Source organism: Methanobacterium alcaliphilum (genome assembly GCF_023227715.1).
In the GTDB taxonomy this organism is placed as follows: domain Archaea; phylum Methanobacteriota; class Methanobacteria; order Methanobacteriales; family Methanobacteriaceae; genus Methanobacterium_E; species Methanobacterium_E alcaliphilum.
The window spans coordinates 57,672-115,342 of the sequence record NZ_JALKIF010000009.1 but is presented as its reverse complement, the minus strand read 5'-3'; the positions used below and the strand labels follow the sequence as shown (position 1 = coordinate 115,342).

General features: G+C 31.7%; 49 protein-coding genes (2 of these 49 cut by a window edge). 24 read left to right on the top strand and 25 right to left on the bottom strand.

Annotated elements, in window-relative coordinates:
• The 15 genes from MXE27_RS08010 to MXE27_RS07940 all read left to right on the top strand — a co-directional run.
• Positions 1 to 698: the end of a right-handed parallel beta-helix repeat-containing protein gene (locus MXE27_RS08010; RefSeq protein ID WP_248611900.1), read on the top strand. It extends 1,282 nt beyond the left edge of the window; the window shows 698 of its 1,980 coding nt (coding positions 1,283–1,980); its start codon lies beyond the left edge, outside the window; the stop codon is at positions 696 to 698.
• A gap of 419 nt (positions 699 to 1,117) precedes the next feature.
• The gene (locus MXE27_RS08005; RefSeq protein ID WP_248611899.1) at positions 1,118 to 2,743 is read left to right on the top strand and encodes a right-handed parallel beta-helix repeat-containing protein; all 1,626 of its coding nucleotides are present in this window, start codon (positions 1,118 to 1,120) and stop codon (positions 2,741 to 2,743) included.
• 226 nt (positions 2,744 to 2,969) lie between these two features.
• The gene (locus MXE27_RS08000; protein WP_248611898.1) at positions 2,970 to 3,728 is read left to right on the top strand and encodes a DUF2162 family putative transporter; all 759 of its coding nucleotides are present in this window, start codon (positions 2,970 to 2,972) and stop codon (positions 3,726 to 3,728) included.
• A 15-nt stretch (positions 3,729 to 3,743) separates the two neighbouring features.
• Positions 3,744 to 4,397, top strand: a complete 654-nt coding sequence (locus tag MXE27_RS07995; RefSeq protein WP_248611897.1) for a MotA/TolQ/ExbB proton channel family protein — start codon at positions 3,744 to 3,746, stop codon at positions 4,395 to 4,397.
• 23 nt (positions 4,398 to 4,420) lie between these two features.
• Positions 4,421 to 4,726, top strand: a complete 306-nt coding sequence (locus MXE27_RS07990; protein WP_248611896.1) for a DUF2149 domain-containing protein — start codon at positions 4,421 to 4,423, stop codon at positions 4,724 to 4,726.
• A 67-nt stretch (positions 4,727 to 4,793) separates the two neighbouring features.
• Positions 4,794 to 5,648 carry a class I SAM-dependent methyltransferase gene (locus tag MXE27_RS07985; RefSeq protein WP_248611895.1) on the top strand — a complete coding sequence of 285 codons (855 nt, stop codon included), beginning with the start codon at positions 4,794 to 4,796 and terminating at the stop codon, positions 5,646 to 5,648.
• A gap of 18 nt (positions 5,649 to 5,666) precedes the next feature.
• Positions 5,667 to 6,773, top strand: a complete 1,107-nt coding sequence (locus MXE27_RS07980) for an ABC transporter substrate-binding protein (protein WP_248611894.1) — start codon at positions 5,667 to 5,669, stop codon at positions 6,771 to 6,773.
• A gap of 52 nt (positions 6,774 to 6,825) precedes the next feature.
• Positions 6,826 to 7,878 carry a FecCD family ABC transporter permease gene (locus tag MXE27_RS07975; protein WP_248611893.1) on the top strand — a complete coding sequence of 351 codons (1,053 nt, stop codon included), beginning with the start codon at positions 6,826 to 6,828 and terminating at the stop codon, positions 7,876 to 7,878.
• 20 nt (positions 7,879 to 7,898) lie between these two features.
• Positions 7,899 to 8,687: an ABC transporter ATP-binding protein gene (locus tag MXE27_RS07970; protein WP_248611892.1), complete on the top strand. Its 789-nt coding sequence runs from the start codon at positions 7,899 to 7,901 to the stop codon at positions 8,685 to 8,687.
• 57 nt (positions 8,688 to 8,744) lie between these two features.
• Entirely contained in the window at positions 8,745 to 9,320 is a 576-nt protein-coding gene (locus MXE27_RS07965; protein ID WP_248611891.1) for an FmdE family protein, read from the top strand.
• A 21-nt stretch (positions 9,321 to 9,341) separates the two neighbouring features.
• On the top strand, positions 9,342 to 9,530 hold the full coding sequence (locus tag MXE27_RS07960; protein WP_248611890.1) for a hypothetical protein: 189 nt from the start codon (positions 9,342 to 9,344) through the stop codon (positions 9,528 to 9,530).
• A gap of 308 nt (positions 9,531 to 9,838) precedes the next feature.
• Positions 9,839 to 10,288 carry a hypothetical protein gene (locus tag MXE27_RS07955; RefSeq protein WP_248611889.1) on the top strand — a complete coding sequence of 150 codons (450 nt, stop codon included), beginning with the start codon at positions 9,839 to 9,841 and terminating at the stop codon, positions 10,286 to 10,288.
• A 335-nt stretch (positions 10,289 to 10,623) separates the two neighbouring features.
• Positions 10,624 to 11,667 (top strand): 5-amino-6-(D-ribitylamino)uracil--L-tyrosine 4-hydroxyphenyl transferase CofH, encoded by a 1,044-nt coding sequence (cofH, locus tag MXE27_RS07950; protein ID WP_248611888.1) that lies wholly within the window; start codon positions 10,624 to 10,626, stop codon positions 11,665 to 11,667.
• Positions 11,668 to 11,735: 68 nt separating this feature from the next.
• Positions 11,736 to 12,365 (top strand): class I SAM-dependent DNA methyltransferase, encoded by a 630-nt coding sequence (locus tag MXE27_RS07945; protein WP_248611887.1) that lies wholly within the window; start codon positions 11,736 to 11,738, stop codon positions 12,363 to 12,365.
• 85 nt (positions 12,366 to 12,450) lie between these two features.
• Positions 12,451 to 12,753, top strand: coding sequence for a carboxymuconolactone decarboxylase family protein (locus MXE27_RS07940; protein ID WP_248611886.1), 303 nt, complete (start codon positions 12,451 to 12,453; stop codon positions 12,751 to 12,753).
• A 351-nt stretch (positions 12,754 to 13,104) separates the two neighbouring features.
• Here MXE27_RS07940 and MXE27_RS07935 read toward each other — a convergent pair whose 3' ends face one another.
• Positions 13,105 to 13,521 carry a zinc-ribbon domain-containing protein gene (locus MXE27_RS07935; RefSeq protein ID WP_248611885.1) on the bottom strand — a complete coding sequence of 139 codons (417 nt, stop codon included), beginning with the start codon at positions 13,519 to 13,521 and terminating at the stop codon, positions 13,105 to 13,107.
• 623 nt (positions 13,522 to 14,144) lie between these two features.
• Here MXE27_RS07935 and MXE27_RS07930 point away from each other — a divergent pair.
• Complete coding sequence (locus MXE27_RS07930) at positions 14,145 to 14,849, top strand: class I SAM-dependent methyltransferase (RefSeq protein WP_248611884.1); 705 nt, start codon at positions 14,145 to 14,147, stop codon at positions 14,847 to 14,849.
• Between the two features lie 37 nt (positions 14,850 to 14,886).
• Here MXE27_RS07930 and MXE27_RS07925 read toward each other — a convergent pair whose 3' ends face one another.
• The 5 genes from MXE27_RS07925 to MXE27_RS07905 all read right to left on the bottom strand — a co-directional run bounded on the left by MXE27_RS07925 (position 14,887) and on the right by MXE27_RS07905 (position 19,277).
• On the bottom strand, positions 14,887 to 16,368 hold the full coding sequence (locus MXE27_RS07925) for a sensor histidine kinase (RefSeq protein ID WP_248611883.1): 1,482 nt from the start codon (positions 16,366 to 16,368) through the stop codon (positions 14,887 to 14,889).
• A gap of 207 nt (positions 16,369 to 16,575) precedes the next feature.
• Positions 16,576 to 17,289: a DUF4013 domain-containing protein gene (locus MXE27_RS07920; protein ID WP_248611882.1), complete on the bottom strand. Its 714-nt coding sequence runs from the start codon at positions 17,287 to 17,289 to the stop codon at positions 16,576 to 16,578.
• Between the two features lie 19 nt (positions 17,290 to 17,308).
• Positions 17,309 to 17,506, bottom strand: a complete 198-nt coding sequence (locus MXE27_RS07915) for a helix-turn-helix transcriptional regulator (RefSeq protein ID WP_248611881.1) — start codon at positions 17,504 to 17,506, stop codon at positions 17,309 to 17,311.
• A gap of 120 nt (positions 17,507 to 17,626) precedes the next feature.
• Positions 17,627 to 18,367: an ABC transporter permease gene (locus MXE27_RS07910; protein ID WP_248611880.1), complete on the bottom strand. Its 741-nt coding sequence runs from the start codon at positions 18,365 to 18,367 to the stop codon at positions 17,627 to 17,629.
• A complete protein-coding gene (locus MXE27_RS07905) occupies positions 18,360 to 19,277 on the bottom strand; it encodes an ABC transporter ATP-binding protein (protein WP_248611879.1) in 918 nt (305 codons plus the stop codon). The genes MXE27_RS07910 and MXE27_RS07905 overlap by 8 nt, the downstream gene beginning before the upstream one ends.
• Before the next feature lie 460 nt (positions 19,278 to 19,737).
• On the opposite strand from MXE27_RS07905, the gene MXE27_RS07900 reads away from it, so the two are divergent.
• The 3 genes from MXE27_RS07900 to MXE27_RS07890 are packed head-to-tail and all read left to right on the top strand — an operon-like array spanning position 19,738 to position 21,719.
• Positions 19,738 to 20,415 (top strand): TetR/AcrR family transcriptional regulator, encoded by a 678-nt coding sequence (locus MXE27_RS07900; protein WP_248611878.1) that lies wholly within the window; start codon positions 19,738 to 19,740, stop codon positions 20,413 to 20,415.
• 54 nt (positions 20,416 to 20,469) lie between these two features.
• Positions 20,470 to 21,039, top strand: a complete 570-nt coding sequence (locus tag MXE27_RS07895) for a flavodoxin family protein (RefSeq protein ID WP_248611877.1) — start codon at positions 20,470 to 20,472, stop codon at positions 21,037 to 21,039.
• Positions 21,036 to 21,719: a flavodoxin family protein gene (locus MXE27_RS07890; RefSeq protein WP_248611876.1), complete on the top strand. Its 684-nt coding sequence runs from the start codon at positions 21,036 to 21,038 to the stop codon at positions 21,717 to 21,719. Before MXE27_RS07895 ends, MXE27_RS07890 begins: the two co-directional genes overlap by 4 nt.
• A gap of 250 nt (positions 21,720 to 21,969) precedes the next feature.
• Here the strand turns inward: MXE27_RS07890 and rnc are convergent, their stop codons facing one another.
• Positions 21,970 to 22,623 (bottom strand): ribonuclease III, encoded by a 654-nt coding sequence (rnc, locus tag MXE27_RS07885; protein ID WP_248611875.1) that lies wholly within the window; start codon positions 22,621 to 22,623, stop codon positions 21,970 to 21,972.
• Between the two features lie 635 nt (positions 22,624 to 23,258).
• Here rnc and MXE27_RS07880 point away from each other — a divergent pair.
• A complete protein-coding gene (locus MXE27_RS07880; protein WP_248611874.1) occupies positions 23,259 to 24,449 on the top strand; it encodes an AAA family ATPase in 1,191 nt (396 codons plus the stop codon).
• A gap of 45 nt (positions 24,450 to 24,494) precedes the next feature.
• Here MXE27_RS07880 and MXE27_RS07875 read toward each other — a convergent pair whose 3' ends face one another.
• The 6 genes from MXE27_RS07875 to MXE27_RS07850 form a co-directional block, all read right to left on the bottom strand.
• Positions 24,495 to 24,890 carry a hypothetical protein gene (locus MXE27_RS07875; protein WP_248611873.1) on the bottom strand — a complete coding sequence of 132 codons (396 nt, stop codon included), beginning with the start codon at positions 24,888 to 24,890 and terminating at the stop codon, positions 24,495 to 24,497.
• Between the two features lie 366 nt (positions 24,891 to 25,256).
• Positions 25,257 to 26,795, bottom strand: coding sequence for an MFS transporter (locus MXE27_RS07870; protein WP_248611872.1), 1,539 nt, complete (start codon positions 26,793 to 26,795; stop codon positions 25,257 to 25,259).
• Positions 26,796 to 26,832: 37 nt separating this feature from the next.
• On the bottom strand, positions 26,833 to 27,111 hold the full coding sequence (locus MXE27_RS07865; RefSeq protein ID WP_248611871.1) for an ATP cone domain-containing protein: 279 nt from the start codon (positions 27,109 to 27,111) through the stop codon (positions 26,833 to 26,835).
• Positions 27,112 to 27,265: 154 nt separating this feature from the next.
• A complete protein-coding gene (locus tag MXE27_RS07860; RefSeq protein WP_248611870.1) occupies positions 27,266 to 29,677 on the bottom strand; it encodes a sensor histidine kinase in 2,412 nt (803 codons plus the stop codon).
• 188 nt (positions 29,678 to 29,865) lie between these two features.
• On the bottom strand, positions 29,866 to 30,219 hold the full coding sequence (locus MXE27_RS07855; RefSeq protein WP_248611869.1) for a hypothetical protein: 354 nt from the start codon (positions 30,217 to 30,219) through the stop codon (positions 29,866 to 29,868).
• A 120-nt stretch (positions 30,220 to 30,339) separates the two neighbouring features.
• Positions 30,340 to 31,965 (bottom strand): sensor histidine kinase, encoded by a 1,626-nt coding sequence (locus tag MXE27_RS07850; protein WP_248611868.1) that lies wholly within the window; start codon positions 31,963 to 31,965, stop codon positions 30,340 to 30,342.
• 120 nt (positions 31,966 to 32,085) lie between these two features.
• Here MXE27_RS07850 and MXE27_RS07845 point away from each other — a divergent pair, with 120 nt between their 5' ends.
• Positions 32,086 to 32,793 carry a DUF2238 domain-containing protein gene (locus MXE27_RS07845; RefSeq protein WP_248611867.1) on the top strand — a complete coding sequence of 236 codons (708 nt, stop codon included), beginning with the start codon at positions 32,086 to 32,088 and terminating at the stop codon, positions 32,791 to 32,793.
• Between the two features lie 7 nt (positions 32,794 to 32,800).
• Here the strand turns inward: MXE27_RS07845 and MXE27_RS07840 are convergent, their stop codons facing one another.
• Positions 32,801 to 33,490: a SatD family protein gene (locus MXE27_RS07840; RefSeq protein WP_248611866.1), complete on the bottom strand. Its 690-nt coding sequence runs from the start codon at positions 33,488 to 33,490 to the stop codon at positions 32,801 to 32,803.
• Positions 33,491 to 33,706: 216 nt separating this feature from the next.
• Here MXE27_RS07840 and MXE27_RS07835 point away from each other — a divergent pair, with 216 nt between their 5' ends.
• A complete protein-coding gene (locus MXE27_RS07835; protein WP_248611865.1) occupies positions 33,707 to 34,426 on the top strand; it encodes a phospholipase D-like domain-containing protein in 720 nt (239 codons plus the stop codon).
• A 1-nt stretch (position 34,427) separates the two neighbouring features.
• Positions 34,428 to 36,971, top strand: a complete 2,544-nt coding sequence (locus MXE27_RS07830; protein WP_248611864.1) for a DEAD/DEAH box helicase — start codon at positions 34,428 to 34,430, stop codon at positions 36,969 to 36,971.
• A gap of 30 nt (positions 36,972 to 37,001) precedes the next feature.
• Here the strand turns inward: MXE27_RS07830 and MXE27_RS07825 are convergent, their stop codons facing one another.
• The 9 genes from MXE27_RS07825 to MXE27_RS07785 form a co-directional block, all read right to left on the bottom strand.
• Positions 37,002 to 42,023, bottom strand: a complete 5,022-nt coding sequence (locus tag MXE27_RS07825; RefSeq protein WP_248611863.1) for a DUF3320 domain-containing protein — start codon at positions 42,021 to 42,023, stop codon at positions 37,002 to 37,004.
• 274 nt (positions 42,024 to 42,297) lie between these two features.
• The gene (locus tag MXE27_RS07820; RefSeq protein ID WP_248611862.1) at positions 42,298 to 42,852 is read right to left on the bottom strand and encodes a manganese efflux pump MntP; all 555 of its coding nucleotides are present in this window, start codon (positions 42,850 to 42,852) and stop codon (positions 42,298 to 42,300) included.
• Between the two features lie 140 nt (positions 42,853 to 42,992).
• Entirely contained in the window at positions 42,993 to 43,325 is a 333-nt protein-coding gene (locus tag MXE27_RS07815; RefSeq protein ID WP_248611861.1) for a hypothetical protein, read from the bottom strand.
• Positions 43,322 to 43,642 (bottom strand): hypothetical protein, encoded by a 321-nt coding sequence (locus MXE27_RS07810; protein WP_248611860.1) that lies wholly within the window; start codon positions 43,640 to 43,642, stop codon positions 43,322 to 43,324. Before MXE27_RS07810 ends, MXE27_RS07815 begins: the two co-directional genes overlap by 4 nt.
• 180 nt (positions 43,643 to 43,822) lie before the next feature.
• A complete protein-coding gene (locus MXE27_RS07805; protein WP_248611859.1) occupies positions 43,823 to 44,800 on the bottom strand; it encodes a ribonuclease H-like domain-containing protein in 978 nt (325 codons plus the stop codon).
• Between the two features lie 121 nt (positions 44,801 to 44,921).
• A complete protein-coding gene (locus tag MXE27_RS07800) occupies positions 44,922 to 47,723 on the bottom strand; it encodes a DEAD/DEAH box helicase (protein ID WP_248611858.1) in 2,802 nt (933 codons plus the stop codon).
• Between the two features lie 166 nt (positions 47,724 to 47,889).
• Positions 47,890 to 49,176 carry a sensor histidine kinase gene (locus MXE27_RS07795; RefSeq protein ID WP_248611857.1) on the bottom strand — a complete coding sequence of 429 codons (1,287 nt, stop codon included), beginning with the start codon at positions 49,174 to 49,176 and terminating at the stop codon, positions 47,890 to 47,892.
• Between the two features lie 227 nt (positions 49,177 to 49,403).
• Positions 49,404 to 50,312, bottom strand: coding sequence for a succinylglutamate desuccinylase/aspartoacylase domain-containing protein (locus MXE27_RS07790; RefSeq protein WP_248611856.1), 909 nt, complete (start codon positions 50,310 to 50,312; stop codon positions 49,404 to 49,406).
• Between the two features lie 163 nt (positions 50,313 to 50,475).
• The gene (locus MXE27_RS07785; RefSeq protein ID WP_248611855.1) at positions 50,476 to 50,958 is read right to left on the bottom strand and encodes a DUF488 domain-containing protein; all 483 of its coding nucleotides are present in this window, start codon (positions 50,956 to 50,958) and stop codon (positions 50,476 to 50,478) included.
• Between the two features lie 1,041 nt (positions 50,959 to 51,999).
• On the opposite strand from MXE27_RS07785, the gene MXE27_RS07780 reads away from it, so the two are divergent.
• Positions 52,000 to 52,320, top strand: a complete 321-nt coding sequence (locus MXE27_RS07780) for a hypothetical protein (protein ID WP_248611854.1) — start codon at positions 52,000 to 52,002, stop codon at positions 52,318 to 52,320.
• 258 nt (positions 52,321 to 52,578) lie between these two features.
• On the opposite strand, the gene MXE27_RS07775 is transcribed toward MXE27_RS07780, so the two are convergent.
• Together MXE27_RS07775 and MXE27_RS07770 are read right to left on the bottom strand one after the other, a co-directional pair.
• On the bottom strand, positions 52,579 to 57,240 hold the full coding sequence (locus MXE27_RS07775) for a cobaltochelatase subunit CobN (RefSeq protein WP_248611853.1): 4,662 nt from the start codon (positions 57,238 to 57,240) through the stop codon (positions 52,579 to 52,581).
• A gap of 325 nt (positions 57,241 to 57,565) precedes the next feature.
• On the bottom strand, positions 57,566 to 57,671 hold the end of the coding sequence (locus tag MXE27_RS07770) for a right-handed parallel beta-helix repeat-containing protein (RefSeq protein ID WP_248611852.1). The gene runs 3,116 nt beyond the window's last position; only the last 106 of its 3,222 coding nucleotides appear in the window; its start codon lies off the right edge, out of view; it ends in the stop codon at positions 57,566 to 57,568.

The window sequence follows — 57,671 nt, the reverse complement described above, 5'->3', positions numbered from 1 at the left end:
ATATTAGTGATTCAGATATTCCCACTAAATTAAACCTTTCAACTTCTACCACTATAACTCCATCTACTTTTAAGAATGGGGATAGTGTGGTTTATAAGGTGACTGTAAAAAATAGCAACAGTAGAAATGCCGCAGGAGTCAAGGTCAGTAATATTTTATCTTCCACATATTTCACTAGCAGTGCTAAGCCTGCAAGAGGAACTTACTCTAATGGAGTATGGAATATCGGAACATTAAAAGCGGGGGAAACTTTGAGCCTTTCAATCAGTGCCAAAGCAATAAGATCTGGAATCACGACATCAAGACCAACAGTTACAGGGACCAACATAAACAATCTTTATTCAAACACAATCCAGAAAAATATCGCTAAATACATTAAATTAACCTATAAGAATTCAGCTAGTTCTTATAAGATTAAAAGAGGTAAATATGTATATTTGGCTACTCAAGTCATTAATTCTGGAAAAGACAAATCTGGAGCTGTAAAGATTAAGATTACTCTTCCAAAGGGCATGAAACTAGCGGGTACAAATTATTTATCCTACTACAATAAAAATACTAAAACTTGGACTGTTTATGTGCCTGCTGGAAAATCTTATAAATTGCAGGTCAAAGCTAAGGTCACAACCAAAGGAACTAAAAAAATAACCTTCAATATCAATGGTAAAAATTATTACAAATATATTAAAGGTTATTAGAAAAAAATAGTCTTTATGACTATTTCTTTTTTTATTTTTCACCAAATCAGTAATTTATATTTTAATTTTATTTTTATTAATAACATAATTCAAATAACTTGTATCAATTAAGTCATAATGATATGTATTTATACATAAGTCGATAAAAATACCAACAACTCATAGTTTATGGCTAATAATTATGGGCGATTTATATTTGTAATTAACTGGAAGGAGGTGAAAAGATAATCAAAAATTCACAATTAAAAATTATCATCGCATTTGCTTTAATTTGTGTAACTCTACCTATTTTACAACCAGTATCTGCAGCTACAATCAATGTAAACAGTGCATCCAGTTATGATACTAGTATACTGTCCTTAAATCAACAATTACAGAAAATTATAGATTCTGCTAAAAGTGGGGACACCATTCAATTCATGGGAACTTACTATAATAACATTACTTTGGTGATAAACAAGTCACTAAACATAGTCAGTAAAGTAAAAACTCTGATTATAGGGTCTTCAGATTCCAATCCCATATTTTTAATCAATGGAAGTAAAAGTTCAGGAACTAACATATCTGGTTTTAATTTCCAAAGCAAAAATGGGGATGGGATAGTTATTCAAAACACTTCTAAAATTTCAGTTTCAAAAAATAATATGACTAAAATAAATGGAACTGCAATAAAAGTCAATCAAAGTTCTAATGTTAATATTTACAGTAATAAAATAAATAATTCTAAAGCAGGTTTATCTGTAAATAACAGTAAAAACACGAATATTAATAGTAATTCAATTAAAAGCAATGAAAATAATGGAGCAACTATAGAAAAAAGTCAGAATATAACATTGAGTAAAAATCAGTTATCTTCTAATGGCAAAAATGGTGTTTCTATTTCCAACAGTAAAGAAATCATTCTAGACCAAAATTCTATTGAAGATAATGGGCAAAATGGAGTAAATTTAAAAAACACCAGTAAAGTGAGAATCAATAAAAATAAAATTAACAAAAACAAAATGCATGGTATTTACTTTGATGAAAAAGTAACAAATACTAGAATCACTACAAATAACATTACAAATAACAAAAAAGCAGGTATTGCACTTGATAAATCCGGATCAAATACTTATATAAATGGTAATATTATAAATCATAATTTAATTGGGATTAATGTAAATAGTGGTAGTTATAATTTGACTATAACTCAAAATATTATTACTAACAGTACTTGTTCCGATGATGACGGTGCATCTGGTGTCGGTATAAATTTTGGTCAAAACTACGAATACTCTTCTAAATTCAATGTAAATTATAATGCTATTTATGGTAATGAAAGAAGAGAAGTGGAGATTCATGATACTGATGAAACAGTTGTTTTTGGCGGTAATTGGTATGGCCACAGCTCACAATCTATGTGTAATTTCTGTCCTAAATTGCAAACAAGGTTAATAACCATGCAATTAGTCCAAACGGGACATAATACTTTGAGTATAATATTCTATGATGGAAATAAAATCGCATCATTACTCCCTTCATTGACAGGTAACTTTAATATTAATGGGCATGTCTATCGAGCTATCTCTGTCAATGGCGTAATGACTATAAAACTCAATAAAGATGATTTAAAATATTTTAATACTGCAACAGCTGGGGTAAGTTTTGAAAAATTAAGGATTACTTTTTCAGAAAGTTATTATGACTCTGATGAAGATGATAAAATAGCAGGTGGAAATAAAGAATGGACCAATATGAATTCTGGTGATCAAGATAATGAAGCTGGAAATGGGGGTGGCACTGGTTCAAGTGGATCTGGTTCTACTTCTTCTTCGGGGGATGGTTCAAGTTTTGCTGGATTAACCTCTTCTGCAGATACTGGTGGGTCTTCAGCAGGATCTGATGGAACTTCAGGAAATGATCAAAGCCAAAATAACCAAGCCGTGCTACTTGATGAAGTAACTAAAAACCCTAACTTGAAAGCGATACTAGCGATAATTGCTCTTGTTATTGTGGTTATGGTTGCATATTACTGGAAAGATATCAGCAAAATGCTTAAAAAATAATTATTTTAACTTTTTTTTATTTCTTTTTTTAATCGATTAACTTAATTGAACTTTTTAATTGTTTTATTTCAAGGAGTATTATTATTCGCACCGACATGTTTAAATATCCATTTCGGTATATTATACATTTAAGTATGGAAAAAGGAACTTTTATTAAATCTTCACTATCAGTGGAACCAAATAAAAACAATGGAAAGTACACTAATTTCAGTTAGGGATGTTGAAGATGAGCGAAATAATATGGGAATTTTTAATTATATCTGTTATAACATTGTTGGCCATAAATATTGGCCTTGCAATGGGTCTCTCTAGAATTGAAAAAAAGAAAGCATTGGTTATCTCAATTACTTATTGCTTATTTATTTTCTTAAGTCTAATTTTGACCTGTATCATTTTACAATACGTCAATTTATTATACCCTTTGATGAGCAATTATATTTCCATTATAATGGCCTTAATTGGTTTTTTACTTATTATAGGTGCTATTTTAACAATTAGTGGATGGAAAAAGAATAAAAAAGAATATACAAATTTAAAGTCACCAGCCATTGTATTTTCTTTTGTTTGTTGTTTTTTGGGAATTATTTCCAATTTCATTTTATTAAGTAAAAGCACAATTTTTTCATCTTTTGAGGCGAAGTTGTATATTTTAGGGCCTCTTTTGATTGTTATAATTATATTCTTTTTATTTTCTAAGTTTTTAAGAAAAGCTGAAAGTCCTTATCCATTAGTAATTGCAAATTATATGACTTTAAATGGTTTATTCTTTATAATTGCAGCGATATTCATACCTAATATCAATTCACTATCAAATGTTCAAACAAATCCTCTGGTTATTAAATCGACATCATCATTATTCTTTTTGTTTATAGCCGGAATTGGAATATTACTGCTTGGAGTTTTTTTACATAACAGATCAATGCAGGATAAACATGAAAAATATAATATAGCAGATTCTGAGGATACAATAAAGGAAAATCAGTAAAATTAGGAGATTAACATGATAATTTTTGGAAGCGAAGTTTTAAGCAATTTACTCTATTTAATAGCTCAAAGTTTACTTATCCCGGTAATAGTTGTCCTTTTAATATTCATTATATATGCTGTGTTGAGTTTGGGTGGGTTTATTACTGAAAGATTTGCCAGAACAAAATTTGATGTAGATAAAATAGAGCAACTTATAAGAAACATTTCAAATTCGTCTAATCCTCAGGAAATGAAAGAGAAAGTGGACGAAAGTGATCTATCAGCCAATCAAAAAATTGTTTTGATAAAAATCATTTCTAATTATGATATTGGGCCAAAATCAAGAAGTGCATTGGCCACTAAATTAATTGAAGAAGAAGAACTTAATTTTGCATCTAAAACCCAAAAAACAGATATACTTGTTAGATTAGGCCCTACAATGGGATTAATGGGAACTTTAATTCCTTTAGGGCCTGGTCTCTCAGCTCTAGGTGCAGGGGACATCACGGCACTTGCACAATCATTGACAATTGCTTTTGATACAACGGTAACTGGCTTAGCAGCAGGTTCAATAGGATTTATGGTATCAAGGTACAGGAAGAAGTGGTATGCAGATGATCTATCAATCTTAGAAGCCATAGTTGAGTCGACTCTGGAATCTCTGGATAATTATAACAATGGTAATTAATTTGCGGATGGATGTGAAAGTAAATGTCTAAAAAGAAAAGAAAGTTTCTTGATGTAGATGAAGAAGACCCTACATCGGGGATAATTAATTTAACAGATTGTATGCTAGTTTTAGCAGTTGGATTTTTAGTATTTGCAGTTATGGCTTTAAGTAGTAACCCTTCATTATTATCTGAATCTACAACATCTTCCCAAAATACGGTTTCAGTTACCACAGGTGAAACAATTAATGACACTCCTGAAAATGGTTCTGGTTCTGGTGAAGGTTATCAAGAAATGGGGACTGTGTATAAAGACCCCGAGACTGGAAAACTTATAATGGTTAAATAGCAGTCAAATAAACGATAAAATTTATTTATATTTTATAAACGAATGAATAAGAAAATTGAGTGGTATTATGGTTGAAAAAGAACATTTAAATGTTATAAAAGAGCCTATGGATGAAATAAATTGGGCTGAACAATGGAAAAAAGAATTAATGGATTTACCTTCAGACAATAAAAAGAAAGATTGGAATAAAATCGCAAAAAAATTTAAAAAATGGACTGAAAAGGATGATTATCCGCAAAGGGTTCTGAACAAAATAGAAACTGAAAAAGATTATTCAGTTCTGGATGTAGGGTGTGGTAATGGTATAATTACTATACCTTTAGCAAAAAAGGTATCCAATGTTACATGTGTTGACATATCCAGTGAAATGCTTGATATTTTAAAAGAAAATGCTCAAAAAGAAGGAATTGAAAATTTAACATTTCTAAAAGAAGATTTGGCTGAAATATCATTAGAAAGTGTTGGTAAACATGATGTAATAGTTGCTTCCAGGTGTCTTAATGGCGTACACGAAATTGGGAATGTGTTAAAAGAGTTTAATAAGATTGGTAAATATGTTTATCTCACTGTCTGGGGGCCTAACAGTAGGAAATTTGAGGATGAAGCATGCAAGCTTTTAAAAAAGGAGAATCCTAATTTTCCAAGTTATATCTACATTTATAATATGCTTTATCAAATGGGGATTGCAGCCAACGTAGAGAAACTAGAATTTGCATCCAATAGTTCATACTCTGATATTGATGAGGCCTTGGACAACTACAAATGGAAAATGGGTGATTTAAATCCAGAAGAAGAAGAGATTTTAAAAGATCACTTAAAAACCATCTTGGTTACTAGAGAAGATGGAAGGCTGGAAAATCCCCATGAACAAAAAGAATGGATCCTCATTTGGTGGAAAAGTGATGAAGAATCCGCAGCTTAAATGATTTAATGTGATTAAATGAATAAAAATTATCTGATTTTAATTGTAGCAGTTGCATTAATATTAAGTTCAACTGGAGGATACTACCTCACACAAGATGGTGGCCTATTAGGGAAAGGTAATGTTACTATAACCGACATGGCTGATAGGAATTTAACAATCCCATCTCCAGTTACTAAAACATTGTCTACATCCCCTACTACTACTGTCCTAGTATATATGTTAGCCCCAGATAAGCTTCTGGCATTTAACTATGAAATGGATGGTTATGAATTAGAATATGTACCAGACCAGTATAGGGGTTTATCCTCAGTGGGTGGATGGTTTGGATCACAATCAGGCAGTTATGAAGAATTCATAGCCATGGAACCTGATGTAGTATTTGATAGTGTAACTCCTTCTAATTCAACTTCATACCACACATCCACTATTTCTGTTCTAAATGAAAGGCAGCAAAAATTTGGTTCAATACCTGTAGTGGGTGTATTAGATACCAGTAATATAACAACACTTAATCCATCTATTAAATTCTTAGGTACTGTATTACAGGCAGATGATCAAGCAACTAAACTTGTAAATTTCAATGATAAAGTTCAAAAAGAAGTAAAATCTGTAGTATCTCAAATACCAGATAATGAAAAGGTAAAAGTTTACTATGCAGAAGATGTTGATGGACTTAAAACAGATCCAGCAGGTTCTGTTCATGGACAACTTATTGATTTCTGTGGTGGTAAAAATGTGGCAGATATTCAAATTAAAGGAGGTGCAGGTGAAACTGATGTATCCCTGGAGCAAGTTTTAAAATGGGATCCTGAAGTTATTATCACTACTGACCCGACTTTCTTTAAGAATGTCTATAACAATCCCGATTGGAAAAGTGTTAGTGCAGTTAAAAATAATAGAGTTTACCTTTCACCACAATCCCCATTTAAATGGTTTGATAGGCCAACTGGTGGGAATATGATAATGGGAATTCCTTGGGTTGCAAAAATACTCTACCCTGATAAATTCAAAAATATGGACTTGAATAGTCTTGTAAAAGAATTTTATAACGACTTTTATCACTACCAGTTAAGTGATGATCAGGTAAAAAATCTTTTAAGAAACACAGGGATGCAGATCTAAAGTTCGAATATATTCAAATCAGAAAATTAGGAATTAAAATGAGTGTATGATCATGCCGGATGGAATAAACAATCTAAAAAAGAGATTATCTTTAAATTATAATACTAGAAGATGGTCAGTTAATTTGATTCTAATCACTCTCCCAATACTCCTATTTTTCGTTTCTTTTCTCATTGGGAGATATCCTTTAACGCCTGTTGAAGTTATTTTAACTATTCTTGCTAAAGTGTATCCTGCTTTACAGGTTTCTCCCACAGCTACAACTATTGTATGGGATATAAGATTACCAAGGATAGTTGCTGCAATATTAGTAGGTGCAGCTTTATCTGTAGCAGGAGCATCATTTCAAGGGACATTTAAAAACCCACTGGTTTCTCCAGATATTTTAGGTGTATCTTCAGGAGCTGGGTTTGGGGCTTCCATAGCTATATTATTAGTAGGCATACCCCTTATAACCCAAGTATCAGCTTTTGTCTGGGGCCTTATTGCAGTGTGTGTCACATATGCTCTGGCCAGATCCATTAGAAGTTCGGAGATACTAATAATGGTTTTAAGTGGTATGGGTGTTGGATCACTATTTACTGCATTAATATCCCTATGTAAATATATGGCTGATCCTTTTGAAAAACTACCTCAAATTGTCTACTGGTTGATGGGAAGTTTAGCCTCGGTGAATAATCACGAGGTTTTACTGGCATCTATACCTATTATATTAGGAATAAGTTTTTTATTTATCCTTCGATGGAAATTAAATATTTTAGCAATGGGTGATGAGGAATCTAAATCTTTAGGTGTTGATACTGGTAAATTACGTTTTATAATTATATTGTGCTGTACTATGATAACTGCAGCTGCAGTATCTATTAGTGGTATTATAGGGTGGGTAGGTTTAATTATTCCACATATAAGCCGCATGCTTGTGGGTCCAGATCATAAAAACTTATTGCCTGCCACCATCTGTTTGGGTGCTTCTTTTTTATTATTGATTGATAATATTTCAAGAACAATACTCATTACAGAAGTTCCTATAGGTATTCTAACAGCAATAATTGGAGCCCCATTTTTCTTATACTTACTTAGAAGAGGATACAATCAATGGACATGAATGATTAGGAGAGTGAATATTTGAGTATATTAGAAATAAAGAATGCTACATTCTCTTATGATGATGTAGAAAATACATTTGAAGATATCAATCTGAGTGTAGATAAGGGGGATGTGGTTTGTATACTGGGACCTAATGGCTGTGGTAAAACCACTCTTATTAAATGTTTAAATAAATTACTTGATCTTAAAGATGGGGCTGTTTATATCCATGGAGAAGACGTCAAAAACATTGATCAGCGAAGAATTGCCCAGAATATTGGTTATATTCCTCAAAGTCATGTTTCAACATTTGCTTTTTCTGTACTGGACGTTGTCCTTATGGGTAGAGCCCCTCATCTAGATTTCCTGGAATCACCCACTGAAGAAGACTATGAGATAGCAGAAGCTGCTTTAGAGAAGTTTGGAATAAATGATATCAAAGAAAAACCTTACACTTCTTTAAGTGGCGGGGAACAGCAACTGGTATTTTTCGCAAGGGTCATTACTCAGCAGCCAAATATATTGATATTGGATGAGCCTACATCTCATCTTGATTTTGGAAATCAACTGAAAACACTTGATGTTATTTCTAAATTAGCCTCTGATGGTCTTTCAGTAATAATGACATCCCATTACCCGGATCATGCTTTCATATCCTCCAATAAAGTGGCTATAATGAAAGATCGTAACTTCCTGGATATTGGAACACCAGATGATATCATAACTCGTGAAAATATGGAAAAAGTATACGGTATCAATGTGAAAATCGTTGATGTAGGGGACAATAGGAAGGTTTGCGTTCCTTTAAAAAGTGTTGAAGATAGTTAAAACATTAATCTAGATTTTTCTATTCAAAACTGAATTTTAAAGATTTTACGTGATAATATGAGTGCATATAAAGAATTACTTAAAAAAGCAGGAGAATTCCATGGAGAAATCTGTGGTGGAATAGTCATGGGTACTAAATTAGCAATTTATGGTATGGAATCAATGGGAATGGAACCGGGCAAAAAAGATAAAAATTTGATAGTTTTTACAGAAATTGATCGTTGTATGTCTGATGCTGTTTTAGCAGTTACAAGAACATCAGTGGGTAAAAAATCATTAAAACCTGTTGGTTATGGTAAATTTGCTGCAACTTTTGTTAATATAGAAACGGAAAAAGCCATTCGTTTAGTTGATTTGGAAGTTAATAAAAAAGGTGAAAAATCGTACTCTGAGCAAGAATCTATTGAGGATATGATTGAACGGATTAACAAAACCCCTGCTGAAGAAATATTTAAACTTCAAAAAGTATCAGTTAAAATTGATGAAAACTATTTACCTGGAAAACCCCGTGAAAAAGCAGTTTGTAAGAGTTGTGGGGAATTAATAATGGATGGAAAACATCATTTAAAAGGTGGAAATGCATACTGCACATCTTGTTTTAATGGTTCTTATTACGCTCTTTTAGATGAATAAAATATTAAGAAGGTTATTAAAATGTTTGTAGCTTTTAAAAAAGATGATGGTGATGAAAAAGATAAACAAATCACATTTAAATTACCTTTAGAAATGTATGATGACTTAATTATTTTGGCATCAAAAAAAGGAGATCTTCCCATGGGACAAGTCATACGTTTTGCAGTGGAAGATTATATATCAAAAGCTAAATTGAAGGGATGGCTTTAATATGTTTTTTAATACAATATTCTTTTTATAATCCAAAAGCTTAGTTTCTTGTATTGGGCTAAATTATTTCTTATTTTACCATATCCGTTGATTAATACTTACTATAAACTAGCTGAAAAATTTAGAATTCATATTGAAGTCCACATTGGATATTCATATTTGGTAATATGGTTACTTAAAAGAATATTTATGGATAATAGACTAATTAAGATTATACTTAAATCCAATTATTGAGATGCATAAGTTTAATTTATATATTATTGTATTATACTGAACGACATAATATTCCTCATAAATAGTGGTTTTAGATGAAGTTTATGAAGTTTGACGAACCAGTTTTTAATTTGAACGATAAAAATTTAACCATCCGAAAAGGCGTGAAGTGGTTTACTAAAGAAGGTTGTTTTGAGGTACAAGATTTAGATGGTAATGTTCTGGCCATAGCAGAAATAATTACCACAAGACATTCAAGGTTGCCTTTTATTCCATTTAAAATGTTGAATTATGAACATTTAAGAGATTGTCGAAGTTATGATGGTTTGATACGAAAATTAAAAAAATATTATGGCGAATTTGATGAGAACAGGGAATTTTTTACTTTAATCTTTTTTAAAATAATTAAAGTACTATCTGACAAGCAGGATCTGGAAGAAATAAATAAAAAGGATTTATGTGATATTTGTCGATCTGATGAATCTTGTGGTATTCAGGGACTTGCAGGTAAACAGGATGAATGTAACTATTTTTTGAAAAAGTAAGTTTTTGATTTGATATTCATTGTGTTTTCTCTATATCAAAGCGCCTCTTTTTATTTATATAGATATAGACTTGATATATTCATTTTTCCTTAAAATTAATCCACATCATTTTACTTGACTGCTTGTTGTATTATTAAACCGGCCGATGTAGATATGGGCTTAATTAACACACCTAACTTCTTTTAAAATAATGGCTAAACTTTCATCAATTTCTCTATTTAAAACTTATTTCATGTTTGTTTTAAAGAATATAATATCGAACATTTTTTATAGGTTAGCTTTTAATTCTAATTAAAGACACTAAAATTATCATACCTCAATGGAGGATAATTTCTATGGATGACATATATGAACGTTCACTTGCTGGTGATATAACAAAAAAAGATGCATTGATGCTAATTGAATCAAATCCGTTCCAACTATTCGATGTTGCAGATAAATTACGCAAAGAAATAGTGGGTGATGAAGTAACCTTTGTTGTCAACAGAAACATAGACATAACAGACCAGTGTATGATCAAATGTGAATTTTGCTCATTTAGAAATAGTATTGGGTATGAGATGAACATTGATGAAATCTTAGAAAGTGTCAAAGAAGCCAAAGAATTTGGTGCCTCTGAAATATGCTTGTTTGGAGGTATCATGCCCCATATGACAGTTGAATATTTCTGTGAAATTATCAGTGGCATTAAAAATAACTTTGATATTGAACTGCACACTCTTTCACCAGTAGAAGTATTCCATGCTGCTAAGGCTTCAAACATGAGTACTCGAGATGCACTAAAAGCATTTAAAAAAGCAGGTTTAGGAACCATGACTGGTGCATCTGCTGAAATTCTTGTGGACTCTGTAAGGGCCCAAATATGTCCTAAAAAAGTTTCAACTGACGAATGGGTTCAGATTATAACTGAGGCACATGAGGTTGGGATAAAAACTACATCCACTATTATGTATGGTACAGTGGAAACATGGGAAGATCGAATTGATCACTTGATGATATTAAGAGATATCCAGCGTAAAACTGGTGGATTCACTGAACTGGTCCCTATGACATTTTTAAGTGATAATAATAAAGCAGGCCAAAAAACTTCGGGAGTAAGTGGTATGGAAGATTTAAAACTACATGCAATGGCCCGTATAATCTTAGGTAGAGATATTCCAAATATACAAGCCTCATGGATAAAAATAGGTACTCGTATGGCTCAAGTAGCATTAAATTGTGGGGCCAATGATTTAGGTGGTACTATGATGGAAGATAAGATATCTATAGCGGCTGGCGCATCTCATGGTGAACATTTACCGCGTGAGGGAATGATAGATATTATTAAAGGCATTGACCGTATTCCTGTTGAGAGAAATACGCTTTATGAACGGGTTTAATTGATTAAAATACTTTTTTATTTTTTAGTGGATAAATTAAAACTAAATGAGAGATAAATAATTTTACCATGTCATTTAATGTTCCTTCAAGTTCTAATCCTCATGATAAGTGTGCTTTAGAATATGATGATCTAGTAATAGAAACAGAATCCCATGCTCATGAGATTATATTTGGATTGACTTTTGAATATACCAATCCTGGAGATAAATTACTTGATTTAGGTATAGGGACGGGTATAAGTTCATTTCTTTTTAAAAAAGCAGGTTTAGAAATATGGGGTATTGATAACTCTATTAAAATGTTAGAAATTTGTGAAAAAAAGGCCATTGCTTCTGATTTAAAGTTATTTGATTTAAAAAATGAAAAACTGCCTTATATTAATGAATTTGAACACGTAATAGCCGTTGGATTGTTTCATTTTTTTGAAGATCTTGATAATTTTTTTGCTGAAGCGAAAAGAATAATTAAGTCGGGCGGAACTTTCAGCTTCACCATTAAATTTTCCCCATCTGGAATTTCGCATATAAAAAATATAGAATATGAAACAGATGTCTTTGGTCATGACTATGAATATTTAAATAATCTTTACAAAAAATACAGCTTTAAACTTTTAAAAAAAGCTCAGTTTTTAAGTTTTAATGATACTTCTAAAAACGAACAATTTCTTTTTGAAGCTTATGTATTGATAGCAGAATAATTTAAGCAATAAAATGTTTTCATTTTAAAAAAATAATTTTCCAAGAATATTGGGCTGTTTAAAAACGATAAATTATGGTGAAAAAGTGAAAGAAGAAAAACAAAGACCATACCAGTTCACAGAAGCGGTTAGCTCAGAATTAACTTCAGCATTTGAAAATTTAGCATCAGAAATTATGAAAGATGGAGCATTATCTTTTAAAGATAAATCTCTAATTGGTCTGGCGTGTGCAGTGGCTATTAACTGTGAGCATTGTGTAAAAGCACACAAAAAACAAGCTTTATTAAAAGGAGCTACGAAGGATCAAATCTTAGAAGCCGCAGCTATTGGAGCTCAGGTAAGATTAGGATCTGGTTTAACATTCGCTTCTTTTGTGCTGGATGATTAAAAATTCATTTTTGACAATTAATTATCCTTAATTTCTTTAAATTTCACACGATTCTCATTATTAATCCACAACTACCTAGTAAAATATTATCAGGATTTATCTTTTAGGTTAAGATCATTATATGGGTAGATATGGATTAAATAACAATATTCATGTGTTGTAGAATGCTGGCCATAAAAGATAATTATTGTGGGGTAATTTCTTACTGGTGAAATGTAAAAGCAATGTAAGTCTTCAATATCAACAAGTTACGCTCCAAAAGAAATCAAAGTGATAGTAGAAAGAAATAATTTAAAGACTTGGAAAGTAAGCTTTGATTTAATGAGCATATTTATAGAAATTTATTGATTATTAATGAGATCTTGGCTTATCTGCATAAATGAGATTGCCGCCACATCCACAAAATTTTGGATCATCTGGGCTTAAAGGATGATCCAGTTTATAATACACCGGACAGCTATCACAAAGCAAGTAACCAAAATTTCCAGATGAGTTTCGGTTGAAATTGCCCATATTATGATTAAATTGATTCATATTGACTCCGTATATTTTACCCATCATCTTATTCATGGTTTTCTCCCGATACTTTTTAGAAATAGCTGATTTTATAAGAACCTGGGATCCTTTAACGATTTTTTTTGCCAGTTTTATTCTGCTTTGTGTTTTAGAAGGTAACTGTCTACCACACTGTGAACACTGGGTAGTAAATGGCCTGTTTTGGGCTCCACAATAAGGGCATCTTTTAGGGTTTAAGTTTATTTTTGCCATGGTATCCACCATAGATATATTTAAATTAAAATTTAATTCATTATCCAAATACCAAAAAATCAAAATCCTGAGTTTGTTTTATGGAGTAATGATGGTCTATATCCTATATTAATTTAATGGATTTCATTTAATTAGGGGTTAATTATTAAATCTATTGCTATTTTTAGTTAATTTTATAGTTTTTTAATAAAAAGTTTATTAGATAATATATATCAAAGAGTTGCTAAAACTTGAAATTTTTTTTTTATTAGTTATATTTGGGGTTAATATATGTGCCACCGTATTGTTTTGCAACAGTAACTACAACCAGTTATAGTAAATCTAGCTACGTTTTTAATGGAAATTCTATATTTGAAGATGGATTAAATTATCAAGTAAGATGATATATAAAAATCATATATATTCAGTGATTGTTGTTAAATTATGATTTCATATACATGAAGCCGAAATATTATGCTAAAAATGCATATAAATCTACGAGAAATTAAAAAACTTATTCTAATAACTTCTATGGTACAAAATTACTAAAAGTTTCAATCAGGTGATAAAACAAAAATCACTATAAAAAAAGAATTATAGTTTTTAATTGATCAGTTATAATGTTTAATAAGAGTTGAGTAACCATGAATAAGAATCCCGAATGGTATTTTAATGAAAAACAGATTGGTGTTGATTATATGAACTCCAAGATTGCCCAGGAATATAATAATCAACACGAAAGTTTTAGAAATTTTAAAGAAGAATCAGAAAAGATTGTCAGTGAATTAGGAATAAATCCAGATGATACCGTCGTAGATTTTGGCTGTGGAACTGGCGGAATATCCCTTAATCTGGCAAAATACTGTAAAAAAGTTATATGTGTTGATATTTCTAGTTCTATGCTTGAAATATTAAAAAATAATGCTAAAAATGAAAATATTAATAATATTGAAACTCACTGTGCAGGTTTTTTAAGTTATAAACATCAAGGAGCAAAGGTCAATAAAATTATTTCTATTTTCTCTATGCATCATCTCCCTGATTTCTGGAAATCGGTTGCACTTTTAAAGATGAATAAAATATTAAAAAAAGGTGGTAAGCTTTATTTATTTGATGTGGCATTCACTTTTGAAGTAGAAAACTACGAACATAATATTGGGGATTTTATAGATACTATGCAAAAGAATGCCGGGAATGATATGGCGAAAGAGACAATAATCCATATTAAAGAAGAATATAGTACATATAATTGGATTATGACTAGTTTAATCGAAAAATCAGGTTTTTTTATTGATTCTAAAAAAATTGAATCTGAAAATATTGTATGTTATATTTGCACCGTACTTTAGGATAATTCAGATTAAAACTTTTTTAAATAAGACTATACTATTCTAATTCTTTAAATGTAATTTTAAATGTAGTTCCAGGAGTTTTTTTAAGGATAATAGTTCCTCTCAATTGATCAACAAGATTATTGACAATTTTAAAACCATGAGAATCTGCAGTATCCAGATTGAAATTTTTGCCTAATCCTTGACCATTATCACTGATTATTAATATATATTTATCCATTTTTTTTTTAAAATAAACATAAATCTCCCCCTTTTCTTTCGGGCATGTATGTTTTAAACAGTTGGAAACCAGTTCATTAATTATAAGTCCACAAGGTACTGCAGTTTCTAAATTAAACCATATGTCTTCTGATTCAATTATTAATTTAATGTTTTCGTTAGGAATATTATATGACTTGAATAAATCCCGGACCATTTTTTCAAGGTAATCGTCAAATTTTATAAATGTAAAAGCCTTAGATTGATATAGTTTTTCATGGATCATGGCCATGGCCATTACCCTGTTTTGACATTCTTTTAAAATATCCAAATTATTTTCATTATCCTCTTTGGTAAACTGTGTTTGAAGATTTAGCAAACTGGAAATAATTTGCATATTATTCATTACTCTGTGATGAATTTCGCTTAAAATATTTTCTTTCTCATTGAAAGATGCTTTAATTTCTTCTTCTGTCACTCTGCGCTGGTTTATATCATTGCAGATAATAAGGATATTATCAATATCATTTTCTCGTTTTACATAGGATAATAGTATTTCAATCCAACGTAAATTCCCATTTTTATCTATCACTGGAGCTTCATAAGGAGATAAATCGCCATGATTTAATAGATGGGAAACCTTTTCATAGTGAAATAATAGATCGTCCTTTGGAATAAAATCCAGTTCCATGAAATTTTTACCAATTAAATCTTCTTTATATGCTCCAAAGACCTTTTCTGTGGCTTGATTAACATCTTGAATTATACCATCCAACCCTATAACTACTATATAGTTAGGATTGGATTCAAAAAGAGCTCGGTACTTTTCTTCTTTAGCTTTTAAGGTTTTTTCAGATTTTATGCGATGAGTATCATCACGTGTGATAGTTAAAACAGATTTAACATTTCCATTTAAATCATATTCTGGATAAATACGAGAATTAGCATATACTAATCCATTTATACTCATTATAGAAAAATCCACATCCATCGGTTTTTTAGTATTAATACATTCATTTAAATATTCATCAAAAACTTTAGCCATATCTGGAAAAAAATCTGATTCTAAATGGGTCTTTCCAAGATAGTGTTCTGCATTTTTCCCTGTATATTCATTAATATTGGGAGTAATATATTTAAAACGAAGATCTAAATCATATCTGGCTAATACGTCTTTATAATTTTCAATGAGGTTTTTATAATGTTCCAGTTTATCAGGTTGTTTACAAAAATAATTATCTTCTCGAATTTCACTTTTTTCAGGAAGATTCTTTAGTGATGGTTCTCTGGTATTTTTAACCCCATTATTATTTAACAACCTTATTCCTCCCAAGGAATGTTAATTTATTTAGAGTGCATATTAACACAATAATATTGTTAATACTTATATTTAGTTTATGGTATTATTGATCACCTTTAAAAGAAATTAAACTTGAATTGTACTAATAACTTTAAATCATAGTTTTTTAATTAAATTGTACAACTTATTTAGTTGTATAAAATGGGGATTGTAAAAAAGAAAGGTTTATTTCCCTAAATTGTAAATTAATCCCAAAGCACGCCCTTCAAAAATCACGAAATACGGAATAAAGATGAATGAGATAAATATTCCATATAAAAGGAGTATTAATAAAGCCATAGTATTCCCAATTACTAATGTTAGAGACATTGCATGAATACTTACTCCCAATATACCCATAACCACTCCAAATAAGAAAGTTACAACAATGAAGATCCCGAAAGCAAGCGCCATAAAACCAAGATAAAATCCAATTAATTTGGACCATCCAATAGAATTTATTATGGACAATATTTCTCTTATTTTAAATACAGATTTCATATCTCCTTTTTTTTCAACCATGTGCACCATAGCTATGGATGAAATTAAATATAATAAAATTCCGACTATAATGACTAGAGTTAGGGTTATAAAAAAATTCAATTGGGATAGATATAAAATAAAAATTAAGATTAGGAATAATAAACCATATAAGAATTTTACAAGGAATATTTTAATTCCTTTTATTAACATATCCCCCAAGTGATTAAATTTTGGGAGTGGATCGTTTCCATTTATTAGTCCATTAACTGCAGTTTGTGTAACATTGTAAAAGTAACCCCATACTAAAAATATGGGGAATATTAAGAAGCTGAAAAATAAAAAACCACCTAATTCAACAACAGACTTCCAATCTTGAGCTGAATACTCTACTGCATCTTTGAAAATATCTAAAATCATGAAAGCAACTCACAAATGTCTATTCGTCAATTAAAAATACATCTTCAATATGAGAACATCTTAAGATCCGGGTTATTTTATGTGCAACCATTAATGAAGGATTATATCTACCATTTTCAAGGGCATTAATTGTTTGTCTGGTCACACCGACTTGTTTAGCCAGGTCTTGCTGACTTATACCTAACTCTTGGCGTAGATATTTAATCCTGGTTTTCATAAAATAAAAACAACCCTTACTTTGACTTATATCTTCATATTATCAGATTGTTATATAATAGTTACGCAATTATAGTTACGCAATTGAAAAAAAGAAAAAAAGAAAAAGAATAGAAGATGGTTATAATTTCACATCAGCCTTTTTAAAATAGGCATAACTTGCTATAAATCCCGTTAAAAATGTGGCTAATACTACTAAAAGTGGAACGTACAAGCCATAACCTGTTGTCGCCACGGTATTAGTTGCTAAAAGATAAACTGAACTCCATGGATAAAGCGCAGCCCATTTATCACCAAATATAATTAGGTTTCCTAGTGTTATAGCAGCCGCAGCCACTATTGGTAGGACTAAATTCTTCATCAATAAAGTGATGAAAACAAATGGGCTTAATGTTAAGTAAAGAAGTATCGCGGTTGAATAGAACTGGATAAATGAAATGGTTAAGATATTGAAAGTCAAACCAGATGCTCCTCCTAAAATACCAAGTATTAATGTCCCTAACCATGCTATTGTGGTTAAGATCATTACCATGATAAAAAAAGTAATGTATTTGCTGATAATGAACTTAGTCCTTGATACCGGTACTGAGATAATGGTTTTTAGGGTATGTTCACTGTATTCCCTGCTAAAAAGATATGCTGCAAGAACTACATAAACAACCATACCAAAGAGTAAAGCTATGAATAGATTTCCCTGATCAAATAGATCTTTAAAGGCAAATATATTCGCTGGATTTTCAATATGGTTCTTTAGAAAAGAAATAAAAGTCAATGTTGGAGCCGTTAAACTGCCTAATAAAACCAACAAAAACATTTTGGATCTTTTAAGTTTTAAAAATTCACCATAAACTAAATTATGCAATCGAATCATCTCCTATTAATCGTGAAAAGTAATCTTCTAGCTTATATTCTCCAGGTACGATTTTACTAACTTCAATACCTTCTTCGACAAATTCGTTATTAATTTTTCCTCGATTTTCAAAATTTGAATAAATCCTCAAGGAATTGTTTTGGACTTTAATATAGTTTTCTATACTAAATTTTTCTTTAAGGATTTGAGAAGCCTTTTCTATATTGGAAACCTCAAATTCCACATAATTCTCATTACTATTTTGTAGGTTTTCCATCGAAATTTCTTCAATTAACTTTCCTTCATGTATCACACCAATAGTATCTACTAATCGTTCTATTTCTCCTAGGATATGGCTTGATATTAGTATGGTGACACCATGTTCATCGCAAAGCCGTTTTAAATATTTTCGAACTTCATTTATTCCCACAGGATCAAGACCATTAACGGGTTCATCCAGGATTAAAATGTCGGGTTTATGCATTATAGCAGCAGCAATACTTAATCTCTGCTTCATTCCCATGGAATATTTTCCAAAAACTTTTTCTTTTGCAGTATCCAGGTCCATTGCATTTAAAGCGTAATTTAAATCCTCTTTATTGTACTGGCCCCGGAGTTTTGCAAAGTATTTCAGATTTTCTTCCCCCGTAAGGTTCTCATAAAATCCAGGAGACTCAATAATACTGCCAATTCTTTTGTAAAGTTGGGGATTAGTCTGGTAGTTTTCTCCAAAGAGAAATATTTCCCCAGAAGTGGGATAGTACAGGTTCATTAACATGCACATTAATGTGGTTTTCCCTGCACCGTTTCTACCAAGTAAGCCATAAATAGTGCCTTTTTTTACCTTGATATTGATGGAATCGACTCCTATTTCTTTTCCATACATTTTAGTCAGGTTCTTAGTTTCAATTATATATTTCATTTTTTTTTCTCTCACAATTTTTATCAAAAAATACATGTAAAAAATATGTTACATATGTAAAAAATAGTTTACATCATATTTAAAACTTACGGAAATAGTGATCTAAGACTTACAAAAATTGAAAAAAACTATAAAATAAAACCTAGATTAAAAAAGAAGACATAATATTCAATTTTAGCTTTTGAAAAACGCCCAATTATGCTCAAGAATTTTAATATAACATTAACATTAAAAAAGCTGCTTCAAAACGTCTAAAAATGCAAACAAAGTGATATTATATTTATAAATGTAATTTTCTATGATATCTTTATTGTAAAGCACTCGCTTTAAAAAAAATAGAAACTATTAAATAATAAGTTACTATAAGTAACAATAGTTACCACAAGTAACACAAATTACTAACAGTAACAAACTTATTGGGATGAGTAAAAAAAATTTATAAACAATGGAAAGTGGTCTTTTGGCAATATCAAACAGAAAAAAAAAGGAAAGAAAACGGAAAACCAATGAAATTATTGATGCTGCAGAAAATCATTTCTTCAAAAAAGGATATGAAAAAACTACAATGGAAGAAATAGCCAATGCATTAGAACTTACAAAACCTGCCCTTTACCGTTATTTCCAGAGTAAAGAAGATCTTTTCTTTGCTGTTGTTCATAGAGGAAGTGAAATCCTGAGTACTATGATGAAGGAAGAAGCTGAGTCACAAGATATTGGTTTGGAAAAAATATTGGCCACAGGATATGCCTATTGGAAATTTTACAACCAGTACCCTGATTATTGTCGAGTGATGCTGGAGGCCCGTAACATATATCCCGAGTCTTTGGAAGCACATTATGTTCAGAAGATCAGAGAACATGGACAGGACTATCTAGGAGTAATGTGTGACGCCATATCCGTGGGTAAAAAGGATGGATCAGTTAGAGATGATATTAACACCTTCTTAACTGCTCTATTTTTAGTAGAATCAACCATAGCTATATTAAAATCTTCAGAAGCCACTAGTGATGTTTTAAATTTGATAGGAATGGGGGAAGAAGATTTGATTAAACATTCACTTGATTTGATGAGTCATGCTATTTCAAAAATGCCAATTCTCCCGGATGATAAACATTCACAGAGGCAATTATTCAAATAGTAATGGACTTTTTGAAGATTAATTTCGAAATATAATTAATTAGAGGTTCTAAATATGAAATCTATAATATTAAATGGTTCCAATGGTGCTGACACTTCAATTACATCTATTGACCGTGAAATTACCCTTAAACTGGAAGAAAATGGGTGGGATGTTGAAAATATCCATTTAAATGAAGAAAAAATAGCCACATGCATTGGTTGTTTCGGTTGCTGGTTGGAAACACCGGGAGAATGTATAATAAAAGACAAGGGTCAGGAACTAGCTAAAAAAGTTATCCAATCTGATCTCCTGGTACTCTTAACACCCATAACATTTGGTGGTTATTCTTATCAACTTAAAAAGATTGTTGACCGTCTTATCCCTAATATACTTCCCTTTTTTATTAAGATAGATGGAGAAATACACCACCAGCCGAGATATGAAAAAAACCCTAACCTGCTGGCTATAGGATATTTACCTCAGAGTGATACTGAAAGCGAGCTCATATTCACCAAACTTATTAGACGTAATGCCATAAACATGCACTGCCCCAATTATCATGTACAGATCATTACAGGTGAGGTTAAAAAACTGGATCTTGACAAATCTATTATTATTCATGACAATGGAGTGATAAAATGAAGTCTAATAATGTTTTAATACTTATTGGAAGTCCTAAAGGAAGAAAAAGCGCATCTAATAACATTGCATCATACTTAGAAGATAGATTTAAAATCAATAATGTGGAAACTGAAAAAATCTATCTTGTAGAAAACCAGAATGGGGAAAGGTTGAATAAGGTTGTTAAAAAAACTTTAAACTCTGAATTGGTAGTATTAATCGCTCCGTTATATATCGATAGCATTCCTGCAATAACTATTAAGTTTATGGAAGAGTATCATCTTCAACACAACTTATTACCTAAAACCCAACAGCGACTCTTGAGCATATTTAACTCTGGCTTTCCTGAACCCAAACAAAATGATGTGGCTATTGATATATGTAAAAATTTTGCACATCAGACCGGTATGGAATGGGAGGGCGGTATAACTATAGGAATGGGTGCTGCCTTCCAATCACAATCCTTAAAGAATGCGGGTGGTATGGCACGAAACCTCAGGAAAGGTTTAGATGAGGTAATAGATTCTCTTTCTATAGATAAACCAGTTCCGGATAAGGCTATAGTTATTGCATCTAAACCATTGGCACCACTTTTCGTTAGTAAATTTATCATGCGCTGGTTTGGTGGATTTATGTGGAAGAAAAAAGTAAAGGACAAAACTGTCCAAAAAGAAATGTACAAACGTCCATATGAAATATAATGGAGAGTTATGTTGTAGAGAACGCATATAACTATATGCCGAAACTTTAACTATGGGGATTTATGCATTATATTTTTAAGTTTACCAATATCCTCATTATCTCATAAATAAAAATAATAATGCATTATTAAACTATCCCCTTAAAATATCCAAAAATTCGAGAAAATAAAGAATAACTAATATTGCACTTAAAAAAACTAAGGAGATGAGAGATTTATTATAAAATGGAGAAATTTCTAAGAAAAATTTATTAAATCTTACTCAATGCTATTTTGGCAGCATTCTGTTCTGCTTCTTTTTTACTGCCGCCAATACCAGTACCAAAGCTTTCTTTATTAATATAAACTTCCATAGTGAAAGTTTTCTCGTGTGGTTCTCCTTCTTCATTGATTAACTCGTAATACAATTCAAAAGTTTTTTGATCACATAACTGCTTTAATTCAGATTTGTAATCATAAAAAAAGATATCTCCATTTTCTATGTGGGGAATAACAATTTTAAATAGGAATTCTGTAACAACATCCCAACCTTGATCAAGATAAATTGCCCCAATAAATGACTCAAAAACATCACTTTTAATAGAATCAATTTCTCGAAGGGTTAGATCTATACTTGCACCTATTTTTATATATTTTTCCAGTTCCAATTCATGGGAATAAGTATAAAGTGCCTTTTTACATACGTAATTGGCCCTTGTACGGGTAAGTTGTCCTTCATTTAAATCAGAGTCAGCATTATACAAATATTCAGATACCACCAAGTCTAGGACTGCATCTCCTAAAAATTCTAATCTTTCATAACATTCGTTCATGTTTTTTTCATTGGAATATGATTCGTGGATAAAAGCAAGTTCATATAAATGAAGATTATTTGGTTTAATTGAATATTTTTCAAGTAGTTCCATAATAGTATTTTGTTATAAATATTAAAAATAATAACGCTTTCTACTAAAAAGGAATACCTATGATTTAATTCTACTAAAATATCAAGATCACTTTCAGGAATTTTTTTTCCAAATATTATGATCTAAAAATAATTATTCATTTATTTCATTAAAAAATTATATTTCAATAATTCTCTAAGTTTTTAATAATATTTCCATAACTTTTTAATAAATGAAAAAACAATTTATAATTACAGTAAATTTTCTAATTTTTGAGGAGTAATTTTTACAACTTCGTTATATGAGACTATAACGAATATAAAATACGACTACTGAAGATACTTAGTGCTGGAAAAAATAGTGCGAAGTTGCCCTATTTCAACAATTACATATAGGGTGAGCAGTTAAAATTAATGAATTTCTTAATTTTTTAAATTTAGAACATATTTTTTTAAATTTTTAGAATAAATTAAATGAATTCAAAGTTCACATAATGGGAATTTTTTAATTGATCTAAAAATTTTATTCTCAAAAGAATATAATACTCTCAGTAAAATATATATGTTTTATAATCATAATTGGATTATGTGATCCATATTGGAATCACTGGAATTTATAATCCAAAAAGAATCATATTTTTTATAGTTGGTGACAGTATGGAAGATCTACCCTGGGGAACTGATGCTGAATTAACAGATGCTCAATTTTATAATAGAGAACAGGATATCCAAATAATTAGGACTTTATTAGAATCAACATCAAAAGGATCACCTCCCACGATTATGATAATTGGGATTAGGGGTGTAGGTAAAACCGTGCTCCTAAAAAAGATAAAAAGAGAACTTGAAAAGGATTATTTAACTAGTTATATTGATCTATCTGCAACATCAGGATATCAAAGAGGAAAATTAACTGAGATGGGAATAATTGAACATTTTTATTCAACCTGGTTAGAATCATGCGAGAAAAAGGGGTTTTCTACAATATTGAAAAAGGTATCTAAATTCTTTAAAACAAAAAACTTTGGTTTAAAAGATATAGTGGATGCAGGAGGATTACCCTTACCTATTCCCCAATCAGAAGATGATTACAAAAAACTTTCAAAATTTGTTTTAGATTTGCCTCAATTAATTTTTGATGATCATAAAGATAAAATTAAAGGTTCAATAATAATTATTGATGAATTTCAGGCTCTTAATGATTTAGGTGAAAATTTAGATTCATTTTTATGGTTTTTTAGAAGTGTAATCCAAAATCAGAAGAATGTGGCTTATATATTCTCCGGATCAATAACATCACGTGATGAAATGATCGAAAAAATAGCCGGTCACAGCGGTGCTTTTGGAGGCAGAATGTTAAATATTGAGCTAAAACCTTTTACTAAAGAAACAGTTCAAAGTTACCTTTTAGAAAAATTACCTTCTCTGAATTTAGATGAAAGTGGTTTTGAAAGATTTTATAAATGCACACAGGGAATACCTTTTTATGTTAATACTTTTGCCAAGTTACTGCAAAAAGATATCCATTTAAATGAAAAAAAAGTTAAAGAGGAGTTTTATAGGACATTACCTTTTTTGGCTGTTCATTTAATTAATCAATGGAGCAGATTAACATTTCATGAGCAAAATATCGTCACCACGCTAATTGATCAACCATGCAAAAGGAAAGAAATTGCTGAAAAATTAAATATAACCCCCGGATCTTTAAGTAAACCATTAAATAAACTTCAAAAATTAAGATTGATTGAATCAAAAAATAGTATTTACCATATCTCAGAACCCATTTTAAAAGCTTGGCTTAAAAATGAATATCAAGAAAAAGGTGTTTTCCCTTTTAGAAGCATGTAATCAAGTATTATTAGATCTATTTAAAAAAAATAATTTTTTTATAAATTAATCATGCCACATTAGAAGATAATTTCCCTTTTTGCGTTGGTTCCAATAGTACTGAACAGCACTGTGTTTCGTTTTTGTGTAATGGACCCTATATTTGTTCTTACCTATTTTTTCAATTACCTTGAGCTTTGTTTTACCTATTTTTTTAAGTACTAATGTGGTATAAATGGTTTGATCCGCTTTTAAAATACCTTTAATTTTCACATAATTATAGCCAATCCTGTAAGTTTTCCAGGATAATTTAATGCCATGGTCACCTTTTGCCTGTCCTTTACTTATTAATTTTATTTTTGCTGCTGATACCGGTTCTGCAATTTGTAACCCAAACAAAAAAACAAAAACTAGTAAAATAGCAAAAATTAGTCTCCGATTTATGAAATCATTTCTTTCCACATAATCACCCCTTATAATTTCATTGTTTAATTTAAAAGTTTAAATATAAAAATATATCTATTTTTTTAAATATATGCAGAATATTATCAAAAGAAAGAATAATAAAGAAAAAAATTGTGTGATTAGATATTAATATATGGAAACCCGCAGTATTTCAGGGTTCTCTAAATAATAAAAATTATTTTCAAGATGGGTACTTCAAATCCGCGAATTAAATTGAGAAAAATACTCTAGCATTTAAATCAAATATAAATATAAAATTAATAGAAAAGATGCTGTTATCTATTGTGGAGTTGGAAGAAACGCAGGACTTGAATTTGTAGGCAATGCCTTGAGCATTAGATGGTTTAAAATAATAATGAAGGATTAAGAATCCTTAATCTGTTTTTTTGGTAAAAATAGGCTGGTAAAAAAACCTAGAATTAATATCACTGCCAGGACATTAAATGTATTTTTCATTGCAATAGATATTGATGAGTTGACAATTTGTTGTACTTGTGAAACTTCTTCTGGGGGAATCTCTTCAGGAATGATGGTCTGCATTTTCTCCACGTATTTGAATAAACTACCTTGAATTTGTTCATTAGTCATATTCTCAGCTAAGCTTGATTCTTCAATAGACGTGGTAAGGCCACTGAAAATTCCAAGAATCAATAAAACACCAATTAACGCTGTACCCATAGAATAACCTAAATTTTTAAAGGCATTAAATAGGCCAGAAGCATCACTTTCCTGGTTCTTACCGACAGCAGCCATGGTTAAATTAGTAACTTGTGAAAGTAAGAAACCAACGCCTATTGCAAATACAATGGTTGCAGGTATAATGTCTCCCATTTGAGTATAGATATTAAATTTCCCACCTAAAATCCATGTACCCAGAGCAGCAATTAAAAATCCCATCATTAAAAGTTTTTTAGATCCTAAGTGTGCTGATAATTTAGCACCAAGTAAAGAACATAGCAGTATGGTGATAGATGCGGGTAATAGAGTAAGGCCCGTATCAAATGCATTTAAACCTGTTACTTGTTGTAAAAATACAGGGATAATGAATAAAAATCCTGCCAGAGGTATCTGCTGAATAACCGAAGCTAAATTTCCAAGCCCAAATAATCGATTTTTAAGAAGGGATATATCCGATAAAGGTTCCAAGCCTTTATTAGTTCTTCTTTTCTGCCATAATAAGAATACAGAAAAGAGCACAATTCCGGATCCTAAAAATGTGATTACATATGACCAGTATTCTGGTCTGGTTAGAAGAAGAATACCAAAGACAATTAAAACCAGAGAGATGATTGACAATATGGCACCTACAATGTCAAGATCTTTCCACTTGAGTTTTGGTATGGATTCTGTGATATAGTTTCTAAATATTAATATTAAAGCTATAAACACTAATTCTGAAGCAAAAACCAGGCGCCAAGTGAAATATGTGGTGAATATACCTCCGATGATAGGCCCTATAGCCGCACCCATTGCAGCAATACCTCCCCAAATTCCAAATGCAGTAACCTTATCTTTACCTTCGTAACTAGCCCCAACAATAGTGGTGGTTGCAGGAAACATCATAGCTGCACCAATACCTTCTAAAATAGCCCAACCAATCATTAGCATGGCTGCGCTGTTACTTAAAGTGGCTATTATTGTTCCTGAACAATATATGATAAGTCCTGCCAAAAAAGTTTTCTTTCTCCCAATAATATCCTGTATTTTGCTCCCAAGTAACATAAAAGAAGCAATTATCAAAGCATATAATGCTATAATTGATTGAATTGCTGATAAAGTTGTATTTAATTCTATAACCAATGTGCTGATAGCTACATTCATTGCAGACGAATCTAAAACAATAATAAATATGGCCAAACAGGCCACTATTACTACACCCCATTTATACTGATCTTCCGCCATAAAATCGCCTCAATCTTAAATAAACCTATGAAAAAAATCACCGGGATTTATATTTTTTATCAAATCTACGCCATGATTTTGCAATATATGGCTCACATTTGTCAAGTTCAGTTAAAAGGCATCCCCTGATAGTAGCAGTATCCATTTCTTTTTTTTCATCTAATTTTGAACTGATTTTAGAACAAACAGTATTTATAATCTCTTTTTTCTCTTCTAAATTGTATCCGGCATCAATAGTAGCCTTTTGAAGAGATTTTAGGATTTTATTTGGCTTAAATGGTTCACTTATTCCTTTTTTTTTAACAATCTTTACCATGTAACCACCACTACAATATAATAATTATTTGTAGTTTCTTCCATAAAACAATTGATAAAAATTTTTAAAATAGAATCCCCGGCAAAATTATAATTATAATTACTATTAATTGCTAGATTAAAAAATTCTTTTATTAATATCCCAAGATGATCAATTAAAATCTTTCATTATAATCCAGTTCTTTAAATGTAATTATAAATTCTGTTCCATTGTCTTTTTTGATTTTTAGTTCTCCATCGATTTGATTTATTAAACTGCGGATGATCTGAATTCCCAGTGAAGTTGAATTTTCTAAATCCAGATCATCAGGAAGTCCGATTCCATCGTCACTAATACTGAGTAAATAATTATTTTCTTTCTCTTTAAAGATTATATTTATATTTCCCTTGCTTTCATTGGGAAAAGCATGTTTCATAGAGTTTGTAATTATTTCATTGGCCATTAAACCGCAGGGCACTGCTGTTTCGAGCCCTAGATATATATCCTCACAGTCCATATTCAAAGAAACCCTGGTATTTAATGAATAACTCATTAAAAGCTGGTTGGCCAAATAATTAAGATAATCTTTAAAATTAATATGGGACATTTTTTCAGACTGGTAAAGATTTTCATGGATTAATGCCATTGATTTAATTCGATTTTGGCTTTCAATAAATAACTCTAAATCTTTTTCATCTGAAATTGTACTGGATTGTAAGTTGAGAAGACTAGATATTACTTGTAAATTATTTTTCACCCTGTGGTGGATTTCTCTCAGCATCATATCTTTCTCATGCAAAGAGTCTTGAATTAGTTTTTCAGCTTTTTTTTGTTCTGTAATATCAATCAAAGACATTAAATTTTTATTAGTATTAGGAATGGGTTGGGTGTTGGTTATAAATGATTTTGATTCACCTTTATAGTTAATTAAATTTAATTCATAATTTTTAGGCACTGCATTAGGATTTAATTTTTTTATATTGTGATAACCTAAAAAACGTTCTCTATCTTCGGGGGCCACAAATTTTATTAAATTAGTATTTTCATCTAATATTTCTTTAGATATGCCTGAAAAATATTCAAATTCACTATTTATCAAAGTAATATCCATGTTTTCATCATAAATTAAAGTTAATGTTCCTGTGTTTTCAAAAATAGTCCGATATCTTGTTTCAGATTTTTCCAGTGCATCTTGAGCATTTTTCTGCGTCGTGATATCCCTTGTACTGCCAATAAACCCCCTGAATGCATCATGAGAATAAATAGGTTTTCCAATAGTTTCTAACCATATATACTCTCCTTTTTTATTCATGAAACGGTAGTGTATTCGGTTAAAAATGCGAGTCCTAATGGCATTTTTCACTGACTCTTCAAAGCTTTTTTTATCTTCAGGATGGATAAAATCAATCAATTTTTTTCCTAACATGAATTCAGAGGAGTAACCAAAAAGCCAGAACGATGACTCACTTACAAACTTTAAATGGCCGGTTTCGTTAGATTCTGTAATTAAATCCATCATATTGGAGTTAATAAATCTGAGCTGTTCCTCTCGTTTTAAAATAATATCCCTGTTCTTTTTAAGGGTTTTTTGAGCTTTTTTTATTTCATTTAGGGATATGAATTGTCTAATTAAAACTAATACCACAATAGCCCCAACCCCCCATAATAATTCATCATATGGATCTTCTATATAAATTATCAAACTGTAAACAATTACAACCAGAATAAGAGGTAAATAAGACAGCCAGGTTTTCCTTTTTTTTAAGGATTTATATTTTGATAAAAAGGGTTCTAAATTCATTTCAATACGTTTGTAACAAGAAATAGCTGCCAGTGTGACAAAAAAATAACCTAAAAGATACAGTATGCTACTAATCCAGTCAAATAAAGCTATGGAACTCAGATCATAATAGGCATATATAATATCTGCAAATATTTGGGAAAAAATCGCTCCAGAGAAAAATAGAAGAGGTGCGATTAATGGTTTTTTAGTTAAATTTAAAAGCAAAATCAAGATAACAAGCAACATTAATATATCTAAGAAGATATAAGAAACTGAAAAAATAGATGATATTACTACTCCACCATTCAGATCAAGTGTGGGGTGGATAACTAGAAACCATAATATTAGAGTGGAAGATGTCATGACAATTAAAATATCAATTAATGTTTTTAGATTTATTTTAAGGGGCCTAAACAACATTAAAATCCCTATAGCAAATATTGGATAATATGCTATGAAAAATAAATCTGCTAGGGATGGATAAGGACTGACTTTCAAAACAAGATCAAGAAATAAATAGACAATATCCCCAAAAGCATAAGAAGATTGAGCAATTGCTAAAAATAACCAGGCCGAGTAATTTTTTCGGTTATGCTTGGAAGCCCAATTAGCAGTATAACTCAAAGCTGCTGCAGCTATGATATTAAAAATAACTGCAGTTGCATCGGTTACATAAATTGAGTTTATTCCATTATCAAAAAATAAAATAGGAATTATTGAGAAGATTATAATGACTATAAATAAAATTAAAGCTGTTTGATTAAAACTTTTTTTATTTAGAGCAGCATCCATATTACCAGCCATAGATGATTAATATTTATAATGATTATTGGCAGCCGTATTCACTATATTCGCTAAGCTTACTCACTGATTCTTAATGGGTATTACTAATTTATTTTTTTTATCTTAAATATTACCCGATATTTAAAAGGATCCATTAAAACTAGAATAAAAAAATTTGAGGAAAATAATAAAGTAATTCAAAATTTAAATCAATGATCTTCACTAACAAAGCGATACTCATTAGAAACACAGGAATGGTAATTTTTGTAAGCTTTTCCTTCAATTATCAACTTTTTTAATAATACTCTGCATTCTTTAGGTGTGATTTTAAGTTTGCGAGCTATATATTCTCGTGAACAGCCATTAAATTTCTTTTCAAGACATAGCTTTAAAAATTCATCACTGGAAATGTTTCCCCTGTGTAATTTAAGTTCTAAATCACAAATTATTGTTTGTTCATGTGGGTTTCCTGATTTTTGAGAACATTCATGACAAAAATCTTCTCCAAAGGATCTATCTAACCCTTCAATAATCTTTCCACATTTAATACATATTTTTTTCATAAAAGACACTTATACTAATTTTATAGACATTATCTATTTTCCATAATTTCGTTTAAGATAATTTAATGATATTTTTAAGATAAATAATTTAATTTCAGGATTTCGAAATAAAAAACCTATTTAAAATCTTTCTTTATATTCTAATTCATTAAATTCAATTTTAAATTGAGTGCCCTGATTATTTTTAATATCCAGTTCTCCATTAATCTGTTTACTTAAATTTTGAACAAGTTGAAGTCCTAATGAATTACAGTTTTTTAAATCCAGATTTTCAGGCAACCCCACACCATTATCACTTATAATTAACTGATATTTATCAGGCAATGATTTTAATTGGACAGTTATGAGTCCTGATTCGCCTTCAGGAAAAGCGTGTTTCATAGAATTTGATATTATCTCATTAACTAAAAGTCCGCACGGAATAGCAGTTTCAATACCTAAATAAACGTCATCACAATCTAAATTATAATCTAGCTTGCCGTGAAGGTCATAAGAGACTAAAAGTTGTTGGGTCATTGTCTGCAAGTAATTATTAAAATTGATTTGGGCTAAATTATCGGACTGATATAAATTCTCATGTATCATGGACATGGATTTAATTCGATCTCTACTTTTTTTAAACAATTCAAGATCTTCTTCGCTGGAAACATTATTTGATTGTAAGCTAATGAGGCTGGAGACTATTTGCAGATTGTTTTTCACTCTATGATGAATCTCTTTAAGCATTATTTCTTTTTCATTTAATGATTTTTTAAGAGATTCTTCAGCTTTTTTAATTTCATAAATAGAAATCAGTTGTCGGATAACAACCAGAACAACAATAACACCTACGCCCCATAATAATGGAATACTGGGTGTCTTTGAATAAAGTAAAAGTCCATAAGTAAATATTACTAAAAAAAGTGGAAAATACGAAATCAGATTATGCTGTTTTTTTATTGATTTATAAAGAATAAGATACTGCGAATCAACATATACTTCTCTAAAGAAGGATATTGCTGCCAGCATTATGAATACATATGTTGTGAGGTATAATACTGTGCTGAACCAATAGTCCATACTTGAAACTGTGCTAATGTGTGCTGCAAAAAAAAGATCAGCAAATATTTGAAAAAACATTGCACAAGAAAAGAAAAAAAGTCGAGTTTGCATCTGAAACTTATTTTTACTCATTAACAAACTCACAATCACAGTCAAGAGAAATATATCTAAAAACAGGTAAGAAACTGAAAGAAGAGCCGTGATTACATCACCATTATTTAATTGTATGGTTGGGGCGAAGACAAAGAAGTAGAATATTAGAAAAGCAGAACTTAAAGTAACTAATACATCAATTGATATTTTAAGATTAATTTTTATCGGTCGAAACATTAATAAAAGCCCTATAATAAACAATGGATAAAATGAAAGAAAGAAAATATCTGCAATAGAAGGATACGTGGGCATATTCAAAAAAACATCCTCAAAAAGATATATTATATCTGCCAGAAGGAACGAAAACTGCCCTATACTTAATATTACCCATGCCTTGTAATTTTTCCTGTGATTTTTAAAAGCCCAATAGGCAGCATAAGTTAAAGCTAGAGTCGCTGCTAAATTTAAAAAAACAGCTGAAAAATCACTTAAATAAAGAAATAATTGGCTATTATTACTAACTAAAAAAAGTGCTGCTGATAGTAATAGCAATATACTGAATAATATTGTGCTAATTGGCCTTAAACTTTTTTTAGTTGCTTTTACTCCCATATACATCATGTCCAAGATAAATAATTTATATCTTATTATAATCATAGTGCAAAATAATAAATATGTTTTATGTCAAATGCTACTATATTAAGTTAATGATGAAAAATAAGTGGTGAATGAATGAGTTTCTTCGATCCTCGAACCAGAGTAAGTCCATGGAAGAAAAATTTGTTAAAGGTTATGCGTTTAACTATACTGGTACTTGGAATATTGATAGTGGTCTTTGGTGTTGGGGGTACAAAAGTCTTTGGTCTCATGGCGCTTTTAGGGCTGGGTTTGATTTATTTACCTACTTTAACCAATAAAAATCATTTACAAGTAATTCCTGTCGAGATTGAGATATTATTTTTGCTGGTACTGGTTTTTGAATATGTACTGGGTAATACATTTGGTCTATATGGGCTGATACCTCACTATGATAAGTTCATGCATTTTGCAGTTCCTTTAATAGTGGCCCTTATTGGAATGATGTTCATGTACACGGCCTATGTATATGGGAAAATTAAAACTTCTCTAAAGATAATGGCTTTCCTAATAGTTTTAATAACCATTGGAATCGGAGGGATACTGGAAATGGTCGAATATACTTATGACACTATATTGTATCAGCATATAGAACACTTCTTACCAACTGGATTAACACAGGGATCTCCCACCATGAGCCCACTTGATGATACTATGATCGATCTATTTACAGATGCTTTAGGGGGAATTGCAGGTGCTATTATTGGAATATTACTTATTAAAAGAGCCCAAAAAAAAGGACAGTGCTCTGAATGGGTTGATGAATTTGCAGAAATAGAGGGGTTTAAGAAGAATAAAAAATAATCATTAATTATTTAAGCCACTTGTTAAGAGTTAGATTCTCTTCATCAATGTTTATGTCTTCTAAAATAGTGCATTGTTTTAAATTTTCAATTAGATCCGATTCTATCAGTTGTATGTATTTAAAATAAGAATTAGAAAGATTTTTAGAAACGGCCTGTTGTGATATGTCTATTATCTCAGCAACTTTTTGCTGATTATTCAAGCGATAATATTCAGTAATTACCTTACGCTTGTTAAAGCTCCAGTTATCTTTTATATGAAAAATGAAATTCATCTGCCATTTAATAGCATTGGCTAAAATAGGGTTATCTATTTTTAAATTAAAAATCAAACCTGTTTTTTTAAGATCACTCATCATCATTTGAGATTTTGAAATAATAGGCCCATATACATTAGAAATATCTTTCTGATTTTTTGAAGTATTTAATTGTCCCTGAATTAAAACAAAACGGATTTTTTGAGGATGCAATTCATCTTCTAATAGTGAGATAATCTGATAGACATTTTCTATCTTTTTCATTGCTCCCGCTATCTGTTTAATCCCCTGGATGATTCTTAAAGACATTATAAAATCAGATGAATATTGACTGTTAATCATATGGCATAATTTCTCTAATTTAGACTGGAAATCCTCTTTTTGTGAGATTTTAGATGATTCCAGCACATCAGCTAGAATGTAGTATGCCTTAAAATTCATGGATATAATATTACATTTACCCTATTTAACAACTTTTGTTTTTGTATAAGTTAATACTGGAAAAAGAATTGAATTTTTTACAACTAATTTAGTTGTAAAGTTCCTATAGGGAGTAAGTATGGTTAAAATATTATCATTTAACAAAAAATATTTAATTATAAAATAAATATCTTAAATTATCATAAAATCATATAAAATATTTAATACGATGATAAAATGAAAATCTCCAAAGAAGATCTGGAACTTATTGAAAAAATAAAAAATTACCGAACAGATCAGAATCAAATGGATGTAATAAATTTTAAAAATGAAGTTCTGGAAAAACAAAATCACGAATTGAAAAATGCTCTTAAAACTCTTCAAAGTGAACATATTGACCGGAATAAATTATTAAATGATATAAAAAAGCTTAAAAATGAGAACAATAATCTAAAAGAAAAGATAGAGAAGTCTGAAACTAAATTCGATTTTTTAATGACTTCCCCTCAATCAGTTAGATCAGTGTATGGAGAAATTAAAAACTATTTATCAAAGGTAGAAAAAAAAGTATTGGTTTGTTCTCCATGGATAACCTATCTAATGGAAGAATTTGATGGACTTCCAGAGAATATAAATTTTAAAGTAATCACCAATTTCAGAAAAGAAGACATTGAAGCGGGAATTACGGATATAGATAAAATAAGAGTTTTAAAAAAGTTTGGTGCAGATATAAGATATAATAATAATTTACATGCAAAAATGGTTTTCATTGACTCAAAAATAGCAATAATATCATCAGCAAATATGACGGGAAGGGGTTTAAGAATAAATTATGAGGCAGGGGTGTTGATTAAAGATAAAAAAATTGTGGAAGACTCAATTAAATTTTTTAAAGGGGTTTGGAAAGAAAGCAAACCCTTAAACCCCGAATTGATTACAAATTATGTCTCTGATTAATATGGAAAACAAAATAAATTCTGACTTCTCAATCATTACCTCAGATATCCGTCAATTTATTAAATTAAAAAATAATGCTCCTAAACTCAAGGCAAAAGTAGTCTCCACCCATAATAATCAAGTAACAATAAAATTCAACAATTCACCATATCTAAATAAAGGATCAAGCATTAGTATAAATGACTCTATAGCTATGGTTTTAGATTATAATGGTTATGAAGCCGATTTAAAACTTAATTCGGGAGATGAATTTTTTTTAGGAGATTATGTTGAAATTGATGATGATGTGGCAAGAATCATATTAAATAGATTGGAGAAAACTCTGGATAAAATCGATAACCATGACTTAAAAAATTCATCCCAAAAAATATTGAATTTTTTATTGGGGAAAAATAACCCCACATACGACAGATTAATTTTAGATGATTTATCTCCCAATTTAAATGAAAGTCAGAGGATTTCTGTTGAAAAAGCAATCAATGCACAGGATTTTCATTTAATTGTCGGCCCACCAGGTACTGGGAAAACACATGTTATAAAAGAGATTATGGGTCAACTTTTTAAAAATAATCAAAAAGTACTGGTCACGGCCTGGACTAATATTGCAGTGGATAATATTTTAGAAGGACTAAATCAGTTGGACGACGATAAAATATTAAGAGTAGGATCTAAAAAAGATATAAATCCGAAGAATATAAAATTCACACTTTTTGAAAAACGTAAATATCATTCAGATTGGATTGAAGTGAAAGATATTGAAAGTGAAGTTTCATATAAAAAAAATGAATTAAATAAATTATCCCATGAACTCTCATTGATTAATGAAGAAATAAAACCTTTTGAGGATAAAAAAAAGCAGTACAATATAATTTTATCCAATATCCAAATCACCACCAATGAATTTGAATCAATGAAAAGTAGTGTGAAAACTAAGGTAGTTGAGGACAGTTTAAAGCTCCAGGAAATTAAAGCGGAAATTAGAAAATTAGAACTATTATCACAAAAGTATGTTGATGCTGCTAAATCAATTTATGAAGTAGAATTCTTAGAAAGTAATCTTCCAGACACAGATACATTTTATTTAATTGAAGAGGAATTAAAAAAGCTAAAGGGTAAGGGTTTAGTTAAAAAAATTTCGTCTATTTTCGATAAAAATGGATATGAAAAATATCATGAAAAATTAAATATTACAGAAGAAAATTATAACAAAATGGTTGAAAAATATAACCATTATTGGGATTTAAAGGATTTATCTGAGGAAAAATTAAGTTCATGTTATGGTGAAAATAAGGGGAAACCAGATGAAGATGCTATAAACTACGAATTACAATTATACCATAAATGCCAAATGAAAATTTCATTACAAAAAGAAGAGATCAATAAACACTTGAAAAAAGAAAAAGATGAACTTTTATTAAAATCTTATCAAATCTATATAGAGTCTCTAGAAAATAAGTTAATTTTAATGCAAGGAGAAATTTCCAATTTAGAATTTGAAATTACTAAAAAATTAAAAAAGAAAAGATATATTTCTAATTTGATTAATAACCTTCAAGATTATTTAAAAAATTTAGAGATGGATAAGAAAAACTTAATTAGTCAAATAGATGAGGATATAATAAATCAATCCGATTTTGTTTTTTCTACTGTAGTATCTTCAGCAAGTTTCCTATTGAATAATGAACACTTTGATGTAATGATTATGGATGAAGCCAGCCAGGTTGCAAGTTACATGGCTTTAATCCCATTAATAAAATGCGATAGGTTTATTCTCGTTGGAGATGATCGTCAGCTACAGCCTATTTCCGAGGAAGGGTTGAGTAAAAAATATAAAGAATCTATATTCAATAAACTCATAAAGATATACCCTGATTCTTATTCTCTGCTGGATACTCAATATCGAATGAATAAAGAGATTGCTAGCATTGCTAGTAATCTCTTTTACAATAATCAATTAAAAACTCACCATTCAGTGGAAAATCAACTAATAGACTGTGCAATAGATGAAAATATCAGTGAAATAATTTCCCCAGGCAAAGCAATAACTCTTATTGATACCTCAAAAATTGAATATTATGAAGATGGGGTCGGGAAGGGCTGTGTAAATACTAAAGAAGCACTAATTATTAGCAAATTAGTATCTTATCTTTTTTCAAAAGGTATTGAAACTGGAGATATAGGTGTTATCACTCCATTTGTGAGACAAAAAGAAAAGATAAAGGAAACTTTAAAAGAAAATGTAGAGGTAGACACTGTCTACAGATTTCAGGGCAGAGAGAAGGATATAATTATATTTAGCTTTTGCAAAAGCCAAATAGGCACAATGAATAAATATGTTAAAAGGTTCATTGGAGAACCAAATCAACTGAATGTGGCTATAACTCGTGCTCGGAGGAAATTGATAATTGTAGGAAATACTAAAACCCTGCAAAGTAGTAAACTTTTAAGAAGATTAATACAAAGTATGGGAAAAGAATCAGTGATTATGTGCAATATTGAACATTTAAGACTGTTAGATTTGGATTTTAGCGAAGATAATAAATAAATCATATTAAAAATAATTGAAATAATTGATCTATTTATTTAGATCAATTTTACCATCTAATTCTTTTAGTTCTCCTTCATCGATCATTTCATTTAAAACCTCATCAATGCGATCAAAGGTTTTTTTACTAGTGGTTTTAAATCCAAATAATCTGGAAGCACGTATCACCAGATCCCTTTTTTCACTTTCGTTTTCAAAACCAATCACCATTCTAATTGCAGCTTCTATTTCTTCAGGAGAAATAATACTTATATCAGGTTTATATATCCTTTGTCTTACAGGTATATCTGATGTATCATTGAGCAGTAAGAAATCCCCGCTACGACGGATGTTCCCATTATTTTCTGCCATTTCCACTGCACTGGATATGATATTTTTAACCTTATTTCCTGCCCTTCGAAGACCACAACCTTCTCTGATCCGCTTCACCACTTCATCAAAATGAATAGGGCCTTCAATAGATACGATTTCACTCACCACAGTTGAGATTACAGGTGTGGGGCTTTTATATAAATCATCTGAACTCTTCAAAGTGCTTAATTCATACATCTGATATGGGAGTAGCTTATCTTCCAATCGTGGTTTGGAAGGTTTGGGTGATTTAGGGACATATGTTTCATCATTATATGGAGTATCTTCAACATTTTCATATTCTGAAGATTCCCCCACATTATCAGAAATTTTTAAATCACTTTCATCAATTATATCAACTTCTGATTCTAATTCAATGATATTATTATCTTCTAAATTTTCTATCTCAGAATAGGTTAAATCCTCATTTTCTTCAATTTCTAATTCTTCAGTTACTGTTAATTGACGTGATTCATTCTCTTCACCAACTACTATCCCCCCAGTTTCATTTTTTTCAACAATTGCCCCCGAGATATCCACTTTGATTTCTAACTGTTCCCTGATATCATCTGTTAGCTCCATTTCCATGGCTTTGTTGGTGACGTCGTTTTGCAGTTTTTCTATGGCTCTTAAGAGTTTTTTCTTGGTTTCTTCCCTATTCCTGTACCAATCAGTGGACCAGACGTGGATTATTTTCCAGCCCAAACCTTCAAGGATTTGTTCTCTAAGACGATCCCTGTCACGAGCAACAAGTGAACTGTGGTACATCGCACCATCACATTCAATACCTGCCAGGTATCTGCCATAATTTTGAGAATCCATAATAGCCAGGTCCACTCTAAAACCAGCACATCCAACTTCTCTTTCCACTTCTATATCATTTTCCATAAGGAATTCATATACAGAATCTTCAAATGAGCCCTGGATTTTTTCATGCCGGTCATCACCATAACCCAGGTTTCCAGTTTCAGCATATTGCAAGAATGTTTTCAGTGCTTTAACACCAAACGGAGTCCCATTATTGACATGTAAATCCATTGCTTTGAAATTTGAAAAGACAATACATTTTTCTCTTGCCCGGGTAATAAGCACATTCAAACGCCTTTCGCCGCCTTCCTGATTTAAGGGACCAAAATTTAAGGAGATTTTATGCTGTTCATCAAAGCCATACCCAATACTAATTAAAATTACGTCTCTTTCATCACCCTGGATGGTTTCTAGATTCTTTACAAAGAAGTGTTCGTCATTGGTCTCCTGGAAATATTTCTCCATTTGAGGATGTTCTTTACGCATTAACTCCAGTTCTTCTAGAATGGCATTCATCTGTGCCACAGAAAATGTCCCTACACCTAAACTCTTACTGCCACCATATTCGTTATAATGAGCAAATATTGCTTGAACTACGGCTTTAGCTTCTTGAGGATTTGATCTAGTTTTTCCCCGTTCATATACTGTTTCCGGCAGGTATTCTAATTTTAAACCCAGTTCATGACTCTCATGGCAGGGTGATGGATAAATCAGGAGATGGTTATCATAAAATTCCTGATTGGAAACAGCTATAAGTGATTCGTGACGGCTACGGTAATGCCATCTTAGCATTTTTACTGGGAAACTACGTTTACAGAGATGGAGTATACTTTCCATGTCTGCTGCTTTGGCCACATCCTCAGTTTCTTCTTCAGAATAAATCATCTGATCAAAAAATGAGGTGGGTGGTAACTGGTTAGTATCTCCCATAACCACGGCAGTTTTTCCCCTCAAGAATGCCCCTAATGCATCTTCAGGTTTTACTTGAGATGCTTCATCAAAAATAACCACATCAAATTGTAATCTAGAATTAGTTGGATCTAAATACTGTGCAATGGAAAGAGGACTCATCATAAAACAGGGCTTGATCTGCTTTATTAAACCCCCTGTTTTTGCTAAAAGTTTTCTAAGAGGCAGATGCCCTCTTTTACGGGTGAATTCACCGCTCAATATGCTGGCCTGTGAATTAGGTGCCGCCCCACCAAATACCTGGGGTAGATTAGAATTTAATTTATTAATAAGTCGTTTCCGGTTGAGTTCAATAATTTTAGAGTCCAGGTCTCTGAATTCACTGATGCGACCCTGGTGTAAATCCCCAATAAATGTATATAATATTGATATTTCTTTAAAGGCCATGGTTAAAAGACTGTCTGCCAGATTTCCTTCCATAACATTTTTAACATCTTCCAATTTGATTGCTCCAGCTTCAACAGAGGGTATAAATGCAGAAGCCTTGGTTTTCATACACAATCGTTTTTTCTCCAGATATTGTGACCATAAAGGTAGTATGCTTAAGTGGTCCTGCCAGGATTTTAATTGAGTTTTCCACTGGCTGAAGTTAACCTCTTCTGGTTCCTTGTTAAAAAGGATGTGACTGTGAGTATTTAGACGTGATTTTAATGATTCTAGCGATTTTGCAAATTTATCACTTTCTTCCAGTACAATATTCCTATTTTGAATAATATCTTCTTTATTTATACCCTTTGACACCATTTGGATGGTTTTTTCAGTGATAACATTGTCTTGAACCAGTTGTCTAAACTGCACAATCCAGTATGCAGTAGCCCTTAAATCTTTAACTGGGGGGTTTTCTAGATTCCACAGGGATCCAAAGAATTCTCGTGCTAGATCACTATAACTTTCCAGTTCTCTTTTAAGATTCAAAAAATCCTTTAATGATTCTAAATCCTGAATAATTTCGTAATCGTTTTGTGGTGTATTTTCCAGGTATAATGAATCTATCTCATTTTTCACTTTCCGGTATTTCCCACTTAAAAACTTGATTTTACTGGAGGACTGTTCCATGTATTCTCTTAAAATTTTGTCCAGGTCTTTTTCACAGGCCGAATCATGAAAATTCTCCAAGATTTTGATATTATCCTGATATTTTTCCAACTTATCCAGCAATAAAAATGCGTCGCTTTGGTGCTGATCCCATATATTAGAATTTAAAACTTCGAGGTCCATTGGTCGGGACTCAGCGATAATCTGAGCAGCCAGGATAGCTTCTTCAAATTCGTGGAAGTTTCGTGAGGGTTTAATGCCATAAGTTTCCTCCAGATTTTTACTTGAATGTCTAAATGAATCTAAATTCTCTAGAGTATCACTTATTAAAGATTCAACCTCCCTCATAGTTGGTGGAAGAATCATACCCGGGTCCGTACCTGACCAGGGGTTTTCGGCTAAATCTGGAAGTAATTGTGATAATTTAGCCAGGTTTTCCAGTTCAATTATAGACTCTTCCCATTGATCTGGAGTTATAGTCTCAGGGGAAGGTATCCTCACCAGAGGTAATGTTTCGAAGTGTTTTTCAGAATTTTCCCTCATACCAAATAGTTGAAACGGAGATAATCGTATCTTATATAGTGGTTGATGTAGGGCTTGGTTGTAATCATTTAATTGTCTCCTTAAAGTTTCTAAACGATTTAATTGGCGATCAATATCCACTGGATCTTCATAATCACATTTTAATGTGTTTTCAAGTTCCTGCAGCACATCTTTTTTACGTGCCTTGTGTGAGTGAAGTTCAAGGCAGAACTTACCCAGCCCCACATTATCTAAACGGTTTTTAACTACTTCTAATGCGGCCATTTTCTCACTGACAAATAAAACAGTTTTACCTGCAGCCATCAATTCACCAATAAGATTTACAATAGTCTGTGACTTTCCAGTACCTGGAGGTCCTTCCACCACCAGATTAGATCTGGCTTTAACATCTTCAATAGCTGCAATTTGAGAAGAATCAGCATCCATTACATGGTAAAGGTCTTTATAGTTGAGATTTGTATCCACATCACTCTCTTTAAAATAAGGCCTTTCCTTTTCCAGGTCCGGGTTAAAAATAGATTGAATCAATGGTTTTTCAGTTATATCAATACCATCTTTATATGATGTTGGATCAAGGTCCCGGTACATTACAAATTTGGTGAATGAGAAAAATCCGAGCTGTACTTCATCGTGAACCTTCCAGTCTTTCTGTGATTTAACAGCTTTGGAAACTTCCTTCAAGTACTTTTTAATACCTTCCTCTGTTTTAGGCATTTGAAATTCCGGCAAAAGAACATCTTCTTCCTTTAATTTAGCCTGCAGGGATATATTAGTCAGCATCTCATTGCCGTCCCAATGAATGGAAAAAGACATACCGACCTTTCTTCTCTCTAGTATAACCGGGATTAAAATTAGGGGGGCTTTTCTTATATCTGCTTCATGAGGAACATTCCACTCTAAAAACCCTATGGCTAAGTACAGGATATTATAACCCTGTTCCTGTAACATAGTACGTGCTCTTTGATTTATATAAAAGAGTCTTCTCTGGAGTTCAGATGGTGTCAGTGAAGTCTCTAAAAATCTGCTTTTCTGTTCTTCTATCTCTTCTTCTTCTACTGCAGGGAATTCCCATAGTTCTGATTCAGGAGATTCTTTTGTAAGATCATCCTCTTCAACATCTTTAATTTCTTCATCCAGCTTTTTTTCTTCTTTTTGGGGCAGAAACTGCATCTTTTTTTCTTTAAGGACCAAAAAATCATAGATGTGGGATGCTTCGTCATTTATAACTTCTATAGTTCTTGATCTCGGACGAAAATTCAAAAGCTGGTTTCGCATACTTAAATCAAGGAGTTTTCTTCTTAAACTTTTAAATTCACTATTCACGATATCGTTGGTCGAGCGCCCCATATACATTCCTCAATTAAAATCACTTTAATGCAAATCTATTAATTATAAAACTTATTTATATAATTTTAGAACCTATTTCTTTAAAAACTTTAAGGAGGATATACAGTTTTTTTAAAAATTTTAATATAATTATATAATATTATTATAAGTGGTTCTCACTGTTTGATTTTATAATTGTAATATCTATTTTAAATAGATTTCTTATTTAGGATAAAAATAAAAACAAAAATCGTACAATTACTCTAATTAACTTATTTTAAAAAATTTATTTCCATTAAAACCGTATATTTTCTAATAGTATCTTAAAACCTATGGCTATTAAAATCAAGCCACCGAGAATTTCAATCTTATTTTCAAAAAGATGACCAATATTTTTACCAATATAAACACCAATTAAAGATAGAATGAATGTTATAATTCCAATTATGATGATAGGAGTTATAATTGATGTGTTTAATATAGCGAAAGTCACACCCACCGCAAAGGCATCAATACTTGTTGCAATGGATAGAATCAAGAGCTCTCTAATGGAAAATATTTGGCAAGTGTCATCACCACCAGTGCTAAAACTTTCATATATCATTTTAAGACCAATACCTAGAAGTAGTAGAAAGGCAATCCACGGTGCTAAAGTAGAAACAATACTTTGGAGATGCATCCCCGAAAACCATCCTAAAATAGGCATTAATGCCTGAAATACTCCAAATGATAAAGCAATTATTAGTGCATATTTAATATTACATTTAAGGCTTAATCCTCGTGTTATAGATACGCTGAATGCATCCATAGCCAGTCCAAATGCTAGAAATATTATTGAAATAAAATCCATATCAAACTCTCAAATAATATAATTAATGATTATTTAAATTAACATATTAAGTGTAATATTTTGACTTATAAAATCTTCTAAAAATACTTACTTATTATACAATTTAAAATAAGCTTTAAATTCAAAATTGATGCAACACATTAGGTTTCTGCTTCTTCTTCCAGATCCATAATTTTAGATAGCTTGTAAAACACTATTACTAATAAAAAATCACTTAAAAGAACCATAGCAGTTGCAATATCTGCTATAGAAAATAAGTTATATATGTTGATCACATCTAAAAACCTACTTATAGCTAAAATAGATATGGACACAGCATAGATTTTAAAATATAATACGCTTTCTTTTAGGTGGGTGAATATTAATCCCAGGGCGGCTTCTTTATATTTTGAAACTATTAAATACATTTTAAGTGAAAAATGCATGGTTAAGATGGTTAAAATGAAAACCAATCCTGAAACAATGAGCATCATTGATTTTCATCTCCTTTCATTAGTTTCTGTAATAAATAAGTGAAGACAAAAAGGATAAAAACATTAATGCCTAAAGCGGTTTCAACGAATAGAACATTTATATCCATTATATACAATAGTCCCGTTAAAAATGTGAAAAGAGAAGCAAAAACAAGTAGGGCGAAAAGAGATTTAACTCTTTTTTTATGTAAAAAAATCATAGATAAAGCAGTTTCTTTAGTTTTTAAAACATTTATTAATTTTATGGCTGAATAAAACAATAAACCAGCCAAAATTAACCCAATTACTCTTTGTAAAAAGAGAACATTGATTTCCATATCATTCAGCCCAGTTTAAACTAATAAGTTTCATAATAATTACATTTGTATTTATAGGCTTAATCTTATTAATTATTTATGGAATATTAACTACCAATACACTTTCATGAAATAAGTTATAATCCTAAATAATTATCTATTAAAAAGAGCCTAAATAGTATAGAAAGGACATCATTTTAATTAAATCTCATCATGCATCTGAGCTAAAATTAAAGCCAGAGTAACAATATCCAGGCGATTGTGTTCAATAATGGGAACCATAGGGCCAATATTGTCTTCTTTTAAATATGTGGAATAGTATCCCGGTATATGGCTTCCAGGAACATCATCCACCCTTTCAATATCAAATAAGTGTCGTTCAATAGTGGTTAATTTACAGTTGGGAAGTTTATTTCTCCAGAATCTGCGGGAGTAATGTAAAAGATCAAAGTGAGGTCTATCCAAATCATATTCAAGTCTAAAATATCTTAAACGATTTTTTATATAAGGCAAATCAAAGGTTACTCCATTGAATGATACGAAAGAGGTGTTTTCAGTTATTCTATCTGTAAATCCAGATAGTACAGCAGGTTCGTCGCCTAAATTTTTTAGTATATATTGTCTGACTTCAATTTCATTATTTTCTATACTGGCCTCACCCATTAATATTACTGGTTGGCCCGATAGCCCCAGTGTTTCAATATCCAAAAAAATAAAGTGTTCTTTTTCAGCAAAACCTGCACAATCAAGTACTCTTTGATGGGAAGATGGGTATCTTTTTTTAACCAGGCTGCTCATTTCACTACACGATTCAGATTCTAGTTTCTCCAGGAATATGGAAGCCCTCTCACTAAATTTAGGGTGTTCCTGCAGGGATTCCATGTTGTGATATCCCTGTTCTTTTAATCTTTTTTCAGTGACCTCCCCAATACCAGGTAAAAGTTTAAAATCTGAGGTCAGGGATTTTTTAATCTTTAATTGGGATTTCAATTTAAAATTAATCTTTTGACTATTTTTAATAGTCAGTACCTCTCCTTGACTGGTTTCCATAGGTTTCGCACCTAAATCTTCCAGAGATTTATCCTCATATTTTAATAATAACCTGTTTTTCAGATTTTCCAGAGGATCTAATGACTGGCACAGATATTCTTCGTGTTTCTGGTTTTTAAGAGAAGTCATAATAATCAATATAAATAATTTAATCAATCTATTTTAATTTAAGTTGAGGAAGTATTTATTGTTTATTTTATTTAATAGTCATTTCCTAAGAGCTTACTTTAAATCAAATAATTCAAATTAATTAGAGTAACTTCCTCAGACTTTCAGAAGCATCTTCATGATCTGGGTTTATACTTAAAACCCTGCTGAAAAATTGTATGGCTCCAGAGACATCACCCTGCGCCTGTAAAATCAATCCCAGTAAATACCATGCATTATCAAATTTTGGATCAATTGTTAAAATATCTGATAAATTATGTTTAGCTTCCATATATTCGCCACAGTGGTACTGGGCAGTAGATAAAAGAAAAATGATCTCTTTGTCTTTGGGCTTTATTGAAAATGCCTGATTAATATATTCCAGGGCCATTTGTTGATTTCCAAGTTTTTGCAAGGTTAAGCTCTTGTACTTCAAAAGTTCCACATCTGCTGCTTTAATTTCCAGAGCCTTGTCAATAAATGAAAGGGCATCCTCAAAGTTCTCTTCATGATATAATTCCATGGATCGCTGCTTTAATTTATCAAAGGAATTGTACTCAACATAACTTTCACTACCCATCGATGATTTTTTAAAAGACGCAGAAGATTTAGTTAAATAATCCACAACAACTTCATCCACTTTTCCAGACTCCATGGCATGGATCATTTTTTTCAAGATGTGACTGGTTGCATCTTTATGCAGTGGCCGGTTTTCGTTACCACATTTTGGTGAATAAATACATGAGGGGCATCCTTCCTTGCACTGGCAGTTATAAACCATATCTCGGGTGGATTTGACAAGTTCTTCAAAAACTTCAACAGCTTTCTCTGCTAAGCCAATTCCACCCTCATAGGCATCATAGATAAATATGGTTGGTTCCTGTGTATCTGGATGATATGGTGTGGACAGTCCACCGATATCCATTCGGTCACACATAACATGCAGTGGAAAAAGAGCAATCAGTGCATGTTCTGTCCCATGCAATCCCCCTGGAAAGATATCATCTCCATTGAATTTATCTTCCAGGATATCTTTTAGAGAAGATGGTAAAGTAAACCACATCCCCTTGGTGGAAAATTTAAGTGCAGGTAAGTCCAGAGGATAAGTTCCTAATACTTTACGGTAGTTCATGAGTTTGTATTTATAAAAATCTTCAGAAACTTCTAATTCTCCGAAGTTAACTGTTAAAGCACCGATATCTCGCCTGTAAACTTTTTCCATTATCTTAATATCCACGTCCTTCAATACCTGAGTATGGTAATCAACAGTACGCTTGGCCACATTAATAAATTTCTTACGGTTATCAAAACTTTCTACAGTATATGTTTCGCCCTGATTTATCAGAACCGCTCCTTCGTGTGCTTCACGGTAAGCATGTGATCGTTCCATTCGCTCCAATAATTTACCGGAGTGCATAACCTTAAATGTATCACTGGATATCTGGTCCAGTCCGTGTTTAAATGCCGGGCTATCATTGGCAATATATATCCAGTTGTGTGGAGTTTTTCGGATAACTCCATCATTTATTAAATCCTGAAGGTAACTTTCATCCACATCAAAGTATTCATTTAATTCTTCTCGGGTAAGTGGGAGTTCATTAACGGCACACTGCAAGTGGGCGTGGATGATGTGCTGGTTTTGAAGATCAATTATAGCATTTTCATGGGCTTTATCAAAGAAGAAGTGGGGATTGTTCATGAAGTACTGGTCCAGGGCATTTTGGAATGCAACTAATACCACTAAAGAGTCATTGTGTTTTCTACCAGAGCGACCTGCCTGCTGCCAAGTTGAAATCATAGTCCCGGGATAACCAGATATAATCACTGCATCCAGCGATCCTATATTTATTCCCAGTTCCAGGGCATTGGTAGTAGTAACTCCTATGAGGTCTCCTGATCTCAGCCTTTCCTCGATTTTCCGGCGCTCTTCTGCTAAATAACCTGCCCTGTAAGCAGTTATTTTCTCAGTTAATCTGGGCTTACGTTGGTCAATCTCCTTCTTGGACCACATAGCAATAAGCTCAGCCATTTTCCGGGAAACAGTGAAACATAAAGTCTGTAAATCGTGTAAAATGAAGTATAAAAATAAATTGCTGGTTTCCTGGTGAACAGATAGATCTGTTTTCTTTTTGTAGGGATTGTATAGTATGAAGTGCTTCTCTCCTCGAGGAGAAGTATCGCGTGAGATTAATTGGAATGATTTACCCACCAATTTTCGAGAGAACTCCTCATGATTAGCCAGTGTAGCTGACGATAAGATGAATTGAGGATTCGATCCATAATGTTTACATATCCGGCGGAGTCTGCGTATTAAAAATGCTACATTCGATCCAAAAACTCCCCTGTACTGGTGTGCCTCATCAATGACAATGAATTTAAGGTTACGGTAAAATTTCTCCCACTGGTGATGCCAGTAGAGTATGAGGTGCAGTTCATAGGGGTTGGTTAAAATTAGACGGGAGTTCTTTTTAATCCAGGGCCTTTCCTCTTTAGGAGTGTCTCCATCATAAATATTAGGCTTAATATCAATTTTTAAATCTTTTTCCAGACTTTTAATGACCTGTTGCTGGTCATTGGCCAGTGCTTTAGCAGGGTAAATATAAAGTGCAGTTGCCTCATCATCCAGAGTAAGCTGTTCCATAATAGGCATGTTAAATGCCATAGTCTTACCTGAAGCCGTAGGAGTTGTGATTAATACATTTTCACCACCCCTCACGTGTTTAAATGATTGGGCCTGGTGCTGGTATAATTTTATATTATTTTCTTCAAGATATTCCCGGATGTTCCCGGGTAAGTCTTCCACCACACCGTATTCTGCTTCTTTTAAAGGGATAGTTTCTATATGCTCTATCTTATCACGGAAGCGGATGTCTCTTTTGATTTTATTTAAAAGCTTGTTGACCATTTCTGTCACTAAATTATGTCCTTAATAAGATTAAAAAGTTTTTTCAATATATCTAATGTGATTATGCACTTAATAAATGTTGTTTTATTAATTAATCTTATTTAACTACACACAAAAACATCTAGAATAATATTTAATTTATAAAAATAGAAACATTAATAAAAAATTATTTAGAATAATTCAATTCTTTAAATTTTATCTCAAATGCTGTCCCTTTAGAATTATGCATTTGTATTTGTCCACTAATTTGATCAGTTAAACGGTTAACAATTTGAAGGCCCAATGAATGAGTATTACGGAAATCAAGATCATCTGGAAATCCCGAACCATTGTCTGAGATATTGAGGATGAATTCATTATCCATTTTTTTAAAAGCTATGTTTACCTCTCCTTTAGATAAATCTCCAAAGGCATATTTCAAGGAATTAGTGACCAGTTCATTAACCATTAGTCCTAAAGGTACTGCAGTATTTACATCCAGCATAATATTTTCAACATCTAAATTGAGTTTTATTCTTTGAGAATTATCCGTATATGATCTGAATAGATTTAAAGTTAGTGTCCGTAGATATTCTCCAAAGTTTATGCTTTTGAGATTATTTGAACTGTATAATCCTTCATGTATCAGTGCCATACATTTTGCCCGGTCATCACTTTCTTTAAGTATTTTTAAGGCATTTTGATCAGTTACATATACAGATTGTAAGTTTAATAGGCTGGAAATCACAGAGAGGTTGTTCTTGGCCCGGTGGTGGATTTCTTTCATTAGAATCTCTTTATCTTCTAATGTCCTCTTGATTTCAATATCTGCCTGTCTTTTCTGTAAAGCAACCGAAACCATACTGACCAGCGTTTCCACAATATCTTTTTTATCCATAACTTCTTCGCCGCGTGAAAAAATAGCAACTGCACCGTATAAAGTATCATCCCATAATAATCCCATGCCATAACTCTTTTTTATCCCAATCATCTTTTCAACTAGCTGACAGACTCTTTGAGAGAATACCTGGCCTGTTGCCGAGTACAGTCCTCGGTTGAGTTCTTTAAATCGTCGGTTGATCAGGCATTTTTGCAAGATTTCATCAAAATCAGTATAACTGGCCTTAATATCCAGGAAATCTTCCCCTATAAAACGGCCCAATACATTTATTATTTTTTGATCTACACCCTTTAGACTGGCTACACCAAATTTATTTAATTTCTCATCACAAGATGTTACCAGTATTATAGATTCTGGAAAAAGTTTTTCTAATTTTAAAGCAGCGAATTCATAGATATCATCTTCAAAAGGAATATCAACCAGTTCAATGGCACTCCTGGAAAGTAAGCGTTCATTTTCCAACAGCATCTGGTTCCGCTCTTCATCATATTTTATAGCTGCTTCTAGTTTTTTTATAATCCTTTTAGAATGTTTAAGGTCATCTAGAAGTTTTTCCTTTGAAATGTTATCCATTTAATCACGCGTCAAAATAATCTATTGATTAATTAATATTTTAATTTTATTAATTTATGAATATTAATAGTTTTACTAAGTATTACTCTTTAAAATTAATATTAAAAATAGTTAGTTAAAAATTTAGAAATTGTATTATTTTCCAAACCATTGAAAAAAGATTTAATAACCGAATAATTTAATTAAATAAAAAAAGAAGATTTAGGGTAAAATTAACCCCTATTTTACTAGTAGTTTATACCATTAAAGTTGAAACCATGTATTTTGAGATTGAAGAATCTTTTAAAGAACTTTAAGAATCCTTTCATGTGTCTTATTGATGCATTTATACTGCCGGGGAATATGGTCCCATCAGTTGATTTGGTTTCACATATAACAGACCTGATACCGTTTCTGGTGGTCACAGTAGTTAAGAGTCCTCGATACTGCATTACACTGTGCACCGGTGACCGGGCATATTTACCAATATATCTTGCTAGTTTAGATCCTCCCGGGTGAGTTAAAATAACGTTTTGTCCCAGTGGATATGCATCGTAGGTATTGGTACAGTGGAAATCTCCCAAGTATTTCACATTATATTTTTTTGCCATTCTGACCACTATATTAGATGGAGAGCCTTTTACATAAGAAATATGATTTAAATTCCTTCCATTGAATCGTCTGATATTCTTGGCTGTGGAAGATGGTGCTACAAAGGGTATAATATAGATTGTACCTTTTATTGTCTTACCATTAAGGACATTGATCAGTTTCATGGCAGCAATTTGTGTCGGGAGTTCATTGGGATGTATTCCAGCAACCATCATAACTCTGGGGCCTTTACCATTCCCAAATATAACCATAGGTGTTCCTTTTTTAGCTGCTTCCACTACTTCTCTGCAGATTGCACTGTTAGGAATATTCTTTTTAATGCGCCAGTTTTTTAAAACATTTCCACCGGTTTTCCGGTTGATTATTTTAATTGTGTAATTCTTCTTTGCCGAACCATTGGTGGTTACTGAAGAAGATTTTGTAGTGTTATTAGAAATAGAGCTTACAGTTGATGTATCCTTTACTTTAGTAATCTCTGCATTACTATTTTGAGTATCTGCTGCTGTTACAGTACCTGCAATAGCAATAAAAAAAACAAAAATCATAGATAATATCAAAATTTTAGAAATATATTCCGATTTCAGATTTTACCCCCCGGTAATATTTATACTGTTATTCTGTCTAGCCAGTTATATAAATTATATTTATAAAAATAAAAGAATGATGAATTTTATTATCAGTGATTCCAAATTCTTCACTGATTATTATTTAAAAAAGCGTATTTTGAAAATCTTTAACCGGTTCCAGGACCCCATTTTTACGGATATGGGTTACTTTGAATCCTTTTTTAAGTAAATTTTGGCCAATAAGATGGTGACGATGGCAATTATAGGGGTTTTCTTCACTACACATGAGGACAATTTTATGGTCTTTAGAAAGAATGGTTAATTCACGAATTCCATCCTTAAATTTTAATGTTCTGGAGAGAATCTGATAATTTACTTTACCATCTTTGTAATATTTGGCGTCGCGGGGTTTTCCCCCTATATTGGGGCCAAGAAATATATATTCAATGGACACATTTTCCATGGATTCTTGGAGTTGTTTTTTATTAAATTGAGGGACATGCTTGCTGTAAGGTGAAGAACGGATATCAATAAGTGTATCTATATAATTATCATTCAATATTTTTATAAAATCAGGCATTAAGTGGTTGCTATGACCTATGGTGAAAATAGTGGAATCTGACATTTAATATCTCCAAAAATTAAAAAATATTATATTTATAAACAGATTTACGAGGTATTAATATAAAACCATGCCAATTCTATCTTTTTAAAGCTCAGAATTATTTTATAGTCTCTGACTCTCAATCTATACTAATTTTTATATCATTTCAATTTTTTAATATCTAAAATAGAGTTAAAACCATTTTTGAGTTCAATTAAACTATTCTCAATCAATTTAAAATAATTTTTATCCATTTTTTCCAGTTGGTTTGGAATTTTTTATCCAGAAAGATCTTATATTTCATTCAACTAAAGAATTTTTTTCTTTTTTCAATTCATTAATATTAGAATTTCATCTTCTTCTGGAAAGTTTATACCAATTAATTGAGAATCAACAACGTATTCATTTTTTTTAACATTAATTATAATTTAAGCAAGTTCTTTTTCTATTTCACTCAACATTAAGGTAGAATAATTTATTATTCATATCTTAAATATTTAGCAATTTAATAAAATATCAAAAAGATATAAAATTAAGACATTTGTTTTTATTTATAGCCTAAACCAAGTGTTTAAAAACTCCCATAATCTTAACATTGACCAATCCATAATAAACTGCGCAATATATGGAGGGGATCATATAAAACTTTAAATGCATTATTCTGGAGTTTGCAAAAGTCTTCCATGGAACAATCTACTGTATACATGATGCAAATAAAAATCAATTAATACAATATACATCTTAGATTTTTAAATAAAATATTATTCAAATTTTCTTATTCAATTTTTAAGTGAAAAAATAGTGCTTTTTTTAATAAATGGTTAGTTTAGGTTAATAATGCAGCGAATGATACGATATGTAATATAACCTTTTTTGATTAAACAACTGTAAAAACAAGAGAATATATTAATTTATAAATTTTAATAAAAAGAACATTTAAGAGTCTAAAAAATAATCAAATTAATACAAAACATCAGCCAAATATCTAAGATAATTGTTAAATACTCTGCAAAAAATATATAAAAAATAGGTTTTAGACTATTAATTAAATAACGTGGTATTATGAGCGAATGGGTAGAAGTAAAGAAAGACGAAGAAGAAAAGAAAGAACAAGCCACTATTTGGAGTCCCAGCGCCATGGGAGAATCAATTCAGGGCATTTATATTGATATGGAAGAAAATGTGGGCCAGTACAAGAGCAACATGTACACCCTTAAGGGAGAAAAAGGCGAAGTAAAGTTATGGGGGTCTACTGTACTAGACAACTTGATGGAGAAAGTACCATTTGGCCATGAGGTTAGGGTCACTTACAATGGGACGCAGCCATCAAAAAATGGGAAAAACCCCTGGAAAGATTATAAAGTGGAGTACCGGAGCGTTTAGATTATTAGTAAAAATAGTGTAATTTTCAATCATATTAATTGAATCATTTATGAACTAAAACCATTCAAAAATAAATAAAATACATTTAACTTCAGAAATTTAAATTCTTGTTCTAAAGTTTAGCTATTTTCCTTTTTCAACTTCACTAGTGATATGAGAATTTTTTAAGATAGCTTTTTGAAAAGATAGCCATTGTCTAAATTTTAGAGTATAATCTAAGAAAAAAATAAAAAAATAAGAGGATAAGATTTGCGTTGTTTATCCTCCAAATCTCCCTTTTTTATAATATCCTACTCCAAACAGACCAATCAAAAACAGAACTCCAAGAATGAATACTGCTGAAACTTCAGAGCTGGTATTTTTTGAAAATCCAGAGGTCACTTCATATGATTTGGATTTACTGGATGATTCTCCATTAGAACCCCCAGTACCACTACTAGAAGAACTTGGACTTTTTGTAGTTGAACCGGATTCACCAATGGAGGATGATGCCGATTGGGAGTTGCTTGAACCAGATTTTCCATCAGTTGATCCAGAATCACTTGATGATGGCTGGGATGGGTTCGTTGAGGAACCAGATTCTGAGTAAACAGCTTCTCCCAATGTTGCAGCTTGAAGTATGTTAGAATATGCTTTTTTCATAGCTGATGAAGCTGAAGAGACTGATACCACCCACTTATTAAATGCCAGGTTGGCACAGGTGTGGTGGCAACAGGCTACACCATATTCTACAGTGGCCTGAATGTATCTATTAGCCAATTCAGTAATCATTTTAGAATCAGCTTTCCACATTCCTTTACGGGCCGCAGTCAATAACCATCCAGCCATACTCTGGAATGAAACAGATTTGTAGTCTGCATTCACTGTAAACTGAGAACTGAGGAGATTATTGGCCAGAAGATCCCAAATAGCATCACTTACTACACTCTTGCCATCGGTGCCTTTATTTATAACTGCAAAGGCAAAAAGGTTCTCATATTTTGAAGCGTATTCCAACCAGCCACTAGGTGTTTTTAAGAGTGCTTCCTGGTATTTGGGATTTAAAATCATTGATCTGACTTCAAATTCCAGCTCTTCAGTTAGTGTCCGGCTTATGATATCGTTCTTGTTACGAATATCAATTATAGCTGTATCTGGATTCGCCCCTAAATACTGTGAAGCTAACAATAATCCACCGTACCAGTCATAGTAATCATCAGAATCTAATAATCTCCATGTACTATCAATATTCTGAGTTATTAAATTTGTACTGGCGAGTAAATATTCTAAAGTGGCTCTGTTTTTAGATACCATTATATTGCCATCTTTATCTATTGTCCAGGCATTGGATAAGCGAGATAAATATATCTCCGCTAGTTCTGTAGTAATGCATGTACTATTTTCCCACTTGGCAGTGTTGGGGAGAAAATCGGATATACCTGTACCTTCTAAAACACCAGCCTCCAGACCAAATATTCTATCTAGTGAAGAGTGTTCTGCGTAATGTTTTTTCACATAGTTTTGTCTGCCAGTTTCATTGGTATTATTCACCAGGTAGACTGCATTGTTCATTAATCTCAACCAGTAAATATTGCTGGTGACAGCTGTTGCGAAAACATCAATACGTGGCCTCTGGATAATTTTACCATTATCTAAAGTTATGGTTAACTCAGATAAGTCCATCAATGTTATCCCAGTTACATCGCCATTACCCGTTATACTCCATGTAGGTTTTACACCTAAAAGGTAGAGGAATTCTGCAATACCTATACCTTCTGTTCTGAGAAGTTCAGTTCCCCACATAACCAGGGCTACTATTTCAGGGAATGCACCATTGTGCTCCTGGAAGTAGTCAACCAATATTTTATCAACTATCTTTTTTGCTGATTCCCAAGAAGCTTCAGTTGGCATTTTAGTGGTATCTACTGCATATATGCTGGTTCCTGTAGGTAGTGAATCCGAGTAGGAAGGGTCTGCTGATAGCCCAGGTATCACATAGCCACCACTTAAGGCATTCATTATAGAAGTCCATTCCAAGTTGGATCTAATGGCAGATATCACATTTTCACAAAATATCAGGTTATTATAAAGAGCACTGGAATTAGTTATACCTATTTTTAATGCCAATGCATCAACTGATGTTCCATTTACTAGTTCACCTATGTAGTAAGTAAGATTATTTTTAATGGCTGAAACCTGACCCAAATAACTGCTGTTGTGAAGCATGGTGTAGTAATCTATGGAAATTGAGGGGTAGAGTAATTTTTTGATGTTCTCCAAGATTTCTGTTCGGGATGAAGAAATAGTAATAGTTTCCTGAATCAATTCATCACCCTGCAGTACGTAACCTAAACTATGCAGCCCCAGCGTAATTATATCATTTTCTAATTCATTCAGGTTATTATGAAGATCATCTAACCAGTCTTCGAACGATTGTCCTTGTTTTAACTCAGAAAATCCTAATGTCTTAACCATAGCCTGAATTTTGATTTTATATTCTTCAGCTATAGCTGAGGAATTAACCTTAACTGCAGTTTCATAGTTGTTAATATAACTCTGTAATATAGTTAGATTGCCATACAGGCCTGATGATACTGTGGCAGGAGTCATGTGACTTATTACTAAAGCAAATGACCTGTCTTTTGCTACCATTCCCTCTCCAGGGTTGGATACAATATATGGGTAGATATTGGGTATGGTTGAAAGTTGGAATGTCCAATCGTCTGCTTGCAACCCCAAAGATCTTCCCGGAAGCCACTCTAAAGTCCCATGGGTTCCCAAGTGTATCATGGCATCCGCGTGGAATACTTCATCAAGCCATCTATAAAATGCCAAATACTGTTGATGAGGAGGTAATGTGGCATCGTGGTAGTTTTTCACTTCTTCCCATCCCCTGCTTGGTTGGACAGTTATAAATACATTCCCACATACTAATCCAGGGATTACTAGGTATGAATTATTATAGGTCATTATATTTCCCAGTCCTGTTCCCCACTTAGCAACCAACTCATTTTGAAGAGTACTGGGAAGTTCCCTGAACCATTTCATGTACTGAGTGAGGTTTATCAACTGCTGGTTGGCTATGAGACTCGCTGAATTGTTCCCCACATAGGAGTTTAAGAGTCCCTGTGCCCAGGAACCTTTGTTACCGAATTCTGCAACCAGAGTATAAAGTTGGGTTGTAGTTGGAATTTCATTTTTTCCCATACCAATATCATATCCTGCATCATATAATTGTTCTAAAAGATCATGCAGGCTCTGGAAGATATCAAGATATGATGCACCTAGCTCGGATTTACCCGGGGGATAATTGTAGAGAATAATTGCAATTTTTTTATCTTTATTGGGTTTTTCTTTGAGATTAGCCCAACCATTGGTAAGTTGAACCACCTTAGCAATTCCCTCTGCTATCGGTTTTTCATTACCATTAGCATCGACATAAGATACAGGGATAGCCCCAAATACTCCTTCAAATTGTGGAAAAGTCACAGAATAAGTCCATTCTGCTTGAGGTCCATATTCACTAGTGTAACTGTATTCACTTATAGAGTTCAGTGCCCGCAGTATTTCGATATTCATTTGGGCAAATTCGTCTATGGCACCGCCATCTGCCATATTTGCATAATCCATGGACCAACTGTAGAGTGAGTTTACAGCTACTACACCTCGAGATAATGGTCCTGATCCATTGACCCCTGTGGTTAAACCTAAAAGGAGTTGGCTCATTGAGGGTGTAGTTGATTTCTGGAATATATTTAGAACTGCTCGTCCTGTTGATTCATATGCTTTGATCATAGCATCTACTAAAGCACCTCCAGGGTAGTAACTAGCAATTACCACAAATGAACCAGTGATACTACTTTTTGTGCTGTTGTACCATCCCTCAAATACATTGTAAATATCTCCGGGGGAGTTATGAATGGCAGACCATGATTTGTATTCAGTAGTCATCCAGTTTAAACTTCCCACACCATCTGAGTTATAACCCGGATTGGAGATGATCCAGTTGTTTATTTCTTCTGTGGTGGGACTTGTTCCAAATATTCCATAGTCAGGGTGATAAATACCCCAGCTGGGACTGGTTAATACTGGTGTTTTTCCTGTTTTTGTTGGATTTACACTACTTTCTCCAAGTAAGAAATAGATATAGTCCAACATATTTGCCATGTTTAATTTAACTGTGTCATTATCAATCACAGCCTCTGCCTGCCAGTATGAACCAATATATGTATTTTCCAGACTGTTAGGAGTGTTATTAGTTGAATTTCCGCCCAGGAAGTTCCAGGAATTAATGACATTTTTAAGGAAATTGGTATTGTATATTCCAAAAACATAAGCAACCATATGGTTCTGATTGGCCGGGCTATTGGCTATATCATCTACTGATACCACACAGTCCTGGGTGTACATATCAATTAAAATGAAATTGGCATAATCTAACATCCAGTGTCTGTAATTCTGGTTGCTGTTGGAATTATAACTGTCAATTGTATAGACCCTGCTGCTCATATTAGTTAAGATGTTCATCTTATTAGCTTGGCCATTACCTGATGTACCATAATAACTGATTATGGCTATATCTGGGACAAAAGTATGGTTGACGGTTATAGAATCTGCTACCACTGTCAGGTTTACTGCATATTTTTTATAGGTTTTATATGCTATTTCTAAGGTGTATTTTCCCTGTTTCACATTGGAAAAAGTGTATGTACCGGATGTTGTGGTATTCATGGTATAGAGTATCTGGTTGTAATTAGTCTGGTTTCTAAGGTATACTGTTGCATTGGAAACCGGAACGCTTTGGTTGTACTCACTAACGTAATCTCCAGTTGAGTTGTTGTATGCATCCTTAACAGTACCATTAATGTTTGCTGCAGATACTGATCCACATAAACATAGGACCATTATTATAAGTAGGATAAATATTATTTTTTCTCTCATTAAATTCTCGACCTCCCTTTTGAAAATAATTTCACGAAATTCATTTAAAAATTAGATTAAAAATCTAATTCTTAGTCAAGTGCATATTATCACTAAAAAATAGCCATAATTGTACACCACATACTACTAAATACATAATGTGATATATATTTATCCAATTAGCTTGATTAAATATCAAATGTTCTTGATTTTAATAATTTAAAGGATTAGATTAATAAGAATATTTCAAAAAAAAGTGTTAAACTCTAAATAAAAATAAAAAAGAAGGTTAAAATTTTAGTCTCTAAAGGTTCAAAGGTTTTTATAAAAAAAGTAAATTTTAATTTTACTTTTTAAACTTCACCTGGTTATTGCTGTAGTTGGATTCAATAGCTTTCCTGTTGTAGTTGATTTTAGCGTATTTGTACTTCTTCTTGTGGGTTTTGTATTTG

Coding starts and splice junctions, on each gene's coding strand:
- MXE27_RS07850 (WP_248611868.1), bottom strand. CDS start 31,965: ATGGGAGTAAAAGCAACTAAAAAAAGTTTAAGGCCAATTAGCACAATA.
- MXE27_RS07865 (WP_248611871.1), bottom strand. CDS start 27,111: ATGGTAAAGATTGTTAAAAAAAAAGGAATAAGTGAACCATTTAAGCCA.
- MXE27_RS07890 (WP_248611876.1), top strand. CDS start 21,036: ATGAAGTCTAATAATGTTTTAATACTTATTGGAAGTCCTAAAGGAAGA.
- MXE27_RS07800 (WP_248611858.1), bottom strand. CDS start 47,723: ATGGTCAACAAGCTTTTAAATAAAATCAAAAGAGACATCCGCTTCCGT.
- cofH (WP_248611888.1), top strand. CDS start 10,624: ATGGATGACATATATGAACGTTCACTTGCTGGTGATATAACAAAAAAA.
- MXE27_RS07790 (WP_248611856.1), bottom strand. CDS start 50,312: ATGATTTTTGTTTTTTTTATTGCTATTGCAGGTACTGTAACAGCAGCA.
- MXE27_RS07985 (WP_248611895.1), top strand. CDS start 4,794: ATGGTTGAAAAAGAACATTTAAATGTTATAAAAGAGCCTATGGATGAA.
- MXE27_RS07780 (WP_248611854.1), top strand. CDS start 52,000: ATGAGCGAATGGGTAGAAGTAAAGAAAGACGAAGAAGAAAAGAAAGAA.
- MXE27_RS07995 (WP_248611897.1), top strand. CDS start 3,744: ATGATAATTTTTGGAAGCGAAGTTTTAAGCAATTTACTCTATTTAATA.
- MXE27_RS07945 (WP_248611887.1), top strand. CDS start 11,736: ATGTCATTTAATGTTCCTTCAAGTTCTAATCCTCATGATAAGTGTGCT.
- MXE27_RS07965 (WP_248611891.1), top strand. CDS start 8,745: ATGAGTGCATATAAAGAATTACTTAAAAAAGCAGGAGAATTCCATGGA.
- MXE27_RS07870 (WP_248611872.1), bottom strand. CDS start 26,795: ATGGCGGAAGATCAGTATAAATGGGGTGTAGTAATAGTGGCCTGTTTG.
- MXE27_RS07915 (WP_248611881.1), bottom strand. CDS start 17,506: ATGAAAACCAGGATTAAATATCTACGCCAAGAGTTAGGTATAAGTCAG.
- MXE27_RS07835 (WP_248611865.1), top strand. CDS start 33,707: ATGAAAATCTCCAAAGAAGATCTGGAACTTATTGAAAAAATAAAAAAT.
- MXE27_RS07860 (WP_248611870.1), bottom strand. CDS start 29,677: ATGGCTGGTAATATGGATGCTGCTCTAAATAAAAAAAGTTTTAATCAA.
- MXE27_RS07855 (WP_248611869.1), bottom strand. CDS start 30,219: ATGAAAAAAATATGTATTAAATGTGGAAAGATTATTGAAGGGTTAGAT.
- MXE27_RS07805 (WP_248611859.1), bottom strand. CDS start 44,800: ATGACTTCTCTTAAAAACCAGAAACACGAAGAATATCTGTGCCAGTCA.
- MXE27_RS07930 (WP_248611884.1), top strand. CDS start 14,145: ATGAATAAGAATCCCGAATGGTATTTTAATGAAAAACAGATTGGTGTT.
- MXE27_RS08000 (WP_248611898.1), top strand. CDS start 2,970: ATGAGCGAAATAATATGGGAATTTTTAATTATATCTGTTATAACATTG.
- MXE27_RS07820 (WP_248611862.1), bottom strand. CDS start 42,852: ATGGATTTTATTTCAATAATATTTCTAGCATTTGGACTGGCTATGGAT.
- MXE27_RS08005 (WP_248611899.1), top strand. CDS start 1,118: ATGGGAACTTACTATAATAACATTACTTTGGTGATAAACAAGTCACTA.
- MXE27_RS07920 (WP_248611882.1), bottom strand. CDS start 17,289: ATGATTTTAGATATTTTCAAAGATGCAGTAGAGTATTCAGCTCAAGAT.
- MXE27_RS07990 (WP_248611896.1), top strand. CDS start 4,421: ATGTCTAAAAAGAAAAGAAAGTTTCTTGATGTAGATGAAGAAGACCCT.
- MXE27_RS07880 (WP_248611874.1), top strand. CDS start 23,259: ATGGAAGATCTACCCTGGGGAACTGATGCTGAATTAACAGATGCTCAA.
- MXE27_RS07980 (WP_248611894.1), top strand. CDS start 5,667: ATGAATAAAAATTATCTGATTTTAATTGTAGCAGTTGCATTAATATTA.
- MXE27_RS07815 (WP_248611861.1), bottom strand. CDS start 43,325: ATGATGCTCATTGTTTCAGGATTGGTTTTCATTTTAACCATCTTAACC.
- MXE27_RS07775 (WP_248611853.1), bottom strand. CDS start 57,240: ATGAGAGAAAAAATAATATTTATCCTACTTATAATAATGGTCCTATGT.
- MXE27_RS07840 (WP_248611866.1), bottom strand. CDS start 33,490: ATGAATTTTAAGGCATACTACATTCTAGCTGATGTGCTGGAATCATCT.
- MXE27_RS07845 (WP_248611867.1), top strand. CDS start 32,086: ATGAGTTTCTTCGATCCTCGAACCAGAGTAAGTCCATGGAAGAAAAAT.
- MXE27_RS07935 (WP_248611885.1), bottom strand. CDS start 13,521: ATGGCAAAAATAAACTTAAACCCTAAAAGATGCCCTTATTGTGGAGCC.
- MXE27_RS07830 (WP_248611864.1), top strand. CDS start 34,428: ATGGAAAACAAAATAAATTCTGACTTCTCAATCATTACCTCAGATATC.
- MXE27_RS07905 (WP_248611879.1), bottom strand. CDS start 19,277: ATGAAATATATAATTGAAACTAAGAACCTGACTAAAATGTATGGAAAA.
- MXE27_RS07975 (WP_248611893.1), top strand. CDS start 6,826: ATGCCGGATGGAATAAACAATCTAAAAAAGAGATTATCTTTAAATTAT.
- MXE27_RS07960 (WP_248611890.1), top strand. CDS start 9,342: ATGTTTGTAGCTTTTAAAAAAGATGATGGTGATGAAAAAGATAAACAA.
- MXE27_RS07825 (WP_248611863.1), bottom strand. CDS start 42,023: ATGGGGCGCTCGACCAACGATATCGTGAATAGTGAATTTAAAAGTTTA.
- rnc (WP_248611875.1), bottom strand. CDS start 22,623: ATGGAACTACTTGAAAAATATTCAATTAAACCAAATAATCTTCATTTA.
- MXE27_RS07795 (WP_248611857.1), bottom strand. CDS start 49,176: ATGGATAACATTTCAAAGGAAAAACTTCTAGATGACCTTAAACATTCT.
- MXE27_RS07785 (WP_248611855.1), bottom strand. CDS start 50,958: ATGTCAGATTCCACTATTTTCACCATAGGTCATAGCAACCACTTAATG.
- MXE27_RS07895 (WP_248611877.1), top strand. CDS start 20,470: ATGAAATCTATAATATTAAATGGTTCCAATGGTGCTGACACTTCAATT.
- MXE27_RS07810 (WP_248611860.1), bottom strand. CDS start 43,642: ATGGAAATCAATGTTCTCTTTTTACAAAGAGTAATTGGGTTAATTTTG.
- MXE27_RS07955 (WP_248611889.1), top strand. CDS start 9,839: ATGAAGTTTATGAAGTTTGACGAACCAGTTTTTAATTTGAACGATAAA.